Origin of the sequence: Novosphingobium sp. KN65.2, from assembly GCF_001368935.1 — a bacterium.
Classification (GTDB): Bacteria; Pseudomonadota; Alphaproteobacteria; order Sphingomonadales; family Sphingomonadaceae; genus Novosphingobium; species Novosphingobium mathurense.
Genome location: NZ_CCBH010000160.1, coordinates 57,539 through 112,382, shown reverse-complemented (window position 1 = coordinate 112,382; position 54,844 = coordinate 57,539). Strand labels below are relative to the sequence as shown.

Annotated in this window: 60 protein-coding genes and 1 tRNA gene (2 of these 61 cut by a window edge); 29 read left to right on the top strand and 32 right to left on the bottom strand. The window is 64.8% G+C overall.

Features of this window, described 5'->3' with window-relative positions:
- The 18 genes from SPHV1_RS13875 to SPHV1_RS13790 all read left to right on the top strand — a co-directional run.
- On the top strand, positions 1–466 hold the 3' portion of the coding sequence (locus SPHV1_RS13875; RefSeq protein WP_054946615.1) for a DNA-packaging protein. It extends 860 nt beyond the left edge of the window; only the last 466 of its 1,326 coding nucleotides appear in the window; its start codon lies off the left edge, out of view; its stop codon occupies positions 464–466.
- Between the two features lie 24 nt (positions 467–490).
- On the top strand, positions 491–1,654 hold the full coding sequence (locus SPHV1_RS13870) for a phage portal protein (RefSeq protein ID WP_054946614.1): 1,164 nt from the start codon (positions 491–493) through the stop codon (positions 1,652–1,654).
- Positions 1,651–1,959: a DUF6127 family protein gene (locus SPHV1_RS13865; RefSeq protein WP_054946613.1), complete on the top strand. Its 309-nt coding sequence runs from the start codon at positions 1,651–1,653 to the stop codon at positions 1,957–1,959. The genes SPHV1_RS13870 and SPHV1_RS13865 overlap by 4 nt, the downstream gene beginning before the upstream one ends.
- Positions 1,956–2,354: an HK97 family phage prohead protease gene (locus SPHV1_RS13860; RefSeq protein WP_054946612.1), complete on the top strand. Its 399-nt coding sequence runs from the start codon at positions 1,956–1,958 to the stop codon at positions 2,352–2,354. Before SPHV1_RS13865 ends, SPHV1_RS13860 begins: the two co-directional genes overlap by 4 nt.
- A 58-nt stretch (positions 2,355–2,412) precedes the next feature.
- Complete coding sequence (locus SPHV1_RS13855) at positions 2,413–3,549, top strand: phage major capsid protein (protein ID WP_054946611.1); 1,137 nt, start codon at positions 2,413–2,415, stop codon at positions 3,547–3,549.
- A 61-nt stretch (positions 3,550–3,610) separates the two neighbouring features.
- A complete protein-coding gene (locus SPHV1_RS13850; RefSeq protein ID WP_054946610.1) occupies positions 3,611–4,159 on the top strand; it encodes a phage head-tail connector protein in 549 nt (182 codons plus the stop codon).
- Positions 4,156–4,338, top strand: a complete 183-nt coding sequence (locus SPHV1_RS13845) for a hypothetical protein (protein ID WP_054946609.1) — start codon at positions 4,156–4,158, stop codon at positions 4,336–4,338. The genes SPHV1_RS13850 and SPHV1_RS13845 overlap by 4 nt, the downstream gene beginning before the upstream one ends.
- Before the next feature lie 3 nt (positions 4,339–4,341).
- A complete protein-coding gene (locus SPHV1_RS13840; RefSeq protein WP_054946608.1) occupies positions 4,342–4,731 on the top strand; it encodes a DUF3168 domain-containing protein in 390 nt (129 codons plus the stop codon).
- Between the two features lie 34 nt (positions 4,732–4,765).
- The gene (locus SPHV1_RS13835; protein ID WP_054946607.1) at positions 4,766–5,173 is read left to right on the top strand and encodes a phage major tail protein, TP901-1 family; all 408 of its coding nucleotides are present in this window, start codon (positions 4,766–4,768) and stop codon (positions 5,171–5,173) included.
- On the top strand, positions 5,170–5,502 hold the full coding sequence (locus tag SPHV1_RS13830; RefSeq protein ID WP_054946606.1) for a gene transfer agent family protein: 333 nt from the start codon (positions 5,170–5,172) through the stop codon (positions 5,500–5,502). The genes SPHV1_RS13835 and SPHV1_RS13830 overlap by 4 nt, the downstream gene beginning before the upstream one ends.
- Complete coding sequence (locus tag SPHV1_RS13825; protein ID WP_054946605.1) at positions 5,499–5,693, top strand: phage tail assembly chaperone; 195 nt, start codon at positions 5,499–5,501, stop codon at positions 5,691–5,693. Before SPHV1_RS13830 ends, SPHV1_RS13825 begins: the two co-directional genes overlap by 4 nt.
- Complete coding sequence (locus SPHV1_RS13820) at positions 5,686–6,255, top strand: hypothetical protein (protein ID WP_054946604.1); 570 nt, start codon at positions 5,686–5,688, stop codon at positions 6,253–6,255. Before SPHV1_RS13825 ends, SPHV1_RS13820 begins: the two co-directional genes overlap by 8 nt.
- A gap of 66 nt (positions 6,256–6,321) precedes the next feature.
- Positions 6,322–8,652, top strand: a complete 2,331-nt coding sequence (locus tag SPHV1_RS13815) for a DUF2460 domain-containing protein (protein WP_054946603.1) — start codon at positions 6,322–6,324, stop codon at positions 8,650–8,652.
- Positions 8,649–9,473 (top strand): DUF2163 domain-containing protein, encoded by an 825-nt coding sequence (locus tag SPHV1_RS13810; protein ID WP_054946602.1) that lies wholly within the window; start codon positions 8,649–8,651, stop codon positions 9,471–9,473. Before SPHV1_RS13815 ends, SPHV1_RS13810 begins: the two co-directional genes overlap by 4 nt.
- A complete protein-coding gene (locus SPHV1_RS13805; protein WP_054946601.1) occupies positions 9,470–9,877 on the top strand; it encodes a hypothetical protein in 408 nt (135 codons plus the stop codon). The genes SPHV1_RS13810 and SPHV1_RS13805 overlap by 4 nt, the downstream gene beginning before the upstream one ends.
- A 9-nt stretch (positions 9,878–9,886) precedes the next feature.
- Positions 9,887–12,082 (top strand): phage tail protein, encoded by a 2,196-nt coding sequence (locus SPHV1_RS13800; protein WP_054946600.1) that lies wholly within the window; start codon positions 9,887–9,889, stop codon positions 12,080–12,082.
- 23 nt (positions 12,083–12,105) lie between these two features.
- Positions 12,106–12,564, top strand: a complete 459-nt coding sequence (locus SPHV1_RS13795) for a DUF2793 domain-containing protein (protein ID WP_054946689.1) — start codon at positions 12,106–12,108, stop codon at positions 12,562–12,564.
- 192 nt (positions 12,565–12,756) lie between these two features.
- Positions 12,757–13,794: an OmpA family protein gene (locus tag SPHV1_RS13790; protein WP_054946599.1), complete on the top strand. Its 1,038-nt coding sequence runs from the start codon at positions 12,757–12,759 to the stop codon at positions 13,792–13,794.
- A gap of 182 nt (positions 13,795–13,976) precedes the next feature.
- Here the strand turns inward: SPHV1_RS13790 and queC are convergent, their stop codons facing one another.
- The 6 genes from queC to SPHV1_RS26050 form a co-directional block, all read right to left on the bottom strand.
- On the bottom strand, positions 13,977–14,672 hold the full coding sequence (queC, locus tag SPHV1_RS13785; protein ID WP_054946598.1) for a 7-cyano-7-deazaguanine synthase QueC: 696 nt from the start codon (positions 14,670–14,672) through the stop codon (positions 13,977–13,979).
- A gap of 39 nt (positions 14,673–14,711) precedes the next feature.
- Entirely contained in the window at positions 14,712–15,113 is a 402-nt protein-coding gene (locus SPHV1_RS13780; RefSeq protein WP_054946597.1) for a hypothetical protein, read from the bottom strand.
- A gap of 114 nt (positions 15,114–15,227) precedes the next feature.
- On the bottom strand, positions 15,228–16,139 hold the full coding sequence (locus tag SPHV1_RS13775; RefSeq protein ID WP_082431012.1) for an Hsp33 family molecular chaperone HslO: 912 nt from the start codon (positions 16,137–16,139) through the stop codon (positions 15,228–15,230).
- Positions 16,136–17,062 carry an ornithine carbamoyltransferase gene (gene argF, locus SPHV1_RS13770; RefSeq protein WP_054946596.1) on the bottom strand — a complete coding sequence of 309 codons (927 nt, stop codon included), beginning with the start codon at positions 17,060–17,062 and terminating at the stop codon, positions 16,136–16,138. Before argF ends, SPHV1_RS13775 begins: the two co-directional genes overlap by 4 nt.
- Positions 17,062–18,252, bottom strand: a complete 1,191-nt coding sequence (locus SPHV1_RS13765) for an aspartate aminotransferase family protein (protein ID WP_054946595.1) — start codon at positions 18,250–18,252, stop codon at positions 17,062–17,064. Before SPHV1_RS13765 ends, argF begins: the two co-directional genes overlap by 1 nt.
- A 141-nt stretch (positions 18,253–18,393) precedes the next feature.
- The gene (locus SPHV1_RS26050; protein ID WP_054946687.1) at positions 18,394–19,155 is read right to left on the bottom strand and encodes a cold-shock protein; all 762 of its coding nucleotides are present in this window, start codon (positions 19,153–19,155) and stop codon (positions 18,394–18,396) included.
- Between the two features lie 300 nt (positions 19,156–19,455).
- Between SPHV1_RS26050 and SPHV1_RS13755 the strand changes: the two genes are divergently transcribed.
- Positions 19,456–19,884, top strand: coding sequence for a TIGR01244 family sulfur transferase (locus SPHV1_RS13755; protein ID WP_054946594.1), 429 nt, complete (start codon positions 19,456–19,458; stop codon positions 19,882–19,884).
- Between the two features lie 22 nt (positions 19,885–19,906).
- Here SPHV1_RS13755 and SPHV1_RS13750 read toward each other — a convergent pair whose 3' ends face one another.
- The 14 genes from SPHV1_RS13750 to hisN all read right to left on the bottom strand — a co-directional run bounded on the left by SPHV1_RS13750 (position 19,907) and on the right by hisN (position 33,081).
- Positions 19,907–20,245: a P-II family nitrogen regulator gene (locus SPHV1_RS13750; RefSeq protein ID WP_054946593.1), complete on the bottom strand. Its 339-nt coding sequence runs from the start codon at positions 20,243–20,245 to the stop codon at positions 19,907–19,909.
- A 222-nt stretch (positions 20,246–20,467) separates the two neighbouring features.
- The gene (locus tag SPHV1_RS13745; protein ID WP_054946592.1) at positions 20,468–21,790 is read right to left on the bottom strand and encodes an ammonium transporter; all 1,323 of its coding nucleotides are present in this window, start codon (positions 21,788–21,790) and stop codon (positions 20,468–20,470) included.
- Positions 21,791–21,819: 29 nt separating this feature from the next.
- Positions 21,820–22,158, bottom strand: a complete 339-nt coding sequence (locus tag SPHV1_RS13740) for a P-II family nitrogen regulator (RefSeq protein ID WP_007012848.1) — start codon at positions 22,156–22,158, stop codon at positions 21,820–21,822.
- A 151-nt stretch (positions 22,159–22,309) separates the two neighbouring features.
- Positions 22,310–23,014: an endonuclease/exonuclease/phosphatase family protein gene (locus SPHV1_RS13735; RefSeq protein ID WP_054946591.1), complete on the bottom strand. Its 705-nt coding sequence runs from the start codon at positions 23,012–23,014 to the stop codon at positions 22,310–22,312.
- A gap of 133 nt (positions 23,015–23,147) precedes the next feature.
- Positions 23,148–24,686, bottom strand: a complete 1,539-nt coding sequence (locus SPHV1_RS13730) for a peptide chain release factor 3 (RefSeq protein ID WP_054946590.1) — start codon at positions 24,684–24,686, stop codon at positions 23,148–23,150.
- 47 nt (positions 24,687–24,733) lie between these two features.
- Complete coding sequence (locus tag SPHV1_RS13725; RefSeq protein ID WP_054946686.1) at positions 24,734–25,483, bottom strand: SDR family NAD(P)-dependent oxidoreductase; 750 nt, start codon at positions 25,481–25,483, stop codon at positions 24,734–24,736.
- A gap of 11 nt (positions 25,484–25,494) precedes the next feature.
- Positions 25,495–26,385, bottom strand: coding sequence for an aldose 1-epimerase family protein (locus SPHV1_RS13720; protein WP_156367352.1), 891 nt, complete (start codon positions 26,383–26,385; stop codon positions 25,495–25,497).
- 23 nt (positions 26,386–26,408) lie between these two features.
- On the bottom strand, positions 26,409–28,823 hold the full coding sequence (gene pheT, locus SPHV1_RS13715) for a phenylalanine--tRNA ligase subunit beta (RefSeq protein ID WP_054946589.1): 2,415 nt from the start codon (positions 28,821–28,823) through the stop codon (positions 26,409–26,411).
- A gap of 17 nt (positions 28,824–28,840) precedes the next feature.
- Positions 28,841–29,956: a phenylalanine--tRNA ligase subunit alpha gene (gene pheS / locus SPHV1_RS13710; RefSeq protein ID WP_054946588.1), complete on the bottom strand. Its 1,116-nt coding sequence runs from the start codon at positions 29,954–29,956 to the stop codon at positions 28,841–28,843.
- A gap of 106 nt (positions 29,957–30,062) precedes the next feature.
- A complete protein-coding gene (locus tag SPHV1_RS13705; protein ID WP_231634680.1) occupies positions 30,063–30,932 on the bottom strand; it encodes an AraC family transcriptional regulator in 870 nt (289 codons plus the stop codon).
- A gap of 170 nt (positions 30,933–31,102) precedes the next feature.
- Positions 31,103–31,462 carry a 50S ribosomal protein L20 gene (gene rplT, locus SPHV1_RS13700; RefSeq protein WP_007012840.1) on the bottom strand — a complete coding sequence of 120 codons (360 nt, stop codon included), beginning with the start codon at positions 31,460–31,462 and terminating at the stop codon, positions 31,103–31,105.
- A gap of 13 nt (positions 31,463–31,475) precedes the next feature.
- The gene (rpmI, locus tag SPHV1_RS13695) at positions 31,476–31,679 is read right to left on the bottom strand and encodes a 50S ribosomal protein L35 (RefSeq protein WP_007012839.1); all 204 of its coding nucleotides are present in this window, start codon (positions 31,677–31,679) and stop codon (positions 31,476–31,478) included.
- 165 nt (positions 31,680–31,844) lie between these two features.
- Entirely contained in the window at positions 31,845–32,279 is a 435-nt protein-coding gene (locus SPHV1_RS13690) for a gamma-glutamylcyclotransferase (RefSeq protein WP_255352295.1), read from the bottom strand.
- A 19-nt stretch (positions 32,280–32,298) separates the two neighbouring features.
- The gene (gene hisN, locus SPHV1_RS13685; RefSeq protein WP_054946586.1) at positions 32,299–33,081 is read right to left on the bottom strand and encodes a histidinol-phosphatase; all 783 of its coding nucleotides are present in this window, start codon (positions 33,079–33,081) and stop codon (positions 32,299–32,301) included.
- Positions 33,082–33,386: 305 nt separating this feature from the next.
- Here hisN and SPHV1_RS13680 point away from each other — a divergent pair, with 305 nt between their 5' ends.
- Positions 33,387–34,199, top strand: coding sequence for a helix-turn-helix domain-containing protein (locus SPHV1_RS13680; protein WP_369817914.1), 813 nt, complete (start codon positions 33,387–33,389; stop codon positions 34,197–34,199).
- A gap of 61 nt (positions 34,200–34,260) precedes the next feature.
- Here the strand turns inward: SPHV1_RS13680 and SPHV1_RS13675 are convergent, their stop codons facing one another.
- The gene (locus SPHV1_RS13675) at positions 34,261–35,196 is read right to left on the bottom strand and encodes a ribose-phosphate pyrophosphokinase (RefSeq protein WP_054946584.1); all 936 of its coding nucleotides are present in this window, start codon (positions 35,194–35,196) and stop codon (positions 34,261–34,263) included.
- A gap of 172 nt (positions 35,197–35,368) precedes the next feature.
- Entirely contained in the window at positions 35,369–36,349 is a 981-nt protein-coding gene (gene glpX / locus SPHV1_RS13670) for a class II fructose-bisphosphatase (RefSeq protein ID WP_054946583.1), read from the bottom strand.
- A gap of 126 nt (positions 36,350–36,475) precedes the next feature.
- Here glpX and SPHV1_RS13665 point away from each other — a divergent pair, with 126 nt between their 5' ends.
- Complete coding sequence (locus SPHV1_RS13665) at positions 36,476–36,838, top strand: hypothetical protein (RefSeq protein ID WP_231634679.1); 363 nt, start codon at positions 36,476–36,478, stop codon at positions 36,836–36,838.
- 59 nt (positions 36,839–36,897) lie between these two features.
- Here SPHV1_RS13665 and SPHV1_RS13660 read toward each other — a convergent pair whose 3' ends face one another.
- Both SPHV1_RS13660 and SPHV1_RS13655 read right to left on the bottom strand, forming a co-directional pair.
- Positions 36,898–38,205 carry a homoserine dehydrogenase gene (locus SPHV1_RS13660; RefSeq protein ID WP_054946582.1) on the bottom strand — a complete coding sequence of 436 codons (1,308 nt, stop codon included), beginning with the start codon at positions 38,203–38,205 and terminating at the stop codon, positions 36,898–36,900.
- Between the two features lie 125 nt (positions 38,206–38,330).
- Complete coding sequence (locus SPHV1_RS13655; protein WP_054946581.1) at positions 38,331–39,185, bottom strand: hypothetical protein; 855 nt, start codon at positions 39,183–39,185, stop codon at positions 38,331–38,333.
- A 343-nt stretch (positions 39,186–39,528) separates the two neighbouring features.
- Between SPHV1_RS13655 and SPHV1_RS13650 the strand changes: the two genes are divergently transcribed.
- The 4 genes from SPHV1_RS13650 to SPHV1_RS13635 all read left to right on the top strand — a co-directional run bounded on the left by SPHV1_RS13650 (position 39,529) and on the right by SPHV1_RS13635 (position 42,134).
- Positions 39,529–40,182: an energy transducer TonB gene (locus tag SPHV1_RS13650; RefSeq protein ID WP_054946580.1), complete on the top strand. Its 654-nt coding sequence runs from the start codon at positions 39,529–39,531 to the stop codon at positions 40,180–40,182.
- Between the two features lie 68 nt (positions 40,183–40,250).
- The gene (locus tag SPHV1_RS13645; protein WP_054946579.1) at positions 40,251–41,021 is read left to right on the top strand and encodes a MotA/TolQ/ExbB proton channel family protein; all 771 of its coding nucleotides are present in this window, start codon (positions 40,251–40,253) and stop codon (positions 41,019–41,021) included.
- A 115-nt stretch (positions 41,022–41,136) separates the two neighbouring features.
- Positions 41,137–41,670 (top strand): biopolymer transporter ExbD, encoded by a 534-nt coding sequence (locus SPHV1_RS13640; RefSeq protein WP_176167978.1) that lies wholly within the window; start codon positions 41,137–41,139, stop codon positions 41,668–41,670.
- 29 nt (positions 41,671–41,699) lie between these two features.
- The gene (locus SPHV1_RS13635) at positions 41,700–42,134 is read left to right on the top strand and encodes a biopolymer transporter ExbD (RefSeq protein WP_054946577.1); all 435 of its coding nucleotides are present in this window, start codon (positions 41,700–41,702) and stop codon (positions 42,132–42,134) included.
- 82 nt (positions 42,135–42,216) lie between these two features.
- Here the strand turns inward: SPHV1_RS13635 and SPHV1_RS13630 are convergent, their stop codons facing one another.
- Positions 42,217–44,691, bottom strand: coding sequence for a ligase-associated DNA damage response DEXH box helicase (locus tag SPHV1_RS13630; RefSeq protein WP_054946576.1), 2,475 nt, complete (start codon positions 44,689–44,691; stop codon positions 42,217–42,219).
- A 150-nt stretch (positions 44,692–44,841) separates the two neighbouring features.
- On the opposite strand from SPHV1_RS13630, the gene SPHV1_RS13625 reads away from it, so the two are divergent.
- Positions 44,842–46,113: an MgtC/SapB family protein gene (locus tag SPHV1_RS13625; protein ID WP_054946682.1), complete on the top strand. Its 1,272-nt coding sequence runs from the start codon at positions 44,842–44,844 to the stop codon at positions 46,111–46,113.
- Positions 46,114–46,131: 18 nt separating this feature from the next.
- On the opposite strand, the gene pgmG is transcribed toward SPHV1_RS13625, so the two are convergent.
- Genes pgmG through SPHV1_RS13610 form a run of 3 tightly spaced genes read right to left on the bottom strand, consistent with a single transcriptional unit; the run spans position 46,132 to position 48,622 of the window.
- Positions 46,132–47,523 carry a phosphoglucomutase/phosphomannomutase PgmG gene (gene pgmG / locus SPHV1_RS13620; RefSeq protein ID WP_054946575.1) on the bottom strand — a complete coding sequence of 464 codons (1,392 nt, stop codon included), beginning with the start codon at positions 47,521–47,523 and terminating at the stop codon, positions 46,132–46,134.
- Positions 47,520–47,813 carry a J domain-containing protein gene (locus tag SPHV1_RS13615; protein ID WP_054946574.1) on the bottom strand — a complete coding sequence of 98 codons (294 nt, stop codon included), beginning with the start codon at positions 47,811–47,813 and terminating at the stop codon, positions 47,520–47,522. Before SPHV1_RS13615 ends, pgmG begins: the two co-directional genes overlap by 4 nt.
- Positions 47,810–48,622, bottom strand: coding sequence for a division plane positioning ATPase MipZ (locus SPHV1_RS13610; RefSeq protein WP_054946573.1), 813 nt, complete (start codon positions 48,620–48,622; stop codon positions 47,810–47,812). Before SPHV1_RS13610 ends, SPHV1_RS13615 begins: the two co-directional genes overlap by 4 nt.
- 140 nt (positions 48,623–48,762) lie before the next feature.
- On the opposite strand from SPHV1_RS13610, the gene panC reads away from it, so the two are divergent.
- Together panC and SPHV1_RS13600 are read left to right on the top strand one after the other, a co-directional pair.
- Positions 48,763–49,620 carry a pantoate--beta-alanine ligase gene (gene panC, locus SPHV1_RS13605; protein WP_082431011.1) on the top strand — a complete coding sequence of 286 codons (858 nt, stop codon included), beginning with the start codon at positions 48,763–48,765 and terminating at the stop codon, positions 49,618–49,620.
- Positions 49,621–49,741: 121 nt separating this feature from the next.
- Positions 49,742–50,512: a CsgG/HfaB family protein gene (locus SPHV1_RS13600; RefSeq protein WP_054946681.1), complete on the top strand. Its 771-nt coding sequence runs from the start codon at positions 49,742–49,744 to the stop codon at positions 50,510–50,512.
- Positions 50,513–50,598: 86 nt separating this feature from the next.
- Here the strand turns inward: SPHV1_RS13600 and SPHV1_RS13595 are convergent.
- Positions 50,599–50,672: transfer RNA gene (locus SPHV1_RS13595), tRNA-Gly, on the bottom strand.
- 262 nt (positions 50,673–50,934) lie between these two features.
- On the opposite strand from SPHV1_RS13595, the gene SPHV1_RS13590 reads away from it, so the two are divergent.
- Positions 50,935–52,296, top strand: a complete 1,362-nt coding sequence (locus SPHV1_RS13590) for a malonyl-CoA decarboxylase domain-containing protein (RefSeq protein WP_054946571.1) — start codon at positions 50,935–50,937, stop codon at positions 52,294–52,296.
- Positions 52,297–52,318: 22 nt separating this feature from the next.
- Here the strand turns inward: SPHV1_RS13590 and SPHV1_RS13585 are convergent, their stop codons facing one another.
- The 3 genes from SPHV1_RS13585 to SPHV1_RS13575 all read right to left on the bottom strand — a co-directional run.
- Positions 52,319–52,855: an adenine phosphoribosyltransferase gene (locus SPHV1_RS13585; RefSeq protein ID WP_054946680.1), complete on the bottom strand. Its 537-nt coding sequence runs from the start codon at positions 52,853–52,855 to the stop codon at positions 52,319–52,321.
- A gap of 83 nt (positions 52,856–52,938) precedes the next feature.
- Positions 52,939–53,775: a cytochrome c1 gene (locus tag SPHV1_RS13580; protein ID WP_054946570.1), complete on the bottom strand. Its 837-nt coding sequence runs from the start codon at positions 53,773–53,775 to the stop codon at positions 52,939–52,941.
- A 28-nt stretch (positions 53,776–53,803) separates the two neighbouring features.
- Positions 53,804–54,844, bottom strand: partial view of a cytochrome b/b6 gene (locus tag SPHV1_RS13575; RefSeq protein ID WP_054946569.1) — the 3' portion only. Its footprint extends 243 nt past the window's final position; only the last 1,041 of its 1,284 coding nucleotides appear in the window; the start codon falls outside the window, past its right edge; it ends in the stop codon at positions 53,804–53,806.

Below are 54,844 nucleotides of genomic sequence, written 5' to 3'. Positions count from 1 at the left end.
AGGCGGCGATGCCTGCGGGATCGTCGTGGCCGCCCGCTGCGCGGAAGGACGCGGGCACATTCTCGCCGATGCCTCGGTCGAAAGGGCCAGTCCGGAGCGCTGGGCCCGCGCCGTGGCCGGCGCGGCAGCCGCCTGGCGCGCCGACCGCGTCGTCGCCGAAGCCAATCAAGGCGGGGCAATGGTCGCCAGCGTCCTGCGGGCCGCCGACGTTACGCTGCCGATCCGGCTGGTCCATGCCAGCCGCGGCAAGGTTGCCCGCGCCGAGCCGGTCGCCGCGCTCTACGAAGCCGGGAAAGTCCGCCATGCAGAACATTTCCCTGCGCTCGAGGACGAGCTCTGCGGGTTGATCGCGGGCGGCACCTACCAGGGTCCGGGCCGCTCACCCGACCGCGCCGACGCCCTTGTCTGGGCCCTCACCGAATTGCTGCTCGACCGCGCCGCCGCGCCGCGCGTGCGCACCACCTGAGCCAACCAGCGAAAGGCAATCCCCATGTCCTTCATCGATACGCTCCTTGCCGCCTTCAAGGGCGAGAGTACCCGCGCGCCACTGGCGCGAGGGCCGGCATCGCCCTGGTTCTTCGCCGATGGCGGCGGCGGGCGCACGCCCTTCGAATACAACCTCGCCGTGCGCCAGGCCTATCTCGAGAATCCAGTGGCCCAGCGCGCGGTGCGGCTGGTGGCGGAAGGGATCGCCGGTGCGCCACTGCAGTCCCCCGATCCCGGGCCCATCGCCCTCGTCACAGCGACGAGCGCCGGGCAGTCCCTGCTCGAAACCATCGTCTCGCACCTGCTGCTGCACGGCAACGCCTACGTTCAGGTCATCAAGGATGCGCGCGGTCGCCCCGCCGAGCTGTTCGCGCTGCGCCCCGAGAGAATGACGATCCTGGCTGGCGACGACGGCTGGCCGAGCGCATTCAATTACGCCGTAGCCGGGCGACAGCTGGCCATCCCCCTGCTCGACGAGGACGCCTCGCCGAACCTCATCCACATCCGCCACTTCCATCCGGCGGACGACCACTACGGCGCCGGGTGCCTGACCGCCGCGCACGAGGCGATCGCCACCCACAACGCCGCTTCGCACTGGAACCGGCAACTGCTCGAGAACGCGGCCCGGCCTTCGGGCGCGCTCGTCTACGAAGCGGGTGACGGCAACGGGTTGACCAGCGACCAGTTCGACCGATTGCGCAGCGAACTGTCATCCGCCTTTGCCGGTTCGGGCAATGCCGGGCGTCCGATGCTGCTCGAAGGCGGACTCAAGTGGCAGGCCATGGCGCTGAGTCCGGCCGACATGGATTTCGCCACGCTCAAGGCCGCGGCAGCCCGCGACATCGCGCTCGCCTTCGGAGTGCCGCCGATGCTTCTGGGCCTCCCAGGCGATTCGACTTACGCCAATTACCGCGAGGCCAACCGCGCGCTCTGGCGCCTGACCCTGCTTCCGCTAGCCGCCAAGATGCTGTCCGCCATCGGCGAAGGTCTGGAGCCATGGTTCCCCGACGCCGCGCTCACCATCGACCTCGACCGGATCCCGGCGCTTGCCGAAGACCGCGAGCGGCTCTGGGCGCAAGTCGGTGCCGCCGACTTCCTTGCACCTTCCGAAAAGCGCGCCTTGCTCGGCCTGCCCGAGCGCCCAAACCATGCGGAGGCCGAGCAATGACCAAGAGCGACATGTTGACCGGGCTCGTCTCACAGGCCGCAAACGAGGGCAACGACATCGTCACCCTGCGCGCCATCGTCGAGGAAGCCAGCGAACTGGGCGCGAGCCGGATGCTCGAGCGGATCGGTCTCGACGATGCCACGGCCCACGAGGACGTGAGCGAACTGCGTGAACTGCTCCAGGCGTGGCGTGACGCCAAGACGAGCGCACAAACAGCGGCGATCGGCTGGATCGTGCGCGGGCTGTTGGCCCTGCTGCTGCTGGGCATCGCGGTCCGGCTCGGCGCGACGGAGCTGCTGCGATGAGCGGCCCGCGCTTTGCCGGCTACGCCGCCCTGTTCGACCGCCGCGATGCCGGGCGCGACACGATCCGCCGCGGCGCCTTCGCCCGCACACTTGCCGAACGGCGCGATCCGCTGCCGCTGTTCTGGCAGCACCGCCCCGACCTGCGCATCGGCTGGATCGAGACCCTGGCCGAAGACGCTCGGGGCCTGCGGGTGATCGCCGCACTCGACAATCCGCAAGGCGCGGCAGCCCTCTCCCTTCGGAACGGGGCCGTCTCGGGCCTCTCGTTCGGCTACCGCGCGCGCACCAGCCGCCCCGGCCGCGACGGGCGCGAACTGCTCGACATCGACCTGTTCGAAGTCAGCCTCGTCTCCCGCCCGATGCAGCACGGCGCGCGCGTTCATCTCGTCTGCTGAAGCGCGCGCCCTCTCCGGGCCGCACCAACTTTTCCCACCGACCGAAAGGCAATTGCTGATGGAATCCCCTGTGCCCACCGAAAACCTCGAAGCCTCGTTCGATCTCGTCGCCCGGCAGGATGCGACCGAGGCCACCGTCGAAGCGATCCGCACCGACGTCGAGGACGTGAAGTCCCGCCTCGATCGCGTCAGCCGCGCCGCTGCCCGTCCGGTGATCGCAGGCAGCGTGGCCGCCAGCCCCGAAGTGAAGGGCTTCGTCGAGGGCTACCTGCGCCATGGCCGCGAGACCGAGCTCAAGTCGATCTCCGGCGCGGTTGCGGCCGACGGCGGCTATGCCGTGCCCCGGGAAATCGACGCGCTGATCGCCTCACGCCTCACCTCGATCAGTCCGATCCGCTCGATCGCCCAGGTCGTGCAGACCGGCAGCGCGGGCTATCGCAAGCTGGTGACGACCGGCGGCACCGCGTCCGGCTGGGTCAGCGAAACCGCTGTGCGCCCGCAAACCGATACGCCCGGCTTCGCCGAAATCGCCCCGCCGACCGGCGAGCTCTACGCCAATCCGGCGGCGAGCCAGGCGATGCTCGACGATGCGGTCTTCGACCTCCAGTCCTGGCTGGCCGACGAGATCGCCACCGAGTTTGCCCGGGCCGAGGGCGCGGCCTTCGTCAGCGGTGACGGGGTCAACCAGCCGAAGGGATTTCTCTCTGCGCCGACCAGCACCGCCGGCGACGCTGCCCGCACCTTCGGGACGCTGCAGCACCTCGCCTCGGGCGATGCCTCCGGCTTTGACGCCGCGCCCGATCTCAAGCTGATCGACCTCGTTCATGCGCTCAAGTCCGGGCACCGTCAGGGGGCGAGCTGGGTGATGAACTCGTCCACGCTGGCCGAAGTGCGCAAGCTCAAGACCAACGACGGCGCTTTCGTCTGGCAGCCCGGCCTCGTCGAAGGCCAGCCCGATCGCCTGCTGGGCTATCCCGTCGTCGAAGCGGAAGACATGCCCGACATCGCCGCCGGGGAATGCCCGATCGCCTTCGGCAACTTCCGCGCCGGCTATCTGATCGCCGAACGCAGCGCCACCGCGATCCTGCGCGATCCCTACACCAACAAGCCCTTCGTCCACTTCTACGCCACCAAGCGGATCGGCGGACAGGTGCTCGACAGCGACGCGATCAAGCTCCTCAAGATCGCAGCCTGATCGAACGGTCGTCCCGGCCCGCGCCGGGACGACACCTTTCCCATTGTCGATGGAGAGACCGATGAACCGAGTCATCCTTACGCCGGCCACGCTGCCGGGTTCGGCACTCGCCGAAGTCAAACAGTGGCTTGGCATTACCACCGCGCAGGACGATGCCGCGCTGCAGGCCCTGCTGGAAACCGCGCTCGACCAGTTCGAGGCCTTCACCGGACAAAGGCCGCTGGAGTCCGAATGCGAAGAAACGCTGGACGCCGCTGCAGGCTGGATGAGCCTCGCCACGCGTCCGGTCCAGGCGATCACCTCTCTCGAGACCCTGGCGGCCGATGGCTCCCGTATGGCGCTGGCGACCGAACGCTATGACATCGATCTCGATGCCGATGGCACCGGGCGCATCCGCTTGCTGGCAAACAAGCCGGACGCACGGATCGCCGTGCGCTTCACCGCAGGCCTCTCGGCTGCATGGGACGATCTGCCCCAGTCCCTGCGCCACGGCGTGATCCGGCTCGCCGCTCACCAGCACCGGGAGCGGGAAACCGAAGGTGCGGCACAGCTTCCGCCTGCTTCCGTCGCTGCGCTCTGGCGCCCGTGGCGAAGCCTGCGCCTGGCATGACCCGCCATTTTATCGCGGCCGAGGCGGGAAAGTCCCTCGATGCCCTCGCCTCACGGCTGACCGCCGCCGCCTCCAGTCTCGGCAAGGCCCATGCCCGGTCCCGCCGCCTCGCCCGCCGCGACGACGAAACCCGTTGGCGCCGCGCGGACCTGGTCTGGCCCCTGTTCCCGAAAGGATAGCCCATGGAAGTGCCCTTGCGCGCCGCCCTGCTCGATTGGCTGACCGCCGATACCACTCTGGTCGATCAGTTGAATGTCATCGTCGAGGAAGCCCCCTTGCGCGCCAGCCTGCCCTGGCTCGCGATTGCGGCCAGTGCCAGCAGCGACTGGAGTACCAAGACCGCTGCGGGCCGCGAGGTGCGCGTCGCACTTGAATTGCATTGTCGCGGCGACCGGCCCGATGCTGCGGCCGCGCTCGTCGCCGCCATCGAGGCGCGGATCGAGGCCATGCCGCGCGAGCAGTCAGGGCTCGCGATCGTCACGATCCGGTTTCTGCGCGCCCGCGCCCAGCAGCGCAGCGAGAGCCGCCGCGCGATCCTGCTCGAATACGGTTTCCGGCTGCTCTCGCAGTGATCCCCCAGTCCCTCTCTTTCCAAGGAGTACGCAGATGTCCGCACAAAAAGGCAGCGCCTTCCTTCTCAAGATCTCCGATGGCGGGAATCCGGCCACGTTCCGGACCGTGGCCGGTCTTCGTACCACGCAGATGTCCGTCACCGGTGAAACCGTCGTCATCACCAGCAAGGACAGTGGCGGCTGGCGCGAACTGCTTTCCGGCGCAGGCGTCCGCGCGGTGTCGGTCAGCGCGGCAGGCCTCTTCCTTGGCAGCGCCGCCGAGGCGCAGATCCGCGCCAACGCCATGAACGGCACGCTCGACAGCTACGAGCTGAGCTTCGAGGACGGCGAGAAACTGCGCGGCAGCTTCCTCGTCCAGCGGCTCGACTATGCCGGCGACTTCAATGGCGAGCGCAATTACACGCTCCAGCTCGAAAGCTCGGGCGAGGTATCGGCGGCATGAAACAGGCTGAGGCCGAGCACAGGCGGGCGAACCCGCTGCGCGGGGAAGCTGCCTTCCAGATCGACGGGACGGCCCATGTCTTGCGCCCGACCTTCGGCGCCCTCGTCGCCGCAGAGGAGGAACTGGGACCGCTTTTCGCGCTCGTCGAGCGGGCGGGGGCCGGAGAATTGCGGCTGTCCGAACTGGCGACTCTGTTCTGGCACTGTCTCGCCGACCGGCAGGCGCTGACCCGGGAAGCTCTGGGCGAGGCGATTGCCCGGTGCGGACTGGCCGCCTGTACCGGGCCACTACGCACCCTGCTTTCGCAGATCCTCAAGGGCAGCGGATGAGCCCCTCGTTCGGCGAACATGCGCTGGCTCTGTTCGCAGTGGCCGCACGTCACTTGGGCTGGCGACCGGACGTATTCTGGGCCGCCACGCCCTGCGAACTGGCCGCAGCCCTGCGCCCGCCCCTCCCCCCCGCCGCGTCCGGCATCGACCGGGCCGCACTGCAAAGGCTGATGGAAAACGACCATGGATGACGAAATCGAAAGCCTGCTGGTCGACGTGCGCGCCAGCACCGAGGGCTTTGCCCGGGACATCGCAACGATGCGCGCCAGTGTCGAGACCGATCTGGTTTCCGGTTTCACGAAGGCCGGCGATGTACTGGAACGCGGCCTTGCCGGCGCCATTCGCAGCGGCAATCTGGGTTTCGACGATCTCAAGCGCGTGGCAAGCGAAACGCTGAGCGCCATAGCCGCGCAAGCGGCACAGGGCCTGACTTCCGCATTGGGCATCGGCGCTTCGGGTAGCCCTGTCGACTTCGGCAGCATTCTGGGCTCGGCCTTCGGGCTGCCCGGCCGGGCTACCGGCGGCAATGTCTCGCCCGGGCGGGGCTACCTCGTCGGCGAGCGGGGGCCGGAGCTTTTCGTGCCGACTTCGGCCGGCCGCGTCGAAGCCGGAACGCTTGGCCAGCCGAGGGCGAGCGACGTGCGCGTGGCCATCAACCTTGTCGCCCCTCGCGGGTCGAGCACGCCGCAATCGTTGCAGCGTTCCAGCCGTCAGGTCGCCAGCGCCGTGCGGCGCGCGCTTTCCCGAAGCTGACCGCCAACCGTCCCGGAAAATCACCAGGACGACAATCAGGCATTTCACCCAATCCGGAGAACCCCGATGGCATTCTGGCTCGCTTCGCAGTGCGAAGGACAGGCGAGCGACTGGATCCAGCGCTTCGACGCGCGTTTCTGGACCGTCAACTTCCCCCGCCCGATGGTGGCCACCGTGATTTCGACCGCCCCCGACGCGCTGCGCGTGGACGCGTCGTTCCTGCGCAAGGCGGATCTCGGCGGCCTGATCTGGGCGAGCGAGGATACGCTCGATCACCCGCTGCTCGCCTATCGCACCGACCGCAACTATGCCCATACCTCGCTCCGCTTTCGTTGGCGGTCCGGCGGCGTGCTGCCGCTCGATGCCCTCTACGGCCCAACGCTGACCATCGAGGGCCGCGACAGGAGCGGCGCGGCGCGCACCTGGTATGTCCGCCTGTGGAACTATGCCGAGGGCAGCGGCGAGGACGCGCAGATCGCCTTGCCCTTTTCCGACCTTGAAAGCGGCTTTTCCCTGCCCGGCGAACGCATCTGGCCGGGCGACATCGACCGCATGTTCATCTCTTTCGCGCCGCCCGGTTATGACGGCAGCGCCGACCCTCTGCCAACCGAAGCCGAAGGCTGGATCGAAATGAGCGAAATCAGTGTCGACGGTTCGCGTGCGATGCTGGAGATCGGTGACGTCATGGTGCCGCCACATGGCCTTGCCGTGGCCACCGGGTTCGACGACCAGGGCGTCCAGACTCCCGCGCGCCTCCTGCGCAACGTGCGACAACTGGGCTATCGCGGGTCGGTGGTGCTTTACCTCGGGATGAGCCACTATTTCCGCCTCACCGCCGATGACGGCCGCTACCTTGCCGGCGGTAGCGCAGATCCTCTCAATACCCCGACCCGCGTCTGGCACCGTGCCTTCTTCACCGAATGCCTGCGGCTGGGCTTCAGCCCGATGGCCTCGCTATCCTACGAACTGCTCGACCAGCACTGCCCCGAGGACTGGAAACAGCGGGACCATCTCGGCAATCCGGCCCTGACCGGCTGGACGCCGCCATCGACCGTGATCTCGCCTGCCAACGCCGCGGCGATGGGCTGGCTCCAATCCGTCGCGGCCGCGTTCGCCCTGCTCATGGCCGAAGCCGGCGCTCCGGTGCGCTTCCAGGTGGGCGAGCCGTGGTGGTGGACTTTTGCCGACGGCCGCATCTGCCTCTACGACGAAGCCGCCGTCGCGGCCTTCGGCGGCGCACCGCCCGCGATCCCCGACATGCGTGCCGCGCTCGACGCGGCGCAGAAGGACCTGCTCGACGCGGCCGGTGTCCTGCTTGCGCAATCGACGGCGGACGTGGTCACTGCGGTGCGCAGCGCCGTTGCGCCCGAGCCGGTGGAAGCGCTTGCCCTCGTCTTCACGCCCACGCTGCTCGATCCGGAGATGCCGGAACTCAAGCGCGCGAATCTGCCCCTGGGCTGGGCGGCCCCGGCCTTCGACCGGCTGCAGGTGGAAGACTACGACTGGCTGACCGCCGGGGCCGATGCACCGCGCCGCCGCGCCTATGAAGAAATCAACGCCCGCCTCGGCTATCCGCCTGCGGAACAGGACTACCTCGCGGGTTTCGTCCTGAACCAAATGCAGGCCGACCAGTGGCGTCTGATCGATGCCGGTATCGACGAAGCCACGCGGCGCGCGCCGCACGAGATCGTCGTCTGGGCTCTTCCGCAGATCGCGCGCGACGGTTTTGTCCGCCTGCCCTCCAACGCCAGCCAAGGAAGCGCCATGCAAGCCTTCGACGACGTGCCCTATCCGCTGCGCCTCGGGCGCGATGCCAGTATCTCGCCAGAGTTCTCGACCGCCGTATCCGTCACCGCCTCGGGGTTCGAGCGCCGCAACAGCCTGTGGTCGGACGCCCGCCTGCGCTTCGATGTCGGGCCGGGCATCCGCTCGGAACAGGAACTGGGCCAGCTCATCGCCTTCTTTCGGGCCCGGCGCGGTCCGGCACGGGGCTTTCGCCTGCGCGATCCCAGCGATTTCAGCTCCAACGCCATGACCGGGACGCCTACCGCCCTCGACCAGTCCCTCGGCGTCGGCGACGGCACGCAAACCGCTTTCGCATTGGTCAAGCGTTACGGCGATGGGGAAGAAGCACAGGTCCGCAGGATCACGCGTCCCGAATTCCCGACCATCCTGGTCAGCATCGATGACGCGATTCAGGTCGGGAACTGGTCGCTGGACAGCGGTGGGACGATCCTGTTCGACGATCCCCCTGCACCAGGAGCCGCGGTTCGGGCAGGCTTTCACTTCGACGTGCCGGTCCGCTTCGCCGAGGATCGCCTGGAGATTTCGGGAGCCGCCTTCGCAGCCGGGGAAGCGCCCAGCGTTCCCGTTATCGAAATCAGGGAGGCCGCATGACCCGGACATGGTTTGCACAGGACCTCGAAACGGTCGCGACCTTCTGGCGGATCCTGCGCCGCGATGGCGTGACCTTCGGCTTCACCACTCATGATCGCAACTTGTGGGTCGACGGCGTGCAGCACCGCGCCTCGCCGGGAATGGTGCCCTCCTCGATCCGCAAGCGCGCCGACCTCGATCCTGACAGCGTGGAAGTCCAGGGCATTCTCAGCGACGATTCGATCACGGCAACCGACCTTGCAGCCGGGCGCTTCGACGGTTCGCGCGTATATATCGGCCTGATCGATTGGGAGACCCTCGAAAGGGTGGTGCTCTATTCCGGAACGCTGGGCGAAGTTTCCCAGGAGGGCGAGGACTTCTCCGCCTCGCTTGCTTCGCGCAAGGCGGAACTGCAGCGCGACCCGATCCCCCGCACCAGCCCGACATGCCGTGCCGCATTTTGCGGCCCGGGCTGCAATCTCAATCCGCAGAGGTTCAGCCGCGAAGTGAGGCTTGTCGCCGTGGACGCGCAGGCGAACGCAGCCACTTTCGAGGCGGATTTCGATGCCGCACTCCATGTCGGCGGAGCGCTACGCTGGGTCGACGGACCGCAGGCCGGGATCGCGATGTCGGTCATGTCGGCGGACCCGGCAGGCGGCCTCGTGCTCGACACGCCGCTGGATGAAACGATCCCACCCGGCAGCGCAGCGGTGCTGCGCGAAGGCTGCGACCGCACACTGGATACGTGCGCGGTCCGCTTCGGCAATGCCGTCAACTTCCGCGGCGAGCCGTTCCTGCCCGGCAATGACATGCTCACCCGCTATCCTTCCCCTGTGCAATGACCGGCGATGAACTGGCGCGAGCCGCGCTGGAACTGGTCGGCACGCGCTGGAAACTGCACGGACGCGATCCGCGCCACGGCCTGGATTGCGTGGGCGTGCTGGCTGTCGCTGCGGCATCCTGCGGCCAACGGGTTGCGCTCCCCAACGGCTACCCCCTGCGATCGCGCAGGGTCCCTGATCCGGAAGATATCGTCCGGCAGCTCTCGCTCGAACCTGCGAGCGGTCCGTGCCTGCCGGGCGACGTCCTGCTGCTGAGGCCCGGCCCCTGCCAGTATCATCTGGCCATCGCCGTCGGCCAGCGCTGCATCGTCCACGCCCATTGCGGCCTTCGCCAGGTCGTCTGCGGCGCCTTGCCCGAAGGCTGGCCCACACTTGGGCACTGGCGCCCCCACTCTTCCGATTGAGGACCTGATATGGCGACGCTTATCTTCAGCACTGTGGGCACTGCGATCGGCGGCCCGATCGGCGGGGCCATCGGCGGCCTCGTCGGCCAGGGCATCGACACTGCGATCTTCGGGTCCGGCCGTCGCGAAAGCCCGAGACTGCAGGAACTGCAGCTTACGACCTCGACGTACGGCCAGCCGCTCCCGCGCCATTTCGGCACCATGCGTGTGGCCGGTTCGATCATCTGGGCGACCGATCTCGTCGAACACAGCGAAACGCAGGGAGGCGGCAAAGGCGCCCCCGCCGTCACCACCTACAGTTACACCGCCAATCTGGCCGTGGCCCTCTCCAGCCGCCCGATCCTGGGCATCGGCCGCATCTGGGCGGACGGCAAGTTGCTTCGCGGCACCGAGGGCGACCTGAAAGTCGGCGGCACCATGCGACTGTATACCGGCGAAGGCGACCAGCCTGCCGATCCGCTGATCGCCGCGAACGAGGGCGCCGAACGTTGCCCGGCCTGGCGCGGTCTCGCTTACGTGGTGTTCGAAGGGCTCGACTTATCCGAATTCTACAATCGCCTCCCCGCGATGACCTTCGAGATCCTCGCCGACGAAAGTTTCGATCTGCAGGACGTGGTGGGCGAACTGGTCGACGGCATCGACGCACGGGTTCCGTTCGACGGCATCACCGGCTACACCGTGGACGGCCCTTTGGCGCAATGCATCGAAACGCTCGATCCCGTGATCCCGCTCAACGTTTCGGGAGACGGCGAGGGCTTTGCGATCAGCCATGAGCGCGACCGAGACAATCCGCGCCCGTTGCCCGCGCCGGCAGTCTCCATCGAGAACGGCGATTTCGGCGGATCTCTCGGCTTTACCCGCCATCGCCTGCCAGCATCGCAGCAACCGGTGCGAAGCCTGCGCTATTTCGATGCAGAGCGCGACTACCTACCCGGAATACAGCACGCCTCCGCCTCGCCCCCGCCGGGACAACCCCGCAGCATCGAACTTCCGGCAGCGCTCGATGCGCAAGCGGCCCGGGCCCTGATCGAGAAAGCCTCGCGCCGGATCGACTGGTCACGCGACCGCCTCGCCTGGCGCTCCTGCGAACTCGATCCCGCAATCGCGCCGGGATCGACCGTTTCGGTCCCCGGTGTGGCCGGGCCATGGCGTGTGATCGAATGGGAATGGCGAGCAAGCGGCGTCGAATTCGCGCTGGAACGCCTGCCCCCGGTCGGTGCAATCGATGCCCCTGACCTCCCGGCTGACAGCGGCCGTGCGAACCTGCCCGCCGACCTGCCCCTGGCCTCGACGCAACTCGTCGCTTTCGAACTCCCGCCGGGCACGACGAACAGCGATGCGGCCAGCCCGAATGTCTTTGCGGCCGTATCCGCCGCTTCGGCTAATTGGAGCGGGGCCGCACTCTATGCCGACAAGGGCGATGGTGAAATGCTGCCGCTCGGCCCCAGTGGACGGAGGCGCAGCATAATCGGAACTGCCGCGACGAAATTGGAACCGGGGCATCCCCTGTTGTTCGATCGGGAGCGGACGGTTGAAGTCGCCCTGGTAGATCCCGCGATGACCCTCAGCTCCGCCTCTCTCCGCCAGATGACGCTGGGGGCAAACCTTGCCCTGCTCGGGCAGGAGATCATCCAGTTCGCAAATGCCCAGGCTATCGGTGAGGGCCGCTGGATGCTGAGCGGGCTTCTGCGCGGTAGGGGCGGCAGCGAAGCGGCTGTATCGGGTCATGCGATCGGCGAGGCTTTCGTTCTGCTCGATTCCCGGCTGGTGCCGCTCGATGCCTCTGCGCTCGGCGCGGACCGCAATCGCCAGGTTCTCGCCATCGGTCGCGGGGACGGCGAGCCCGTCGCGTCTTCAGTACTGCTCGGCGGCATCACGCTGCGCCCGCTCGCTCCGGTGCATCCGCGCCACACCCTGAAGAGCGATGGCACCTTGCACCTCTCGTGGACCAGACGCGCAAGGGGCGCATGGCCGTGGCAGGACGGCATCGACGTCCCGCTTGTCGAGGAAGCCGAGCGTTATCTCGTCACACTCGGCCCTCTCGATGCCCCTGTCGCGACCTGGCAGGTGGGGACACCCGAACTCGCGATCGAGCCCGCCTTGCTCGCGGAACTGTCCACCGCCTTCGCCGGACAATTCCTGCAGGTGCGCCAGCAAGGCACGCAAGCCCTTTCCGCGCCGCTTCTGCTGCGCTCCCTCCCATGATCCGTGATGCAAAGGACCTCGTGATGAGCGATCCCGTTATATTCGAGAGCAACAGCCCACGCTTTTCCCTCCCCCTCCTGTATTCCGGACAGTCCGGAAAGGAAGTCTTCGTCAACGAGGCGTTCGCACGGATCGATGCGGCGCTGCACTGCAGTATTCTAGGGGAAAACACGGATCCGCCCGAAAATCCTGCCGATGGTGACAACTGGCTGATCAGCGCCGATGCGACAGGCGAATGGGCTGGATACGAAAACGCAATCGCATGCCGCCAAAGCGGTAACTGGATATTCCTCGCGCCGCACGAAGGCATGCGGATATTCGACCGTTCGAGCGGGCAGGAACTCCTATTTTTCGGTTTTTGGAGAAAAGGTTCCATTCTTGAGGAACCAGTTGGAGGTTCGACCGTTGATGTGGAGGCTCGGGCCTCGATCAATGAGATAATCGCGGTCCTGCAAGCCTTGGGTATCTCTCCCTCGGCATAACCGGAAACGATGAACAGGGGTTCAGCAGGTGAAGTTCAACGCTCAATACAGCGTCGCCGCACAGCGCCAAACCCCCGAAAACGCGACATTTCTGCAACAGTCGCCGTCATTGTGCGCTTGCACCCGGTTTGTTGAAGGGTTAGACACTCCACCCACTCGGTGGCTCCAAATCTCTATCAGTAGGGGAAACGTATGAGGAAACTCGTCATTGGACTGGCGCTGGCTTCGACAGCTATCGCCACGCCCGCGTTCGCGCGCGACGACAGCTGGTATCTCGAACTCGACTTCGGCGGCATGATCGTCGAAGACGCTGACCTCGATATCGCCGGCGTCAACAACGCTGCAACTCTCGACACGCACACCGGTTATGACGGCGGTGCAGCGATCGGTTACGACTTCGGTGGCTTCCGCCTCGAAACCGAAGCCAGCTACCGTCGTGCGGAAAATGACACGATCAACTCCGTCGATGATGGCACGTTCAGTGACCGTGGTCACAGCTCGATGCTTTCGTTCATGGTCAATGGCCTGCTCGACTTCGGTCCCGATGACGGCATCCAGGGCTTCGTCGGTGGCGGCGTCGGCGTCGGCCGCGTCGACTATCGCTTACAGGGCGTTGGCAGCGATTCCGACACCGGTTTCGCATGGCAGGCTCTGGCAGGCGTTCGCGCTCCGATCACCAAGCATTGGGACGCAGGCCTCAAGTATCGCTTCATGAACGTCGACAACGTCGATGTGGTTCTGGGCGGAAGCGATGTGAGCACCCGCTGGCGCTCGCACTCGCTGATGGCGACCCTGGGCTACAACTTCGGTGGCGAAGAAGCGGCTCCGCCGCCGCCCCCGCCGCCCCCGCCGCCGCCGCCGCCGCCGCCGCCGGTGGTCTGCAACAAGGGGCCGTACATCGTGTTCTTCGACTGGGATAAGTCGGACATCACGCCGGAAGCCGCGACCATTCTCGACAGCGCTGTCAGTGCCTATGGCAACTGCGACAACGTTCCGATCATGCTCGCCGGTTACACCGACCGTTCGGGTACGGTGAAGTACAACATGGGCCTGTCGGAGCGTCGTAACGCTTCGGTCCGTGACTACCTCACCAGCCACGGCATCCCCGACGGTGCGATCTCGAGCGAAGCGTTCGGTGAAGCCAACCCGCGCGTTCCCACCGCCGACGGTGTGCGCGAGCTGCAGAACCGCCGCGTCGAGATCACTTACGGTCCGGGCTCGGGCATGTAAGCGAACCGGCAACGGTGAAAAGATCGGGGGGACGGAGCAATCCGTCCCCCTTTTCTTTTGCTGTCGGCATGGCTTTGCTGTCGGCATGGCTCAGCGCTGCCGTCCCGGGTGAAAGCACAAATGCATCGGGCGTGACCTTGCGATCACGCCCGTGCGTTCATCAGCAATGATTGTGAGCGGCGCTAGGCAGCGTAATCGGTAGGATCCACCAGGCCCGCCTGCTCGAAGCCCGCCTTACGCAAGCGGCAGCTATCGCACAGGCCGCAAGCCCGACCGTCAGGCTGCGGATCGTAGCAGGACCAGCTCATCCCGGCATCGAGGCCAAGCCGATGCGCCTCGCCCGCAATTTCCGCCTTGCTCATGTACTGCAACGGCGCGTGGATGGTGAAAGCGTTGCCCTGCGCTCCCACCTTGGTCGCCAGGGTCGCGATATTTTCGAAGGCCGCGATGAACTCCGGCCGGCAATCGGGATATCCCGAATAATCGAGCGCATTCACGCCAATGAAGATGTCCTTGGCACCGACCGTCTCGGCCCAGGCCAGCGTCAGCGACAGGAAGACGAGATTGCGCGCGGGGACATAGGTCACCGGAATGTCCGGACCGACGCCGTCCTTGGGGACCTCGATATCGTCGGTCAGCGCCGATCCGCCGAACCGGCGCAGATCCAACGGCAGGACGACATGGCGCTCCGCCCCCAGACGATCCGCGATTGTGCGCGCAGCATCGATTTCGCGGCGATGCCGCTGGTTGTAGTCGATGGTCAGCGCGTTGACGGCGAAACCGGCCTCCTTGGCCAGACCGGCCGAGACCATGGAATCAAGCCCACCGGAAAGCAGGACAACGGCTTGCCGGGGCTGGTTGGTAGAATGATCCTGCATGGCGCCCGCGCTAGGCCCGCATTACGACGTTGACAACCTTCAGCTGCGGCAATTGCCGATGCGCCGCGCTTCGGCTGCGTAGACGAAGGGGCGGCCGTTCACGATGCCCTGCGTGTCGATCTGGACAAGGCTGTCGGTCTCACGCCGGATATGCGTACGACCGTAACCTTGCCCGCGACAGGTATATTGGACCGTCACCTCATTGGGCGTGTCCTCGACGACCACGGAACTGCAATTCAGCCCCGGATGGCGCAACTGGATGAGCTTGCGACCATTATCGAGGCAGATGTTGCTCTGCCCCGCACCGTCCCTCTGGCGTAGCTCCCAGTCGCCGCTGTCGAGATTATCGAGCATCGACAGCGAGTTTCGCTCCCCGTAGGCCGGCAGGGCCACGGCGAGCGAGGCACCGCCAAACAGCATTGCCAACGCAAATTTGCTCATCTTTCCAGTCGTTACCCTTGCGGCATGACTACAAGAGTCTTCGCCAATCTAGTCGCTCTTCGCCAATATCGGCAATTCGAACTGAAAAACAAGGACTCGGCCGCCAATCCGCTGTTAAACCGGGATTCGCAATACTTTCGAACAGAAAGCACAGTCGACCGGAATCGTGCCGTCGTCATCGCGCATCTCTGCCAGTTCTTTTTCCTCAAAGCGGGACAGAATCGACTGGTAATGTTCGACCGTACATCGGCAACCGCGTTGAAGATGGCCAAGCTGCTCGACGCGAACCTCGCTTTCCTCGTGGAACAGGCGCCAGACGAGTTGCTCGAGATTGAGGACGGGGTCGACCAGCTCCTCGGGCTTGGTGCTACCTGCCATGATCGAGACATGGGCCCAGTCGGGATGATCTTCCTGCGCATGGAGCCGTGCCTTGCCCTCTTCCCCTTCGGGAAGGTGCTGGACCAGCAGGCCACCGGCGACGCAGCGCGGATCGTTGGAGCGAACGGCGACGCGGATCAGCGTGGGCACCTGCTCGGACTGCGCGAAGTAGGATTCGCAGGCCTGCGCCAGCGATTCCCCTTCAAGCGGAACCACACCCTGGTAGCGCTCCTTGGTCGTGGCCAGATCGAAGGTGATCGCGAAGTAGCCCTTGCCGAAGAGCGCCTCAAGCGAAGCCTCCTCTTCGCCGAGCTTGGCCAGCAGATCGTCATCATGACGAACATAGCCGCGAATTTCCCCGTCGCGGTAGTCGCAAACGAGCAAGTCGACAGGGCCGCCTTCCGCCTGCGCCTGTACCGTCAGCTGCGACCCGTTCTCCTTGAGAAGCGAACCCATGAGCGCCGTCAGGACCAGGGCCTCGGCAAGCAGGTGCTTGACCTTCGTCGGATAGTCGTGTGCCGACAGGACCGTCTCGAGTGCAGGGCCAAGACGCACGACGCGCCCGCGTGCGTGCCGATCGGGAACCGTGAACGCGAGGACCCGGTCGAAACCGGTTTCCTCGCTCACGATCAGATAGTCCTCGCTCACAGCTTGCCCAGCGCCCACAGGAGAACGGATTTCTGCGCGTGGAGGCGGTTCTCCGCCTCGTCCCACACGGCAGACTGCGGTCCGTCGATCACTTCGTTGGTCACTTCTTCCTCGCGGTGTGCGGGCAGGCAGTGCAGGAACATCGCACCCGGATCGGCCTGCGCCATGAGCGCGGTGTTGACCTGATAAGGCTGCATGGCCGCGATGTGCTTTTCACCGCCCGGCTGGCCCATCGAGACCCACGTGTCCGTCACGACGACCTGCGCGCCCTTCACCGCATGGATCGGGTCCTGGGTGAGGATCACCTCGCCGCCCGCCGCTCGTGCCTGCTCGATGAACCCGGCATTCGGCTCATAACCCGAAGGGCCGCCGATGCGCACGGTAAACTTCATCTGCCCTGCCGCCTCGATCAGCGAATTGGCGACATTGTTGCCATCACCGAGCCAGGCCACCTGGAGGCCGGGAAGTGAGAAGCCACGTTCGACGACCGTAAGCAGGTCCGCGACGATCTGGCACGGGTGCGACAGATCGGTCAGGCCGTTGATAACAGGCACCTCGGCGTAGTGGGCCAGTTCCTCGATCTTGGCGTGATCGTCGGTGCGAATCATGATCGCATCGACCATGCGGCTGAGAACCCGCGCGGTGTCAGCCACGGTCTCACCACGGCCAAGCTGCGTGCTTCCCGCCTCCATGATCAGCGCGCTGCCGCCGAGCTGACGCATCGCCATGTCGAACGACACGCGGGTGCGGGTCGAATTCTTCTCGAAGATCATCGCCAGGACGTGACCGGCGAGCGGCGCGTCCGCATCGGGACGCGCCTTGGGCCATTCCTTGCGCGCCGCCTTGCGATCGATCGCATCGTTCAGCATCGCGGCGAGCGTGTCGCCGCCCGCATCCGACAGGCTGAGGAAATGCCGGGTCATCAGGATACCTCTTCGGGCTTGTAGCTGGCCGCCGCGGCGGAGAGCTTTTCCATGAATTCGTCGATGTGGCTGTCATCGATCACCAGCGGCGGCAGCACGCGCACCACATTGTCACCGGCCGAAACCGCGAGGACCTGATGATTGTCGCGCATGTGCGCTACGAAAGGACGCGGCTCGACCTTCATCTTCAAACCGATGAACAGGCCCCGACCGCGGACGAGTTCGAAAAGATCGGGGTAGTTGCCGATGAACTGTTCGAGGCGCGACTTCAGCCGCTCACCCGTCGCCCGCACGCCGGCAAGGAACTCTTCGTCGGCAATCACGTCAAGCACCGCGCCAATCGCTGCCATGGCGAAGGGGTTGCCGCCATAGGTCGACCCGTGGGTTCCTGCGACCATGCCGCGGGCAGCCTTTTCGGTGGCAAGGCACGCGCCAACCGGGAAGCCCCCGCCGATGCCCTTGGCCGTCGCCATGATGTCCGGCTCGATGCCATACTGTTCATAGGCATAGAGCGTACCTGACCGGCCTACGCCGCTCTGCACTTCGTCGAGCACAAGCATCAGGTCATGTTCGTCGCACAGCTGGCGCAGTCCCTGCAGGAAAGCCTCGTCGGCAATGCGGATACCGCCTTCGCCCTGGATCGGCTCGACCAGGAAACCGGCCGTGTTGGGTCCGATCGCAGCCTTCGCGGCCTCCAGATCGTTGAACTCAAGGTACTTGAAGCCGGGGAGCAGGGGCAGGAAGCCCTTGTGCATCTTCTCCTGGCTCGACGCGCTGATGGTCGCCATCGTCCGCCCGTGGAAGGCGTTGTTGAAGGTGATGAGTTCGTACTTCTCATCGTTGCCGACCGACTGGTGATAGGCACGCGCGGTCTTGATCGCACATTCCACCGCCTCGGCGCCGGAATTGGTGAAGAACACGGTATCGGCAAAGGTGAGATCGACCAGCCGCTGCGCGATGGCTTCGCCCTGCGGGCTGCCATAGAGGTTCGAGACATGCATCAGCGTCTCGGCTTGCTTCTGGATCGCTCCGATCAGGCCCTTGTGCGAATGACCTAGGGCATTGACCGCGATGCCGCTGGCGAAATCGAGGAATCGGCGGCCGTCTTCGCTGATCAGATGGCAGTGTTCGCCGCGAACGGGCCGAACTCCGCACCGGGGGTATACGGGCATCAGCGGGGTGATCGACATGTCGGTAATCCTCGAAACGAATCAATGAGACGAAATTGGTGAATCGCAAACGACAAATGGCGGCCCTATCCGGACCGCCATTTGCGCGCTTTTATGCTGTTGCAATGCCCCGGTCAAACGACCGGGATCAAAGCAGGCTGATCAACCCTGAAGCGGCGACAGGTTGACCGCCGAGTACTTGCCTCGTCGATCGACCTCGATGTCGAACTCCACGCGATCGCCTTCGTTCAGGGCGCTGAGGCCCGAACGCTCGACTGCGCTGATGTGAACGAAGGCATCAGGCTGCCCATCGTCACGGGTGATGAAGCCAAAGCCCTTCATCGAGTTGAAGAACTTCACCGTGCCGGTGGCTTTCTCGCCGGTCAGCTGACGCTGCGGTGCAACCTCGCGCTTCTGCACGGGGATGACATCGCCGACGACCACGAGGTCGCTGGCCGAAACCTTGCCGCCGCGATCGACGAGCTGGAATTCCAGCTGCTGCCCTTCGGCCAGGCCTTCCAGACCCGCACGTTCGACCGCGCTGATGTGCACGAACACATCGTCGCCGCCTTCATCGCGCTGAATGAAGCCGAAACCCTTTGCCGAATTGAAAAACTTTACGACGCCGCGGCCCTGTCCAACGACCTGAGCCGGCATGCCGCCGCCACGAGGAGCGCCGCCGCCGCCGCCGAAGCCGCGACCACCACCGCCGCCGCCGAAGCCGCCACGCGGGCCACCGCCGCCACGGTCGTCGCCGCCACCGCCGAAGCGATCACCGCCGCCACCGCCGAAACGGTCGCCACCACCGAAGCGATCACCGCCTCCAAATCGATCCTGTCCGGCGAAGAACGGATCGAAATCGTCCTCTCCAAACCGATCCCGCTTGTCGCGTCCCCTTCCGCGACGACCTCTGTCAAAACCCATCTTTACGAACGTACCTTCGATGCGCCCCACAAGCATTCACTCGGACGCGTGGACGATCCGCGCCGAACGTCAGAAAACTTACCGGACATGCGCCCGCACCTCTTCTGCGGTCACGGTTCATACACTAGTCTCAAGCCCATGGCGAACAGAATTACGTGCCTTTTTCGTTGAACCGCGCGGGATTGGACCATCCAGTTCGTCGATTTGGCTTGCCAGTTGCTTCAAGAGCGCCTCTTGATCGCGCCGCCCTGAAGGTGCCATGCGTCTTCGCCAAGGCTGCCATTTCGGAGAAATACGATCATGTTCCGCCAGATTACCGACACCGTTTTCGCCAGTCCGCAGATCGGCCTCGACGCCATTGCGGCCGCGAAAGACATGGGAATCGTGCGGATTATCAACAATCGTCCCGAAGGCGAAAGCGATGATCAGACTCCGGGCGCGGAAATCGAAGCAGCCGCGAAAGCCGCCGGAATGGACTATGTCGCGATCCCGGTAACCCATGCCGGTTTCAGCGAAGCGCAGGTCGACGCGATGTTCGAGGCGCTGGAAAGTGCAGACGGTCCGGTGCTGGCCTACTGCCGTTCGGGAACCCGTTCGACCCTCCTGTGGGCCCTCGCGCGGGCGAAGGCAGGCGACAATCCGACCGTGATTGCCTCCAAGGCGTCGGCCGCTGGGTACGACGTCTCCCCGATTCGCCAGCTGATCGAAATGCTCGCCGCACGGAGCTGACCGGACCGATCAGGACCGGGGGTCAGAGCGCCGGTTCTCCCTGTTCTCCGGTCCGGATTCGCCGGACGTCGGCGAGCTCGTAAACGAAAATCTTGCCGTCGCCGATTTCGTCATTGTTCGCCGTGCGGCGAATGACTTCGACGATCCTGTCGGCAAGCCCATCCGGAACGGCAATCTCGAGCCTGATCTTGGGCAGCATGGACGATGCGTACTCCGCGCCGCGGTAGACTTCCGTCTGCCCCCTCTGACGACCGAAGCCGCTGACTTCGGAGACCGTCATGCCGGAGATCCCAGCCGACCCGAGGGCATCCTTCACTTCCGTGAACTTGAAGGGTTTGATGATAGCCGTGATGTATTTCATCGCGCACCCCGCCCGTTAGCGCGTTCATCCCGGCCATTACCGGAACCGGTTGGCAGCATCACACATGCCGGCCGGAAAACACAGTGAAATGGCGCAGACAGAAAAATAGGCCGGAGCGGCTGGCTCCGGCCCTTACAGTCTGTGTTCGCAGGAGGAACACCGGTTGGCGACGACGGATGGGAGGAGAGGATGAAGTACCCGCCGCCGCCAAACTCTAGGAACTTAGTTGTAGGCGCGCTCGCCATGCTCACCGATGTCGAGGCCTTCCTGCTCGACTTCGGGAGTGACGCGCAGGCCGGTGATCAGCTTGGCGATGAAGATCGCGATGAAGGTACCGACTGCAGCCCATGCAATCGAGAGAAGGACCGCCTGGATCTGGATCCACACCTGGGCGCCCATCGCGGTCGAACCGTCGCCCGGCCCACCGAGACCCGGCTGATAGACGAAGCCGGTGCCGATGGCGCCGACGATGCCGCCGATGCCGTGAACGCCGAAAGCATCCAGCGAGTCATCGTATCCGAGCGCCGGCTTCACCTTCGAGACCATGATGAAGCAGATGAGCGAAGCGATGGCGCCGAGGACGATCGCGCCGAACGGGCCCGAGTTGCCAGCTGCCGGGGTAACGGCGACGAGGCCGGCGACGATACCCGAGCAGAAGCCCAGTGCCGAACCCTTGTGACCCGAGAACCGCTCCGCAAGCATCCAGAACAGGCCGGCCGAAGCGGTGGCGACGAAAGTGTTGATCATGGCGAGACCGGCGGTGCCGTCAGCCTCGAGTTCGGAACCGGCGTTGAAGCCGAACCAACCCACCCACAGCAGGCCGGTGCCGACCATGGTCAGCGTCAGCGAGTGCGGCGGCATCGGCTCGCTCGGGTAGCCCTTGCGCTTGCCGAGGATCAGCGCGGCAACGAGAGCCGAAACACCGGCGTTGATGTGAACGACCGTACCGCCGGCGAAGTCGAGAGCGCCCATCTCGAAGAGAAGGCCGCCGCTCGCCCACACCATGTGCGCGATCGGGAAATAGACGATGGTGAGCCACACGGCGGTGAAAGCCATGACTGCCGAAAACTTCATGCGCTCAACCGTCGCGCCCAGGACGAGGGCAGCGGTGATCGCGGCGAAGGTCATCTGGAAGCAGATGAAGACGTATTCGCTGATGACTTCGTCAGAGAACGTGGCGGCCGTGCTGTCCGGCGTGGTGTTCGCCAGGAACGCGTTGCCCCAGGCGAAGAAGGCATTGCCTTCGGGACCGAATGCGGTCGAGTAACCGTAGATCACCCAGATGATCATGGCGAGCGCAGCGGCAGCGCCGATCTGGGTCATGGTCGAAAGCATGTTCTTGGAGCGGGTCAGACCGCCGTAGAACAAGGCAAGGCCGGGCAGGATCATAAGCAGGACCAGAACGGTCGAGGTCATCATCCAGGCATTGTTACCGGGGTTGGGGACCGGAGCGGCCGCTGCGGCGGCTTCCTGGGCCCAGGCGGGCATGGCGGCGAACATGGACGCACCGAGTACGCCTGCGCCGCAAATCATCTTGCGGATCATCGTGGATTCCCTCCTGTCGGAAGCGCCTGTCAAAGCGCGGTGTCGCCGGATTCGCCGGTGCGGATGCGCACTGCCGCAGCAAGGTCGAGGACAAAGATCTTGCCGTCGCCGATTGCTTCGGTGCTCGCCACCTGCTGGATCGTTTCCACGATCTTGGCAGCCAGATCGTCGGTCGCGGCGACCTCGATCTTCACCTTCGGCAGCATGTTGGTCGAATACTCGGCCCCACGATAGATTTCCGTCTGACCCTTCTGGCGCCCGAATCCCTTCACCTCGGACACGGTCATGCCTGCAACACCGATCGCACCCAGCGCTTCCCGAACTTCGTCGAGCTTGAAGGGCTTGATGATGGCTATGATGAACTTCATGCCTATCCCCTGTCTGCCGCCGGCCCAGCGCCGGCTGCAGACATGCTAAGCAAGCTGCGTGCCAATTTACGAAATGGCAAGATTCAAGGCGGATTCGAGCCCGGCAGCCTCACCCACAGCACAGGTCGGCGCCCGATTCCTGAGCAGTTGCCTATTTTTTAGGCAGCCCTAGCGAGGCATGGACGGGCAAATGGTCCGACCCGACCGCCGAAAGGGGACTATGGTGGACTTTAGTGTCGAGCACTTCCCATTGAGGCGACACGATAATGCGATCCAGCCGGGCGATCGGTCGCCGCGCCGGGAAACTCTGCCCAGGCGCCAACACCCGCCAGCTTGCATCGAATTCGCGGAAGCAGCCGCCGTGGACCGCCCATTCGTTAAGGTCCCCCATCAGGACCGTCGGGCAATCGTGATCGCAATCGGCGACGTGGGCGAGGACGCTGCGCACCTGGTGGCGCCTGCGCAGGCCCGACAGGTCGAGATGCATGCCCACGACGCGAAAACGCTGCCCCTCAACCATGAGGTCGGCCCGCACCGCACCCCTCGGTTCGAGCACCGGCAAGGGCACGGGCGCCGCTTCGACGAGATCGATGCCCTTGCGCACGAGGATCGCGTTGCCGTGCCAGCCCAGGCTGTCCGGCTTCATCGACATCGGGACCGGGTGGTAGTCGGTCGCATCGTGGATCGCATCGAGAGGCAGCGCCGCCATCCTTCGGCCGAAACGGCGGTCCACTTCCTGAAGGGCGACGATATCGGCATCGACCTCGCGCAGGATGCGCAAAATCCGCTCATGATCGCGCCGACGGTCGAGGCCGACCGCCTTGTGGATGTTATAACTCGCAAACCTGATCTTCACGCCCGAAACCGCTCCTGCAGGCCCCGACCGGGCCTCCTTTCAGGCAGAGTATCACCGACGATCCGGAGGCTGCCAAGGTCTGTGCAGGATCAATCCGCGAAGCCGGTGGCGGGTTCCCTGCGGATCGAACGGCTCAACGCTCCTTGGTGGCGCTGAAAGTCAGATCCGGATTGCGTTCCTGCTGGTAGCCCACGTCCCAGGCCGACTTGGCCATGAACACCGGATCGCCGTCACGGTCCTTGGCCAGGTTCATCTTGTTGAAGTCGGCAAAATCCCGGAGCGCCTTGTCGCTGCCCTTGATCCAGCGCGCCGTATCGAAAGGCGAAGCCTCGAGCATCGCCTCGACCTTGTACTCCGCCTCCAGCCGCGAGATCAGCACGTCGAGCTGGAGCTGGCCGACGACGCCGACGATCCATTGCGAACCGATCTCCGGGTAGAAGACCTGGATGACGCCCTCTTCGGACAGGTCGTCGAGTGCCTTGCGCAGCTGCTTGGTCTTGGTCGGGTCCTTGAGTGCGACGCGGCGCAGGATTTCCGGCGCGAAGTTGGGCAGGCCGGTGAAGCGAATCTGGTTCTTCTCGGACAGGGTATCGCCCACGCGCAGGGTGCCGTGGTTGGGAATGCCGATGATGTCGCCCGGCTCGGCGCTGTCGGCGATTTCGCGGTCCTGCGCAAAGAAGAGAATCGGCGAGTGCACCGCGATCGGCTTGCCCAGCCCTGACGGTGTCAGCTTCATGCCGCGCTTGAAGGTGCCGGACACCAGCCGCATGAAGGCGATGCGGTCGCGGTGCATCGGGTCCATGTTGGCCTGGACCTTGAAGATAAAGCCGGTGACTTCCTTGTGTCCGGGATCGACCGGACCGGCCTCGGTCGGCTGCGGGCGCGGCGGCGGCGCGAATTTCGCGATTGCGTCGATCAGCTCGACCACGCCGAAGTTCTTGAGTGCGGAACCGAAGAACACCGGTGTCAGGTCGCCACCGCGATAGGCTTCGATGTCGAATTCGGGATAGCCGGCCCGGGCCAGCTCGATTTCCTCGGCAACCTCCCCGGGCAGTTCGACGTCTTCATCGACCTTGCCGAGGAATTCCTTGCTGCCCCCTTCCGGACGGCTGACCCTGCCGCTCTTGAGGTCGAGAATGCCCTGGAACAGGCCGCCCATGCCGACCGGCCAGGACATCGGGCAGACATCGAGCGCGAGGACGTCGGCCACTTCGTCGAGCAGGTCGAAGCAGGCCCGGCCTTCGCGGTCGACCTTGTTGACGAAAGTGATGATCGGTACCGAGCGCAGGCGGCAGACCTCGAACAGCTTGCGGGTCTGCGGCTCGATGCCCTTGGCCGCGTCGATCACCATGATCGCCGAATCGACCGCCGTCAGCGTGCGGTAGGTATCCTCGGAAAAGTCCTCGTGGCCCGGCGTGTCGAGCAGGTTGAAGGTGATCGTGTTGCCATCGGCATCGGTGCGCTCGAAGGTCATGACCGAGCTGGTCACCGAGATGCCGCGCTGCTGCTCGATCTTCATCCAGTCCGAGCGTGCGCGGCGCGCCTGTCCGCGCGCCTTGACCTGTCCGGCAAGGTGAATCGCCCCGCCCTGAAGCAGGAGCTTCTCGGTCAGGGTCGTCTTGCCCGCGTCAGGATGCGAGATGATGGCGAAGGTGCGGCGCGATGCAGTCATGGGCGCGCCTTTAGTGGCGCGCGCGCCTAACCGCAACTTTCGTGCGCTTACCCTTCGCGGGCGACCTGGAAGCCGGCGAAGGACTGATTGACCGGCATCAGCTCCAGGGCATTGATATTGACGTGCGGCGGCTGGCTGGCGACCCACAGCACGACGTCAGCGATATCCGCCCCCGTCAACGGGTTCACGCCGGCATAAAGCCGGTCCGAGGCGTCCTGATCCCCGCCCGTGCGAATGACGGTGAACTCGGTCTCGACCATGCCCGGCTCGATCGAGGTGACCCGCACCCCGGTGCCCGAGAGGTCCGAGCGCAGGCCCAGCGAGAATTGACGTACGAAGGCCTTCGTGCCGCCGTAGACGTTGCCACCGGTGTAGGGATAGGTCGCCGCAACCGAGGAAAGGTTCACGATCACCGCCTTGCGCGCGATCAGCCCGGGCAGCAGCTTGTGGGTGAGCGAGACCAGCGAGGTCACGTTGGTCTCGATCATCGTCTTCCATTCATCGAGATCGGACTTCTGCGCGGGCTGGGTACCGAGCGCGAGCCCGGCATTGTTCACGAGGCAGTCGATCTGCGCGAATTCTTCGGGAAGCGCGGCCAAGGCGGCATCGCGGGCCGCTTCATCGCGCACATCGAAAATGCAGGGGTGGACATTGTCCGCGCCCAGTTCGCCCACCAATGCGGCGAGCCGCTCCGCCCGGCGACCGGTTGCCACCACGCGCCACCCGGCCTTCACGAAGGCGCGGGCACAGGCTTCGCCGATACCGGCCGTGGCACCGGTGACGAGAACGGTCTTCATCTTGATCTCCTTCAATCGGCCGTCAGGACGGTCACGTCCATGCGGAACGAACGGCTGGCGCCGGGTTCGAGTTCAACGATTCCAGGCTTGCTCCGGAAATCGCCGGCGTATCCCACCGGATCGGCGTGGCCCTGCCAGGGCTCGATGCACAAGTAGCGCGCGCCCGGTTTCTGCCAGATCCCCAGCATCGGCGTATCGGGAAAGGCGATGGCCACCTGGGAACCGCCGGGCGTCCCGAAAGTCAGCGAGCGGCTCGTCGGCGCGTCCCAGATCATCGCGTCCGGCTCGAACAGCGCGGCGTCGAGTTCCAGATGGTGCCCTTCCACCGGGGTTTCGAAGGCTTCCGACAGAAGCAGGCCGCTCGACGGATCGATTCGCCGGATCGGTTGCGGCTCGGGCTCGGCGAACACGATGACGTGATCGGCCTTTTCCGACCCGCCGGGCAGCGGCCAGGCGAAGGCGGGATGATAGCCGAAACTGAAGGGCAGCGACGCATTGCCGGTGTTGCGAACCGTCGTCGCCATATGCAGCGTCATGCCTGTCAGATGGAACTCCACCTCCAGCGCAAAGGCGAAAGGATAGACCGCGCGGGTTTCATCGCTGTCCGTCAGGCGAAAGCGGGCGCGGCTTTCATCCGCCTCGATAACTTCGAACAAGGAATTTCGAGCGAAGCCGTGCTTGGGCAAGGCAAATTCCTGCCCATCGAGCAGGTACCTGTCGCCATTGAGGGCGCCGACAATGGGGAACAGGAGCGGAGCATGGCCGCCCCAGAACGCCGGGTCGGCGTCGGTCATGAACTCGCGCCCGAGCGCGTCGGTCAGCGACCAGAGTTCGGCCCCGAAGGGATTGATCCGGGCGGTCAGATCGCCGGAACCGATAGTCAGCAATTCCACTTCCGGCACCGGCGATCTCCTGTCCTGGTCGGTCAGCCGCGCAGCACGGCCCCGAGCTTGGCGGCAGCGGCGGTCACCTTGTCGGCAATCGCCTTGAGGTCTTCTTCCTTGTAGCTCTTTTCCTGCGGCTGGAGCGTCACTTCAAGGGCCAGCGACTTCTGGCCCTCGGGAACGCCAGCGCCGCGGAAATCGTCGAAGAGGCGGGCCGAGACGATGTTCGCCTTGTCCGCGCCCTGCACCAGCCGCACGAGATCGCCCGCCGGCGTCTCAAGCGGAACGAGGAAGGCAAAGTCGCGCGTGATCGCCTGCAGCGCAGGCGGCGCATACTTGATCCGGGCGAAGCTGGCCGCGCCCTTCTTTGCCGGGATGGCATCGAGATAGATCTCGGCCAGGGCCACCTGCCCATCGATGTCGAATTGCTTCGCCACCTTGGGATGGATCATGCCGAAGCGCGCCAGCACGTTCTTGGGCCCGAGGCGCAGCGTCGCCGACTGCCCGGGATGGAACTGCGGCCCGGCCTCGCCCATGACCTGGAGCTTCTCGACAGGGGCGCCCGCCTCGGCGAGCAGCGCCAGCACTTCACCCTTGGCGTCGAAGGCGTCGAAAGCCGTCGCCTTGCCCGTTGCCCAGCCACGCGACGCCTTCTCGCCAGCAAGCACGACGCCGAGGGTCAGGCGCTCGTCGCTCATGCCCGCCTGGCCCCGCAGATAGCGGCGGCCGATCTCGAACAGGCGCAAGCTGGCCGCGCCGCGATCAAGATTGCGACGCGCAGCGGAAAGCAGGCCCGGCAGCAGCGAGGGACGCATGACCTTCATGTCTTCGCTGATCGGGTTCGACAGGGTCCACAGGGCCCCTTCGCCATGGGCAAAGGCCGCGGCTTCTGCTTCGGGAAGGAACGACCAGGTCACCGCCTCGTGCATGCCGCGCGCAGCAGCGGCGCGGCGAACGCGGCGCTCCAGCTTCTGCATGGCCGTGGCAGTCGGCAGGGCGACGCCATCGGCACGCGGCAGGGCAACGCTTTCCACCTTGTCGAGCCCGTGGATGCGCACCACTTCCTCGACGATGTCGGGCGCGCCGTCGATGTCTGGACGCCAGCCCGGGACGGTCACGGCCCAGGCCTTGTCGAAATTCGTTTCCTCGGCGACTACCGAGAAGCCCAGCGCCTCAAGGATGCGCTGCTGCTCTTGGGGCTGTACCGCTACGCCGCCGAGCTTCTCGGTCAAGCCGGGCTCGAAATGGACGATCTTGGGCGAAGCCGGCGCCGCACCGGCGCGAACCACGTGCGAAGCTTCGCCGCCGCAGATCATCTGGATCAGCGCAGTCAGGAAATCGAGACCGGTGTCGAGGAACTGCGGATCGATGCCCCGCTCGAAGCGGCTGCGCGCATCCGAGGTGAGATTGAGCTTGCGCCCCGTCTTGGCAATGCGAACCGGATCGAAATAGGCGATCTCGAGCAGGACGTCGGTCGTCTCGTCGGAACATCCCGAATGCTCGCCGCCCATGATGCCGGCGATGTCGTGCACGCCGTTGTCGTCGGCGATCACGGTCATCTCGCCATCGAGCGTGTAGCTCTTCTCATTCAGCGCAACGACGGTCTCGCCATCGCGGGCCCGGCGGGCGACCACGGGACCCGACAGCTTGGCCAGATCGTAGGCATGGGCCGGACGACCATGGCCGAGCATCAGGTAATTGGTGATATCTACCAGTGCCGAAATCGGACGCTGGCCTGCCGAGAGCAGCTGGTCCTGCAGCCACTGGGGCGACGGGCCGTTCTTCACACCCTTGATCACGCGGCCGTAGAAGGCCGGGCAGCCATCAGGATCGTCAGTACGGATTTCGACCGGGCACGGGAAAGTGCCTTCGACGTGCTCCACCCTGATCGGCTTGAGTGTGCCGAGGCCGGCCGCAGCCAGGTCGCGGGCAATGCCGAAGAGACCCATGCAGTCCGGCCGGTTGGGGGTGATTGCCACTTCGATGATCGGGCTCGCGCCGTGATAGGCGGCGAAATCGGTGCCGACCGGCGCGTCTTCGGGCAGCTCGATGATCCCATCGTGGTCTTCACCCAGCTCCAGCTCGCGCGTGGAGCACATCATGCCGTTCGATTCGACGCCGCGCACGGCGGAAACCTTGAGGACCATGCCGTTGGCGGGAACCGTCGCACCGGGCAGGCCCAGTACGCCGACGAGCCCGGCACGCGCATTCGGGGCACCGCAGACGACCTGGATCGGATCGCCCTCGCCGGTATCGACCGTGAGCACCTGCAGCTTGTCGGCATCGGGGTGACGCGCAGCGGTCAAAACCTTGGCGACGCGAAAGCCGGCGAGCCTGGCGGCAGGGTCCTCGATGCCTTCGACTTCAAGGCCGATGGCATTGAGCGTGGCCGCCACTTCGTCGACGGTCGCTTCGGTTTCGATGTAGCGCTTGAGCCAGGCGAGCGAGAATTTCATGTGTTCTTTCCTTCCGCTCAGGCCGGGGTACCGACGCCACCCGAAAGGGTCGGCACGTCGAGGGCGGAGAAGCCGTAGTGAGAGAGCCAGCGAACGTCGCCGTCGAAGAAGGCGCGCAGGTCGTCCATGCCGTACTTCAGCATGGCGAGGCGGTCGACGCCGGTACCGAAGGCAAAGCCCTGCCATTCGTCGGGATCGAGCCCGCCGGCCTCGATGACGCGGCGATTGACCATACCCGAGCCCAGCACTTCCATCCAGGCATGGCCCGGCGCATCGCCCGATCCGCCCACGACGCGGCGACCGCCCTCGTAGGCATAACCCACGTCGACTTCGACCGAGGGTTCGGTGAAGGGGAAGTAGCTGGGACGCAGGCGCAGCACGATATCGTCACGTTCGAAGAAGGCCTTGAGGAAGGTTTCCAAGGTCCACTTGAGGTGCCCCAGGTGGATGCCCTTGTCGATGACGAGGCCCTCGATCTGGTGGAACATCGGCGTGTGCGTGGCATCGCTGTCGGAACGATAGACGCGCCCCGGCGCGATGACGCGCAGCGGTGCCCCGCCAGGATTGTGCTTCACCACATCGAGCATCGAACGGATCTGCACCGGCGAGGTATGCGTGCGCAGCAGCATCTCGCGCCCGCCTTCGTTGCGGTCGGGGAAATAGAAGGTGTCGTGCATCGCGCGCGCCGGATGGCTTTCGGGCATGTTGAGCGCGGTGAAATTGTGCCAGTCGTCTTCGATCTCGGGACCGGTGGCAACGGCAAAGCCCATGTCGGCGAAGACTTCCGCCAGTTCGTCCATCACCTGCGAGACCGGGTGTACCGATCCGCGCGGCTGCTCAGGCGCGGGCAGCGAAAGGTCGATGGTCTCGGATGCGAGGCGGGCATCGAGCGCCGCGGTTTCCAGCGCGTCCTTGCGTGCGGTCAGCGCCTCGGTAACGCTCTCGCGCAGACCGTGGATCCTGGGGCCTTCGACCTTGCGTTCATCGGGGCTCATCTTGCCCAGGGTCTTGAGCAGGCCCGAGATCGAGCCCTGCTTACCCAGAAATTCGACGCGCAGCGCCTCCAGCGTATCGAGATCGGATGCCCCCGCTATCCGCGAGAGCGCCTCCTGGCCGGTTGCTGCGTAGTCCACGTGTCGTCTGCCTGCTGCGTTGCTGGTATCGAGCCGCGGTCCTTAGGCAGGTCAGCCGCGAATCGCAACGAAAGAGCAGGATAGCGCGGCGCGAAGGCGCAATTCTTCACAGCGCGGGCTTGATCTCGCGCCAGCCCGCACCTTGCTGCAGTTCGCGCGCGACTTCGCGGGAATAGCGCGTCCGCTCGCGAATGATCGGCTCGACGACCGGCTTGGCAAGCTGCCCGTATTCGGACGGGGTCATGCCCATGAACTCGCGGAAGTCTCGAACGAACTGCGCCTGGTCGTGATAGGCGGCGTCCATCGCCCCCATCCACTTGAGCGTCGGGTCGACGGTGAAGTCGATCAGGCTGCGCAGGAAGCGCTGGCGACGCAGGAGCGTCTTGGGTGAGAACCCGAAGGCGCGCTGGCACAATCGCTCCAGCGTGCGGCGGCTGACGCCCGAACGGTCGACCAGTTGCGGCACCGTCTCGATATCCGGATCGTAAAGCGCTTCGTAGACTTCGGCGATGCTGCGGGCGGAAGGATCCTGTAGCGGCTCGAGTCCATCGAAAAATCGGGTCAGGCGGTCCAGTTCGCCCTGCCGGTCGGGCGCGGGTCCGAACAGTGTCTGCGCCAATGGCCTGAACTTGGCGAAGGCGGGATGGGTCATGCCATCGGCCAGCCGGTTGGCATAGGCACGCGCTGGCTCTCCGATCAGCAGCGCCCAGCCCAGTGGATGGAGCAGCACGCCCCACTGGCGAATGGTCCCTGTCCGCAGGTACGCCTCCTGCGAGCGTGGCCCCGAGACGGAAAACGTCGCCGTGCCGAGCGATTGCCCCTCGCGCGTCATGCCGCCGACGAGCGGCACATGATTGAACCGCAGGGTTGCCCAGTCGGGAAACATGAAGTCTTCAACGAAACCATCGCCATCGACTTCGATCTCAATCAGGAAAACCCCGGCGAAATAGCGCTGCAACCTCGGAGAGGTGCTCATGTATTCCGCAGACACCTTGCAGGACGGGGGCATCCTTTCAAGCTCCTAACTGGAACAGCGAACTTAATGCAAAGTTCTGCGCACGCAAGAAAATGGGCGCGGATTCATGCATCCACGCCCATTCCTGATCTCGGTCCGGGCTGTCGGGCCCGGGCGGAAAGCGGTTCCGATCAGGCCGGAAGCGCTTCCTTCGCCTGCTTGATCACCGCCGAGAAAACCGAACCCTCGTTCATGGCGAGGTCGGCCATCGTCTTGCGGTCGAGTTCGATCCCGGCGAGCTTGGCGCCGTGGATGAACTGCGAGTAGGTCAGGCCTTCGGCGCGGACGGCAGCGTTGATACGCTGGATCCAGAGCGCGCGGAAAGTCCGCTTCTTAACCTTGCGGTCGCGATAGGCGTACTGGCCGGCCTTTTCGACGGCCTGGCGAGCGACGCGGATCGTATTCTTGCGGCGGCCGCGGTAGCCCTTGGCCTGGTCCAGAATACGCTTGTGCTTGGCGCGGGTGGTTACACCCCTCTTGATACGGCTCATCGGTCAGTACTCCTCAGTTGAGCCCGTAGGGCGCCCACTTCTTGATCGTCTTGGCATCGGCGTCGGAAATGACCTCGGTGCCGCGATTCTGGCGGATGTACTTGCCGTTATGGCTGATCAGGCGGTGACGCTTGCCGGCAACGCCGTGCTTCACCTTGCCGGTGGCGGTGAGCTTGAAGCGCTTCTTGACGCCGCTCTTCGTCTTCAACTTGGGCATTTTCGACTCCTTTTCAGGGACACGTCGCACCAGCCGTGGCAGCCCTTCATGGCCAGACCAGCACGCCGAATCCCCGTTGTGGAGATTCGACCGCGTCGATTGAAGGTCGCGCCCTTAGTGGGAAGTCCGCCGCAAGGCAAGCGCGAAGAGGCGCCAGACCGACGTTCACACCCCGTTACGCAACGTGGTGAAAGCACTCGACCGGCTCTCCTTGAGCCATGCGAGGAAATCACCGCCGACTATCGGGCGAGCATGAGCGGGAAGCGGGATCCGCCAGAGATAGACCTGCGCCGCGATTCGCAATCCCTGGTCGGTGCGCACCGGCATCGCCGCGCGGCGGTATTCCCTGCCTTCATAACGATCGAGAATGGACAATTCGCCTGCCGCCAGTTCAAGGTCGCACAAGGTGCCGCGCACGCGTTGCGCGGATGCCGCCGGAACCAGAGCGGGAAACCAGCCACTGCTGACGCGAATCGCATGAATCCGTCCGGGAACGCTGGCTTCTGCGCTTGCCCCGCAGCGCGCCGCGATCCATTCGCCCATGCGGGTTCCCGCGTGGGGCTGAAGCGTACCGTAAACGAATAATCGCAGCCGCGTCACCGCTTCGGGCCGTCACCGATCAGTGATGGCAAGCCAGCGCTTCCACGACGTCTTCCAGTCGCGCCGGATCGCCGATCGCCAGGACTTCACCGCCCGAGGCGGCGTGAAGCGGCTCACCGTTCCAGTCGCACATCGTCCCGCCCGCCCCTTCGACGATCGGCACGAGAGCAGCCCAATCGTGCAGCTTCAACCCGGCCTCGCAGACGAGATCGATCTGCCCCGAAGCAAGCAGGCCATAATTATAGCAGTCTCCGCCCATCATCATCCGGCGATGGTCGGTGCGGGCGGCAAGGGCCATGAAGTGGTCGCCCTGATGGTCGTCGAAATATTGCGGGCCAGTCGTCGCCAGCATGGCATCGGAGAGTTGGCGGCAGGTCCGGGTGCGCACCTCGCGTCCATTGAACGTGGTCGCCATGCCGCTGGCACCCACCCAACGCTCACCGAGAATCGGCTGATCGATCACGCCCATCACGGGCCAGCCGTCGACCAGCAGGGCGATCAGGGTGCCGAAGATCGGCCGACCCGCGATGAACGAGACGGTGCCGTCGATCGGGTCGAGCACCCAGGTCCGGCCCGATGTTCCGGCTTCGGTGCCGAATTCCTCGCCGACGATCTCGTCGCGCGGCACTTCCGCCTTGAGGATCCGGCGCATCGCCTCTTCGGCGGCGCGGTCGGCCACCGTTACCGGTGAGGCATCATCCTTGCGCTCGGCATCGAGTCCGGAACGAAAGTGCGGGCGAATCGCATCGCCGGCGGCATCCGCCAGACGCAGGGCAAGGGCGAGGTCCTGATCGATCTTCATGGGCACCCTCTGCCTGCAGCTTTCCGGACTGGTCAAGCGGCAATATGTTAACTGCAGTACCTGTAAGAAAATTGCAGGTCGGCTAAAAGGAATGTATGAATTTCCTACATTGCGACACTTGGAGCGACATTGTATTTCATGGTTAAGGGGTTTTAACTTAACGAAAGAGGGGCATGCATCGCAAGAAACGTCCGGCCGTGGACTCGTCCATAGCGTCGGAACAGGGGATGACTAGTGGAGGCCAACCCCTTTCCTATAACCGGGCACCTGCACCGGACCTGGCCCCGTGGGTAGGTCGCCTGTACGTGACCAAAGTAACCGCACCTGAGGACTATCGGTTGTCCTGCGGGCTGTTCAACGACACCGCCTGCGTGCGTATCCAGCTTGCCGGCGACTGGAGGGCGGTGACGGCTACAGGCCCCGAACATTTCGGCAAGGCTGCACTATTTTTCGGCCCTCAGTCGCGGCGCATGCCCGTTTCGGTAACGGGCAGCTTCACAAGCGTCGGCCTTGCCTTGCGCCCGGGCGCCTGCCTCACGCTGCAGGGCCTGCACGTGCGCGAATTCGTGGACCGGCTGGTCGTGACCGATGCGGTCAAAACGCCCTCGGCCAGAATCCTTTCACGCATCGATCCGGATGGAACCCCGGAAGACTGGCTGCAGGGACTGGAAGAGATGATTCGGCAGCGAATCGCTCAGATCGACGCAAAGCAGCCCGATCCGATCATCTCCCGCTTCGAAGAGCTGGCGTTCAGCAATCCCAACATCACCGTCGCCCAGGCGGCGCGCGATTGCGGCGTCGAACGCCGCAAGCTCGAACGCATGGTCAGCCGTGACTTCGGCATGTCACCCAAGCAGGTCTTGCGCCGCGCCCGCGCGCTCGACATGGCAAGCTATCTGCGCGGCGTGGCGGACAGGAACGAGGGCGACGAGATCACCCTGCGCTATTATGATGAAAGCCACCTCATCCACGAATTCACCGAACTGTTCGGAATGTCGCCGCGCCAGTTCCAGAGCACGCCGCAACCGATCCTGACCCTGGCCCTCGAATCGCGGCAGGCCCGCAGGCTGGAAGCGCTCAAGCGGCTCCAGCCCGGAGAAGACAGACCCTGGGCGTGACGAGCCGGACGCCACACTCGCAGCGCCAGCCCTTCATCGTTTGATTGGAAGCAGATCCAGCTCAGTCGAAGAGGCTGGAAACCGAGCTTTCGTCAGCGATACGGCGAATCGCCTCGCCGATCAGCGGCGCGATGGTCAGGATGCGGATGCGATCCGATTCGCGGGCGGCCTCGGTGGCCTGAATCGAATCGGTGATCACCAGTTCCTTGAGCGCCGAATTGTTGACGCGCGAAACCGCCGCACCAGAGAGCACACCGTGGGTAATGTAGGCGGTGACGCTGACCGCGCCCTCGTCCATCAGCGCCTGCGCGGCATTGCACAGGGTGCCGCCCGAATCGATGATGTCGTCGATCAGGATGCAGGCGCGGCCCTTGACGTCGCCGATGATGTTCATGACCTCGGACTGGCCCGGACGATCGCGGCGCTTGTCGACGATGGCCAGCGGCGCATTGTCGAGACGCTTGGCCAGCGCGCGGGCGCGGACCACGCCGCCGACGTCAGGCGAGACCACCATCAGCGACTGGTCGCCGTAGCGGGCCTGGATATCGGCCGCCATGACCGGCGCTGCGAAGAGGTTGTCGGTCGGGATATCGAAGAAGCCCTGGATCTGACCGGCGTGCAGGTCGACCGAGAGGACGCGGTCGGCGCCGGCTTCGGTGATCAGGTTGGCAACGAGCTTGGCCGAGATCGGCGTGCGCGGTCCGGGCTTGCGGTCCTGGCGGGCATAGCCGAAGTAGGGAACGACAGCCGTGATCCGCTTGGCCGAAGCGCGGCGCAGCGCGTCGATGCAGATCAGCAGTTCCATCAGGTTGTCGTTCGCCGGGAAGCTCGTCGGCTGGACGACGAAGACATCTTCGCCGCGCACGTTCTCATGGATTTCGACGAAGATTTCCTCGTCGGCGAAGCGCCGGACGCTGGCATCGGTTAGCGGCAACTCCAGATAGCCCGCGATAGCGCGCGCAAGCGGAAGGTTGCTGTTGCCGGACATGATCTTCATCGCGAATCCCCGAGACGGCCGATAGTTTTTGGGCTGATGGCGCAGGCCTCTAGCCATGCGTCATGCGATTGCAATAGAGCGCGGCAGGTTTTTCTCCCCCGCCACAAGCGGTAAGGCCGGACCCGCACCAACGGACCCGGCCCTAACTGCCTGAATCGTCTGGACGAGGCGATCAGTGGCGGTGTTCGCCCTTGATCCAGCGCACCGTTCCCGAACTTGCGCGCATGACGACGCTTTCGGTTGTCATCTTGCCGCCCTTGAGGCGCTTCACGCCATCGAGCAGCGAACCGCTGGTCACGCCGGTCGCCGCGAAGATGCAGTCGCCCTTGGCCAGTTCGTTAAGCGCGTAGACCTTGTTCAGGTCCTCGATCCCCCATTTGCGCGCACGGGCCCGCTCATCGTCATTACGGAACAGCAGGCGCCCCTGCATCTGCCCGCCCACGCAGCGCAGCGCAGCAGCGGCCAGCACGCCCTCGGGCGCACCACCCGAACCCATGTAGACGTCGATCGTGGTCGTCTCGTCGGTAACCGCGATCACGCCGGCGACATCGCCATCGGGGATGAGCTGGATGCCGCAACCGATTGCGCGCAGTTCCTCGATCAGGTCGGCATGGCGCGGTCGGTCGAGCACGCATACGATGATCTCGTGAGGATCGACGCCCTTGGCCGCGGCGATCGACTTGATGTTCTCGGTCGGCGTCTTGTTGAGGTCGATCACGCCCTCCGGATAGCCCGGCCCTACCGCCAGCTTGTCCATGTAAACATCGGGCGCGTTGAGCAGGCCGCCTTCTTCGGCGGCAGCCAGCACCGCCAGCGCATTCGGCCCGGCCTTGGCCGTGATCGTCGTGCCTTCCAGCGGGTCGAGCGCGATGTCGATCTTCGGCCCCCGGTCAGGTGCACCGCCGACCTTCTCGCCGATGAAGAGCATGGGAGCCTCGTCCCGCTCTCCCTCACCAATCACGACAGTCCCGTCGATATAAAGTTCGTCAAAAGCCTTGCGCATGGCCTCAACGGCGGCATGATCGGCAGCTTTCTCGTCACCGCGACCAATTAGTTCAGACGCGGCAATGGCCGCTGCCTCAGTAACGCGCACCATTTCGAGAACGAGAACGCGATCGAGAACTTTACTTGCAGGAGTTTTCTTGTCGGACATGTTCACTCCGGATTAATCCGAGGAGGAAAGGTTCGGACCGCTTAGACAGAGGAATTGGAATTGTCGAGAAGGTGGCCTTTCGTTTTCGCGCTGGTTGCATTTGCACCCATCCCGGCAATGGCACAGGTGAGCGACGCTGACCGGGAACTGGCGGAAAGGATGATGGCGGGCGGGCGCGTGACGCCGGACAAGCTGACCAATCGCTGCACTACCCCGGAGCGGCGGGGCGACATCGTCGTCTGCGCGCCCAAGCAGGACGAATTTCGCATGCCGTCCACCGCCGACAGCGATCCCAATTCGAAGGAAGCATTGAACGACGGCCAGCTTCGCCCGCCCGATGTTGCCGGAAACGGCATCTTCAAGGGCAAGGCGACGATGGGCTTCGGCAGAGTGACCCAACCCTACATCATCGACCTTTCATCGATCCCCGAAGCCCCGGAAGGATCGGATGCCGACAAGATCGCCAAGGGCGAGATGCGCGCCGACTGACCCCGAGACGGAGGATCGGGCCGCAGAACTGCGCCCGATCCCTTGCTCCGGCTGCGCGATCAGTTGGCGATGATCTGCATGACCAGCGGCTGGCCCGCGAGGCTGTCCGATCCGTCCAGAATGCGCATGGCCTCTGTGACTGCCGATTCCGGTCCCTCGTGCGTGACGACGGCGATGATGACTTCACCCGCATCGTCCGAAGGAGCCTTCTGGATCAGGCTTTCGATGGAAACGCCTGCATCGCGCATAGCCGCCGTGATCTCGGCAAGAACGCCAGGGCGGTCGTGGACGATGAAGCGAAGGTAGGACCGGCTGTTGCGGTGACCGGTCGGAGCCGGAGCGATATCTTCAAGCTCGTTCGCCGGCATCGAGAAGGCCGCGCCCTTTTCGCCACGCGCGATGTCGATGATGTCGGCGACCACGGCGCTCGCAGTCGGCCCGTCACCGGCGCCGGCGCCCTGAAACAGCAGGCGGCCCATGAAGTTGCCCTCGGCGACTACGGCGTTCGTAGCCCCGTCGACATGCGCGAGCGGGTGGTCGATCGGAACGAGATGCGGCCGCACCCGCTGGAAGAGACCGACTCCGCCATCGAGGCGGTCGATCTCGGCCATGCCGATCAGGCGGATGACGTAGCCCAGCGAACGGGCCTGCTCGATGTCCGCAGCCTTGACCGGCGAGACGCCCATGGTCTCCACGGCGTCGAAACGCAGGCGCGAACCGAAGGCGATGGCGGCAAGGATCGACAGCTTGTGTGCAGCATCGATGCCTTCGATGTCGAAGGTCGGATCGGCTTCCGCATAACCCAGGCGCTGCGCTTCCTCGAGAACATCGGTGAAGTCCCGGCCGGTATCCTCCATGGTGGAGAGGATGTAATTGCAGGTGCCGTTGAGAATGCCGTAGACGCGCTCGATCTCGTTGGCTGCGGCGCCTTCGCTCAGGCCCTTGATGACCGGGATGCCCCCGGCAACCGCCGCTTCGAACTTCAGGGCCACGCCGGCGGTTTCGGCAGCCGAAGCCAGCTCAAGTCCGTGATGGGCAATCATCGCCTTGTTGGCAGTGACCAGGCCCTTGCCATTACCGATCGCCTTGCGTGCGAGAGACAGCGCCGGACCATCCGAGCCGCCCACCAGCTCCACCACGACATCGACGTCATCGCGTGCCGCAAGTGCTGCGGGATCGTCTTCCCAGACATACTGCGTCAGGTCGACACCGCGATCCTTGGTGCGGTCGCGCGCACTGACCGCGGCAATGCGAATCGGACGCCCTGCACGACGGGCAATAAGCTCCGCATTGGTCTCGATGAGACGGACGACGCCGGTACCGACGGTACCCAGGCCTGCAAGCGCGATATTGAGCGGTTCTACCATGGACTTCCCTTTCGGGAGCGCGCCCTAGGCGAGGCGGGGCGGAATTGCCAGTACCTTCCCGCGCCAACCGTCAATCTTGCCGCAAGGCGACCCTGTTGAAGGCGCCCCGCATCCACGCCGCCCCTTCAGTTCCCCTGACCCAATGTGCGGCGGCACACGCCGAGTTCGCCCAGAACCATCCGGTAGTCGGATTCGGCCTGTCGGCGCGCCGCGAAGCTTTCGGAAACATTGGCCTTGGGCGACAGCGTGTTCGGCAGGAAGCAGGCGAGGCGGTACCATTCGAGCGTGTCGCGCCTGGGCGGATTGCCGACATCGGCGATCAGCTCGGAAAAGGAGGCCCCCCAGACCGGCGGCTGTCCGGGCTCATGGCGCACGGTGATCGAGGCTGCCGAGCCATCCTTGGTCGAGAGGAAGATCTGAGTCTCCCCCTGCCCGGCCAGCGTTCCCGGCACGTAGAGAATTTCGCGGACCCCGGTCACCTTCGCAGGAGCATCGGGCGCGACGAGGGCCTGGAGCACGCGGCGGACTTCGGCATCGGCCTCCGGCGTCCAGAGCTGCTGTGCCTCGGGCGACACAAGCTGGATCTCGCCGGGCCTTCCCTTTACCGCACGTGCGAAGAGCAGGACGTCCTGCTTCTTGAGGCTGGGTGCCTTGCCGCGCGCATCGAGCGGGAGGTCGACGAGGTACGCGACTGATTCGCCGAGCGGCGTCGAACCGGTCAGCAGCGCCTTCGTATCGGCCTGAACATAGAAGCGCGCCATGCCCGGTTTCAGGCCAGGCGCCCTCTCGTCGGCCACCCGGATCATTTTTCGAACCTGTGCATGGATCACCAGACCTGACGAATCAGCTAGGTCGGCGACGTCGGCGTAAGTAACGCCGGTGGACACTGCCGCGCTATCCTGCGCGAGTACGGGAAAAGCTTGCGAAGCGAGCAAGATCCCTGCGAACCCATTCGCAAGTACGCGCAATTTGGATGACATGGAACGGTATCTCCGTAGAAAGAACAAACTGTATAGGCCTGTCGATTGACAGGCTCAAAATCGCTTGGCGATAATTTCGTACGAACGGGGCTGAATTGACGGTTAACCTCTGTCACGCTCATAAGACATTGCGCAGGGGGGGCTTCACCGCTAATGAAGCTCGCAAAACGGGGCAAAAACAAAAAAACGCCCCTCGGCCCGGTCCCCCGTTGCACCGTCTACGGGTTAAGGGTTGTCAGCCGTCAGGGTGGGTAATTTAAGTTTCGTCATGGACTTCGCAACTGCGAAGGCCATGGTCGCCCTTGGATTCGTCCGGGGCTTGGTAATGGAGTGATGCGTCTGAATGGCTTACGCTGACCAGCAAATGAGCGGTAATAAGATTACCGCGCTTGTCATTGTCGCGCTGATCCACGTCTTCGTCGGCTATGCGCTAGTCACGGGCCTCGCCTACGAGGCGGCGAAGAAAGTCATCAATAAGGTGACTACCGTGGACATCAAGGAAGAGAAACCCAAGGAGGAAGAGCCGCCGCCGCCACCTCCGAAACAGGAAAATGTACCGCCGCCGCCCATTGTGGCGCCGCCGCCGCCGATCAACATCGCTCCGGCCCCGCCGCCGGTGCAGACCGTGATCACCCCGCCGCCGCCGCCGCCTGTGGTCATCCAGACTGCAGCACCCCCGCCGCCGCCGCCGCCGCCGTCCAAGTCCAAGGGCGCCACGCCCAAGGGCATGAACAGCTGGGCAGCCCGCATCCAGGCCAACTACCCGACCCGCGCCGCTCGTGAAGAGCGTGAAGGTCGCGTTGGCGTGCGCGTGTCCATCGGCCCGGACGGCAGGGTTACCGCATGCTCGGTAACGAGCTCGAGCGGCAGCCCGGACCTGGACGAAGCTGCATGTGACGGCATGAGCCGCTACGCACGCTTCAACCCGGCCCTCGACACCGCGGGTAATCCGACGACGGATACGTATTCGACCGCGATCGTCTACAAGCTCAACTAACTCCTGTACGGCAGGGTCCTGAGCGGACCCCGGCCAACTCCTGCATTCTTCTTGAGAGGTAAAATCGCATGCTTATCGTTGACATCCTCGCCGCTGCCGGCGAAGCCGCCGCGCCTCAGAACAAATTCGGTTTCGCTGAAGCCCTCGAGCAGGGCGGCTTCATCGCCTACGCGACCGTGATCATTCTCGGCATTATGTCCTTCGGTTCGTTCTACATCCTGTTCACCAAGTGGTTCGAACAGTCGAAGATCCTGCGCCAGTTCAACACTGTCCGCACCAGCTTCTGGAAGGCTCCCACCCTGCGTGAAGGCGCCGCCAAGCTCGAAAAGAACAGCGCATGGCGCCAGCTCGTCGACGACGGCATCGCCGCTGAAGACCAGCACGCCAAGATGACCGATTCGCTCGAAGCCCACGACTGGCTCCACGGCTCGCTCGCTCGCTCGGAATCGACCATCAACGCGCGTCTCGCTTCGGGTCTGCCGTTCCTTGCCACCGTCGGCGCGACCGCACCGTTCATCGGTCTGTTCGGTACCGTCGTCGGCATCTACCGCGCTCTGATCGCCATCGGCATCGCCGGTTCGGCCTCGATCGACAAGGTCGCCGGTCCGGTCGGTGAAGCTCTGATCATGACCGCGCTGGGTCTGCTCGTCGCCGTTCCCGCCGTTCTCGCCTACAACTACCTCCAGAGCCGCAACAAGCGCATCGCGGAAATGCTGACCGGCTTCTCGAACGACGTTCTCGCGAACATCAACTCGAAGGGCGCCGTGAAGCCCGCCATCGCTTCTGCTCCGGCCAAGGCTGCTCCGGCCAAGCCGGCTGCCGCTCCGGCCAAGTCGTAAGACGCTAGAAACGCGGCAGGTACTCAAGCTGCCGCGTTTTCGGGGCCCAAGGCGACGGAGCGATGCATGCGTGTCCGTCGCCTCCCCAGGGCAACGCTAGGATTAGGATAAGACTATGGCGATATCCACGGGCGGAGGCGGTGCAGACTCACCGATGTCCGACATCAACACGACGCCGCTCGTCGACGTCATGCTGGTGCTTCTGATCATCTTCCTGATCGCGGTTCCGGTCGCGATCCAGACGATCGAAAAGCTGCACATTCCGATCATCAAGTCGGTAGAATCGAAGGACAAGGTCGAAAACCTGCTCCTCACCGTTTCGACGACTGACGATGCCGGTCGCAACGCAGGTGAACCCGGTTACACGGGCGCATCGCGCAATGGCGAGTGCCGCGTCTACTTCAACAACATCACACCGGTCACTGCGGAAGAACTGCGCGACCGTGCCTTCAAGCGCCTCGACTCGATCGTGAAGCGCGAAGGCGGCGCCGAGGCCCTGATGAAGAATCCGGACCTCATCCCGCAGGTGCACATCCGCGGCGACGTGAACGCCCCGTGGCGGTGCGTTGCCGGTGCGATCTACAACGTCCAGATCTCGGGCTATCCGACGGTCGGGTTCATCTCGAACCCCGTCGACCCGAACGCCTGACGTTCGTAAAGGAACAGGAGTAACACCTCATGGCAATGTCAGGCGGCAAGGATGATGGCTCGCCGATGATGGAAATGAACACGACGCCGTTGATCGACGTCATGCTCGTTCTCCTCATCATGTTCATCATCACCATCCCGGTTGCGACGCACTCGATCGACATCGACCTGCCGGTTGCAACCCCTCCGACGGACACCCCTCCGCCGGTCGACCCGGTCCGCAACAAGGTTGTCCTTACCTCGGATGACAAGATCATGTGGAACGGCAACCAGATCGACGGCGCGACCCTGCAGCGCCTGCTCGCGGACACGACCAAGATCGATCCCGAGCCGGAACTGCAGTTCCAGCCGGAGCCGCAGGCCAGCTACGATCTCTCGGCCAAGGTGCTGCAGGTGATCAAGGCTTCGCAGGTCTCGAAGTTCGGCTTCGTCGGCAACGAACAGTACGCTGAATTCGGCAAGTAAGTCGAAACCGGCGGATCCATTCAGGATCACGGAAAAGGGGCGGAGAAATCCGCCCCTTTTTCTATGCGCGCATGATACGCGCTCAACCGGGCGACCTTCGAAACTGGTCCTCCAGCGCCGGATCGACACGCATGGCAAGCGAGGCGAGGCTTTCCGCCTCGTGAAGCAATTCGTCATCCGCCGCACCGGACGGCAGGTTCTCCCGCCCGATCATGGATAGCACGGGAACGGACAGCGGGCTGATCCGATCGAGCCGAATGTGATCAATCTCGCGCGCGGCCCGGTCGAGGACATCCGCCACACGCGCCACGTCGGTCATGCGCGAGCGGGCGTCGGCCCAGGCCGCCTCAAGCAGGAGGTGATCCGGCTCGTACTTGCGCAGGACATCGTAGATCAGGTCGGTCGAGAAGGTGACCTGCCGTCCCGACTTGCGCTTGCCGGGTTGCTGTCGCTCGACAAGGCCGGAAATCACGGCGACCTCTCGGAACGCCCGGCGCAGCAGATAGGACTGCTGCACCCAGTCGACGAATTCGTGGGTGAGGATGTCGGGTGAGAGCAGAGCCGCCGGATCCTCCACCGGCTCGAGGCCCCAGATGGATAGCGCATAGTCTGTCGCCACGAAGCCGAGCGGGCCCAGCCCGCGATCCTCCATGCGGCGCGTCACCAGCATTCCCAACGACTGGTTCGCCGGCCAGCCCTCGAATGTGTAGTAGGTCGTATAGGCCAGCCCGCGATGGGGAAAGCTCTCGACCAGAAGGCGCCCCGGAGCCGGCAGGTGCGAGCGCCAGTCCTGCACTTCCAGCCATTCGCGCACGTCATCGGGAAAGCGCGCCCAGCCAGCCCGGTCCGCCAGCATCTCGCGCACCCGGTCCGCCAGATGGGTCGAGATCGGCATGCGTTGCCCCATGTAGCTGGGGATCGTCGCCGAACGCTTCGCCGCCCGGACGACAAGGTCGAGATCCTTGAGCGATTCCACTTCGAGATCCATGCCGGCAAAGCGGAAGGTATCGCCGGGCTCCAGGCTGGCGCCGAACCCCTCCTCCACCTTGCCCAGCGAGCGGCCGTTACGAAAGCGCACATCCAGCATCTCGGCATCGACGATGATCCCGGCGTTGAGCCGGTGGCGCGCAGCATGCTCGGGATGGGTCAGCCGCCAGGTGCCGTCCCTCTCCTTCACGATCCGGCGGAAACGGTCGTAGGAACGCAGCGCATATCCGCCGGTCGCCACGAAATCGAGGACCCGCGCGAAGATCGTCTCGTCCACCCAGGCGTAGGCCTGGGTGGAGCGCACTTCGGACAGGACATCTTCCTCCCGGAACGGGCCGGAGCAGGCGCAAGCCATGACGTGCTGGGCCAGGACGTCCAGACCGCCCGGACGGAACCCCTCGCCGTCGCGCCGTCCTTCCCTGACCGCCTCCTGCGCGGCGAATGCCTCGAAGAACTCGAAGCGGTTGCCCGGGACCAGCACGGCCTCGCTCGGGCTGTCGAGGCGGTGGTTCGCCCTGCCGATGCGCTGCAGCAGGCGCGAGGAGCCCTTGGGCGCCCCCATCTGGACGACGAGGTCGATATCGCCCCAATCGATGCCCAAATCGAGGCTGGCCGTACAGACGAGCGCCCGCAACTCGCCTCGCGCCATCGCCCCTTCCACCTTGCGGCGTGCCTCTTTCGACAGGGAGCCGTGATGGATGCCGATGGACAGCTTGTCCTCGTTGGCGTCCCAGAGGCACTGGAAGATATACTCGGCAAGGAAGCGGGTGTTGGTGAACACCAGCGTCGCGCGATGCGCCCGGATCTTCTCGTAGAGCTGGTCGATCGCCCAGGTCGCCGCATGCCCGCTCCAGGGAATCCGCTCGTCGCGCGGAAGCAGAATGGAGACATCCGGGTCCGCGCCAGGCTCGCCCTCGACGAGCGCGACCGAATCGATGTCCCCCCACGGTGCCAGCCAGCCACGGTAGGAATCGGGGTCGGCAAGGGTCGCCGAAAGTGCTGCGCGCTTCATCCCGGGCGCAAGCGCCTGCAACCGCGCAAGCGAGAGTGCCAGCAGATCGCCGCGCTTGCCGGTGGCGAATGCGTGTACTTCGTCGATCACTACCCGCCGCAGGGTGGAGAACAGCTCCGGCGCTTCCGGATAGCTGAGCAGCAGGGACAGCGATTCGGGCGTCGTCAGCAGGACATGCGGTGGACGGGCCCGCTGCCGGGCCTTGCGGTCGGACGGCGTATCGCCACTGCGGGTCTCGATGCGGACCGGCAGCCCGATTTCCTCGACCGGGGTCAGGAGGTTGCGCTGCACATCGTGCGCCAGCGCCTTGAGCGGTGAGACGTAGAGCGTGTGGAGACCGTCGACAGGTATCGCCCCGCCCAGCCGCGAGGGACAGAAGGCCGCCAGCGTCGGCAGGAAGCCTGCAAGGGTCTTGCCCGCTCCGGTATCCGCCACCAGCAGGGCATGGCGCCCCTCGTCCGCAGCCGCCAGCATTTCGGCCTGGTGGCGCCGGACGCGCCAGCCCCGCCCTTCGAACCATTGCGCGATCTCGGGCGGGACTCCCGCTTGCTCAGTCATTCCTGGTCTGTCCCGGCTCGGCTCATCGGACCTGCAACATAGCGTTCCCCACTGAAAATGCAGCGGGAACTCGTCCGGTTCCGGCAAGCCCCCTTGCGACACATGCCGCGATCTTCGAAGAAGGCCGCAACGACGCCGCAGGGAGGTGGAATGATAGCGATTGCCGACACCGATCACCTGACGGCCGCCGGTGTCGGTCTGGCACTGGGGCTGCTCGTCGGCCTCCAGCGCGGCTGGGTCCTGCGCGACCAGCCGGAAGGCTCGCGCTTTGCCGGTATCCGTACCTTCGCCCTCATCGGCCTGGGCGGGAGCCTGGCCGGCCTGCTCTACACCAATGCCAAGGGTCCGGCCACGACGCTGCTGGTGGCGATCTGCGCCCTGGTAATCCTCGGCTACGAAAGGACTACGCGCAGCTCCCAGCGGATCGACGGCACGTCCGGGATCGTCGCCCTGCTCACGCTCGCCTGCGGCTTTCTGGTCGGCACCGGAGAAGAATTGCTGGGCATCGCCATCGCCGTCGTGATGGTCCTGATCCTGGCCATGCGCACGCAGCTCCACGGCTGGATCCGGCATCTGAGCGAGAAGGAGATGCTCTCCATCGCGCGCTTCGCGCTGATCGCGCTCGTCATCCTTCCGCTGCTGCCCGACAAGTCCTTCGGCCCCTACGACGCATGGAACCCGCGCAAGCTCTGGCTCGTCGTCGTGCTGGTTTCGGGTTTCTCCTTCGCCGGCTATTTCGCCGCCCGCATCCTCGGCCCGACGCGCGGCATCCTCGCAACTGCGGCAGCCGGATCCTTCGTCTCCTCCACGGCGGTGACCGCCTCGCTTGCCAACAAGCTGAAGGAGGGGACGCAGGGAACCATGATCGTGGCCGCCGGGATCTCCCTGGCATCGCTGGTAATGTTCATGCGCGTGCTCGCGCTCGTGAGCGTTCTTGCCCCGCCCGCCCTGCCCGAACTGGCGCAAATCGTCGCCCCCGGCATGGTGGTGAGCCTCGTCATCGCCTTGTGGTATGTGCGGCGCGCCGCGCAGGAGAAGCGCAGCGAGGACGGTCACGACGTCGAGATGCGCAACCCCTTCGACATCGGCCCTGCCCTGCTGCTGACCGTACTGGTCATGGTCCTGACGGTAGCTGCGCAATGGGTGCTCCAGCACTTCGGCGACAGGGAACTCGCCATCGTCCTGGCGCTCTCGGGCGCGGTGGACGTGGATTCCGCGATCATCACTCTGGGCAACTTGCCCGCAGGCACGCTGACGCCAAGGACTGCAGGTCTCGTCCTCTCCGTGCCGGTCATTCTCAACACCCTGTTCAAGGCCTTCGTCGCCAGCAGCGTCGGCGGTTGGCACAAGGGCAAGCACGGGACGCTCCCCCTGATCGCCTGCGCGATTCCCGTGACGGTGACCGCCCTGCTCCTGATCTGATCCCGCTTGCCGTGCGCCTCAGTTGTCTCGCGCAAGCCCCGATGCGGCAAGCTGCGCGTCGACTTGCGCGATAAGACGCTCCAGTCCTTGCGCCGTCGTGCTCTCGGCGCGAGCGACCAGCACGTCCTGCGTGTTTGAGGCCCGCAGCAGCCACCAGCCATCCGGGGTCCTCACCCGCACGCCATCGATGGCGATGAAATCGGCCCCCGCTTCGGCAAGCCGCTGGCGCACTTCCTCGACCGCCGCGAACTTGCGGTTCTCATCGACGTGGAAACGCAGCTCGGGCGTATTGAGCAGGTCCGGCATGGCCCCGCGCAATTCGGTGATGGAGCGGCCCAGGCGCACCGAGGCTGCCATCAGTCGGACCGCCGCATAGAGCGCGTCGTCGTAGCCATAAAAGTCATGCGCGAAGAAGACGTGGCCGCTCATCTCTCCGGCCAGCGGCGCCCCTGTCTCGGCCATTTTCGCCTTCATCAGCGAATGGCCGGTCTTCCACATCAGCGAAACCCCGCCATGGCCGGCAATCGCATCGAAGAGGGCCTGCGACGCCTTGACGTCAGCGATGACGGTCGCCCCGGGAACCAGCCGCAACAGGTCCTCGGCAAAGATCATCAGCAGCTGATCGCCCCAAATCGTTCGCCCCATTCCATCGACCACGCCGATGCGGTCGGCATCGCCGTCGAAAGCGATGCCGAAGTCCAGTCCCTCGGCCGCGACGAGCGCCTTGAGGTCGACCAGGTTGGCTTCCTCGGTCGGATCGGGATGGTGATTGGGAAAGGTCCCGTCGACCGTGGTGAAGAGCAGGAAATGCTTACCCGGCAAGCGCGCCGTCAGCTTTTCCAGTGCCGGCCCGGCAGCTCCGTTTCCGGCATCCCAGCCGATTCGCAGCGCGGACAGCGCCGCCCTCGGCACGTCGCCCAGACCCTCGACGATCCGGGCGACGTAGGCTTCCAGGACCTCGCGAGCCTCTACACGGCCGGCACCTTCGTCCCAGACCCCCGCCTGCGCCATGGCACCGAGGCGGGCGATGTCCTCTCCGAAGAACGGCTTGCCTGCCAGCACCATCTTGAAACCGTTGTGCCCGGGCGGGTTGTGGCTGCCGGTGATCTGGATGCCCGCGTCAATGTCCGCGCCAGTGGCCTCGGCAAAGTAGAGCATCGGCGTCGGCCCCAGGCCGATCTGCACGACATCGACGCCGCAGCCCGTCAGCCCCTCGACCAGCGCGGCCTCCAGCATCGGTGAACTGGTCCGACCGTCACGCCCGACCGCAACCTTGCGCCCCCCGGCGCGCCGCACGAGCGTGCCGAAGCTACGGCCGATCGCGCGGGCGTCATCGGGGCCGAGCGTTTCGCCGACCACCCCGCGAATGTCATATTCGCGCAGGATCGTCGGATCGAAGCGATGGCTCATGGCTTGGGAGTGCTGTCCTGAGGGAGATTGGCAAGCAGGATGTCGCGCGCCTCGTTGGCCTCATGAACCTTTTCGTTCGAGCCGCCCCGGTCGGGATGCACTTGCGCAACAAGCCGCTTGTGCGCCTCGAGAATGTCCTTGCGGCTGGCCCCTTCCGATACGCCCAACAGGGCCTGGGCGCGCGCGCGCGGGAAAGCCTTGCCGCTGCGCTTGCGCGATTCCCATGGCCAGCGCCCGAACGCGAGCTTCCAGGCGATGCATGCCAGCGCCGCCAGCCACAGGAATTTCATGCCTGCGACGCGAGTTCGAGTTCGCCCTTGTCGCGGACCGGCACCGGCAGGTTGAGGCCGGCAACGAGGCTGCGCAGTTCCTGCCGGGCAACGAGATGGCTGGTGCCCAGTTCGCCGAGATGGCCCTTGTCAAGCAGGGTCAGGCCGGAGGGGAACAGCTCGCGGTAGATGACGCGTTCCGAGAGGCCGCTGGCGATGCGGAAACCCACACGCTTGGACAGTTCCTTCAGGGCTTCGTCGAGACGGCGCATGTTGCGTGCCTCGACGTGCTGTACGCGGTTGCGCACCACCACCCAGTCCAGTTCGCGGCGGCCTTCCTGGATCGTCTTCAAGCCGCGCTTCTTGCGCGTTTCCCACATGAGCTCGGCATAGAAGGAGAGCTTCTTCACACGGAAGCTCTCGCTCTCCACCTGGCCGATAAGGTCGAAGTCGACGAAGCTGTCGTTCAGCGGGGTGACGAGTGTATCCGCAGTCGTCGCCACGTGGCGGGCGAAGACGTCGTCGCGACCCGGAGTGTCGAAGATCAGGAAGTCGTAACCGTCGGCGATTTCCTCGGACAGCGCGTCGAGTTCGTTGACGTCGTCGCCGTCATAGACCGCGAAGCGCGCGCCGGGCAGCGCAATCTCGCGCCGCTGTTCGGTCTCCACACGGTTTTCCAGATAGCGGAACAGGGTGCGCTGGCGCGGATCGAGATCGATCGCGGCCACTTTCGCGCCCTGATAGGCAAGGCCGATGGCTACGTGGACGGCGGTGGTGGACTTGCCGGTACCGCCCTTTTCGTTGGCGAAGACGATGCGATGCGCTGTCACGAGACCTGTGTTCGCTTTCCCTGTTGATGCGGGCTATTCACCCGGCCACCAAGTCAAATACATTGCCGCCCCCGGCGCGCTGCGGCTAATGGCCGGCGCGCCAGCCGGTCAAGGGCATCATATCGGAGCAGCCGTCAGCAATGCAAACCGTCCACAGCCTTGATCCACTACGCCGTGCAGTCGACGCTCTGCGCGCCCGTGGATCGCTCGCCTTCGTCCCGACCATGGGAGCGCTTCATGAAGGCCATCTGACACTCGTTCGCGAGGCGAAGGTCCGGGCGGACCATGTCGCCGTCTCGATCTTCGTGAACCCCCTGCAATTCGGCGCAGGCGAGGATCTCGACGCCTATCCCCGCCAGCTTGAGCGCGATTCGGCGCTGCTGGAGGCCGAAGGCGTGGACGTGCTGTGGGCGCCCACCGTCGATGTCATGTATCCGGTCGGCTTTGCCAGCAACATCTCGGTGTCCGGCGTGAGCGAAGGCTTCTGCGGCGCTTCGCGCCCCGGTCACTTCGACGGCGTCGCCACCGTCGTGTGCAAACTGTTCAACCAGGTCCGGCCCGACTTCGCGCTGTTCGGGGCCAAGGACTGGCAGCAGCTTGCGGTCATTCGCCGCATGGCCCGCGACCTCGACCTCACCCTGCCCATGGCCGATAACATCATCGGTGTGGAAACCGTGCGCGAAGCGGACGGCCTCGCGATGTCGTCGCGCAATGCCTACCTCACGCCCGAACAGCGCGCACAAGCGGCAACCCTGCCTGCCGCAATGAAGACCGCCATCGCTGCCATGGAGGCCAACGAAAGCGTCGCGGGGGCCCTTGCGCGGCTCGAGGCTACGTTGCTGTCCGGTGGTTTCTCTGCCATCGACTATGCCCGGCTCGCCGATGCCGACAGCCTCGCACCGCTCGATGCGCGCGGTGACGGGCCGATGCGCCTGCTGGTCGCAGCGAGGATCGGCAAGGCGCGGCTCATAGACAATATGGCAGTCCAGTCCCAGTAATGTGACAAAAGTCACTGAAATATACTGTTGTTGACTTCGAAATCTGGACTAAACTTGGCCAAGCCCGGGAAGTGGGCTGATGGCGACTCCAATTGAGCGCCCGTCAGGAGGGATGGATTTCATGAAAAAGCTCGCCTGCGCACTTGGCGCAATCGCAATCGCTACCTTGCCCCATGTTGCAACGGCGGCCGACAAGTCGTCGGCACGCAAGCAGCAGGAACAGGGAACCCGCGACATCCCGCACTGCACCAAGAACCTGGGCACCGTCGGAATCGTGGAGCCCGACAACCAGTGGTGGCGTGAACTGAGCCTGGGCAGTCCGGAAGCCATCCTGCGCATCTTCGTGCAGCGTTCCGGCTGCTTCACGCTCGTCAACCGTGGCCGGTCGCTGCAGAGCAGCGCCATGGAGCGCGCATTGGCGGATCAGGGTGAACTGCAGAAGGGTTCCAATATCGGCAAGGGCCAGATCAAGGCAGCCGATTACTTCCTGCAGCCCGACATCGTCAGCACCAATTCCAATTCGGGCGGCGGCGGCGTCGGCGGCATTCTCGGCAGTGTCGGCGGCGGCCTGTTCGGTCGCGGCTTCGGCGCAGTTGCGGGCGGCCTCAACGTGAAGAAGGGCGAGGCGAATGTGACGCTGTCCATCGTCAATTCGCGCACGACGGTCGAAGAAGCGCTGACCGAGGGCTATGCCCGCAAGTCCGACATCAGCTTCGGCGCCGGCGGCCTGTTCGGCGGCAATACTTTCGGTGGCGCCGCCGGCGGCGGTTACCAGAACACCCAAATCGGGCAGATCATCGTCCTGGCCTATCTCGATGCCTATACCAAGCTCGTGACCCAGCTCGGCGGTCTTCCTGCAGACGCGGCCGCGGCTGCACCGCAGGCGCGCTGACGAAGGCAGCAACAGGCGGTCGTCCGGCTATTGCGCGCGGACGGCTGCTGCACTGCAGATCGATTTCGAATGTCCGGGAGGGCGGCTGGAGCGGGTAGCGGGAATCGAACCCGCCTAGCTAGCTTGGAAGGCTAGAGCATTACCACTATGCTATACCCGCTCGATCCGGTGTCTGGTCCGGTCAAAGCAAGCCGCTTCGTGCAGTCGCTTTTCACCAGAAACGTCGTTTCGTCAACGCCTCTCTTGCACTGAAATGAATTCCCGTTGTGGATGGTGACCCTCGGGTCGACGCAAGCGACCGGCGGCGTGGCGGGCCGTACGGACAGCACCCCTTGCAACGCGGAAAGTGGCCACGACATCGTGTTCTCGCAAGTGCAGCAATGTTATGCTGAAACGACAGCCAGACGAGGAGTCGCACGACGATGAGCCCATCCCGTACGCCAAACCCGACCGATGAACAGGCAACCGGCAGGCGCCGCAACGCGCTCGACCTGTTGCTGAACTCGGGCCTCGGCAAGCTGCTGCGCGGCCTTGGCGTCACATCCCGGCGCAGCGGCGGCGAGGGCCTGCTGGAAATCGCCGATGCCCTGCTCTCGCTGCGTGGACGGGCATCCGGCCCAGCTCTCGCATCTGCCTTTTTCGACCTCTACGAGGCCAGCGATGCCGAGGCTCGGCAGGAATTTCTCGCCAAGGTCCATGAACGGCATCCGGCCGATACCAAGGCGATCGACAAGGCCATCGTGCGATGGAACGAGAAGCGTGACGAGGCCGCGGCACTGGCCCTGAACCACGCAACCGAACTGCCCAGCCACCGGATGATCAATCAGCTCAACCTCGCACCGCAGGGCACGCAGCGCCTGATCGGTCTGCGCGAGGACCTGCTGGCCGTACCGCGTGCTTCGCGCTCGTCAGGCATGGCCGCGCTGGACCGCGAGCTGGAAAGCGCCTTCACCGCCTGGTTCAACGCGGGGTTTCTCGAGCTGCGACGGATCGCCTGGGATTCGCCGGCATCGCTGCTGGAGCGCATCATCCGCTACGAAGCGGTCCACACGATCCATGGCTGGGACGACCTGCGCCGCCGCGTCGAGCCGGTGGACCGGCGCTGCTACGGCTTCTTCCATCCCCAGATGCGCGACGATCCGCTGATCTTCGTCGAAGTGGCCCTCACCCCGCAGCTGCCGGGCGCGATCCACGAGGTGATCGCCGAAGAGCGCGAGACAATGGATCCACGCGAGGCGAGCTGCGCGATCTTCTACTCGATCAGCAATTGCCAGGTCGGCCTCAAGGGCATTCCCTTCGGCAACCACCTGATCAAGCGCGTCGTCGGCCTCCTCAAGGAGGAACTGCCCCACCTCAAGACCTTCGCCACGCTCTCACCGGTTCCGGGCTTCGCCAAGTGGCTCGCCAGCGAGCGGGGGACCGATGCGCGGCTGCCCGGATCGGGCGAACTCAAACATCTCGCCGCGCGCTATCTGGTCGAAGCCAAGGGGAAAGGCGGGGAGCCTCTCGATCCCGTCGCCCGCTTCCACCTTGGCAACGGTGCCCGGCTCGAGGCGATCCATGCCAATGCGGATCTCTCGTCCAATGGCCAGAAGCAGTCGCACGGGGTCATGGTGAACTATCTCTACGATCTCGATGAGATCGAAGCGAACTACTTCGCGCTGACCGAAGTAGGCACCATAGCCTGTTCCAGGGCCGTACAGGCCCTGCTCGAAGAGTCCGAAGGCAAGAAGGGCGGCAAGAAGAATGGCGCCGCCAAGGGCAGGGATTCGGTACCGGCCTGAGACGGCGGGCAACGCTCGCCGGTCAGTGCCCGGGGAAGTCGAGCAGCGCTTCTACCGAGACGCCGGCCTCGCGCAGTCGTGACGTACCGCCCAGCTCCGGCAGGTCGACGAGGAACAATGCCTCTTCGACCACGCCGCCTGCGCGCCGGATCAGTTCGAGGGCGGCCATTGCCGTGCCGCCAGTTGCGATGAGATCGTCCATCAGCACGATCCGGCTGCCTTGGGCGATCGCACCGGGGTCAATCTCGAGCGTGTCGGTCCCGTATTCCAGCGCATAGTCGATCGCGAGCACCGGGACGGGAAGCTTGCCGGGCTTGCGCACCGGGATGAAGCCCACACCGCAGTGCGCCGCGACCGCCGCCCCGAAAATGAACCCCCGCGCCTCAATTCCCGCGATAGCCTCGGCCCCGGCCGCCTCGACACGCTGCGACAGCATCGCCACGGCGGCGGCAAATCCGGGACCGTCGCTTATCAGGGTCGTGACATCGCGAAACAGGATACCCGGCTTGGGGAAATCCGGGATCGAGCGCACGAGCGCCTTGAGGTCTTCGGGACTCACGGTTTTCACTCCTTCAAATGCGAAGCGCCCCTGCCATCCGGAGATGGAGGGGCGCCTGCGTGCCGGTCCGGAAGACCGGGTTATCAGTGCTTCTTGTCGGCCCAGATGTTCCGGTACGACATGTAGCCCAGGATGGTCGCGAAGAGCAGGAAGCCGAGGATCGGCCAGCCGGTCTGCTTGCGCTTCTCGAGCTTGGGCTCTGCCGCCCAGGTGAGGAACGCGGCAACGTCCTTCGACATCTGGTCGACGGTCGACTTGGTGCCGTCGCCATACTCGACCTGGCCATCGGCAACCAGCGGCGGGGCCATAGCGAGGTTCAGGTTCGCGAAGTACGGGTTATAGTGCAGGCCCGACGGCGTCTTGGCATCCGGGAACTCCTTCAGGAGTTCGGCGGGCTGTTCCTGGAAGCCGGTCATCAGGGAGTACACGTAAGCCGAGCCTTCGTGACGCGCCTTCGTGATCAGCGAGAGATCCGGCGGAATCGCGTTGTTGTTCGCAGCGCGGGCGGCAACGTCATTGGCGAACGGCGACGGGAAGTAATCCGTCGGGGCGCCGGGACGCATGGTGGATTCACCGGTGTTCGGATCGACGCCCGGAACCGAGAAGCCCGCCGCAATCGCCTTCACTTCAGCTTCGGTATAGCCGAGCGCGGCAAGATCGCGGAACGCGACGTGCTTGAGCGCGTGGCAGGCCGAGCAGACTTCCTTGTAGACTTGGAAGCCCCGCTGGAGCTGCTGGTTGTCGAACTTGCCGAAGGGCCCGTCGAACGAGAAATGTACTTCCTTGGGCCCAAGGTGGAACTTCTTCTCGGCCGTGAGCGGCGACGGTTCAGTCGCAGCCGTAATGGCGCCGAGTACGAAGGACCAGGCCAGGGCTACCGTGAAGAACAGCCCGACGAGGATCGAGAGAATGCGTGCCATGTCTTTCGTCTTTCGTTCTAGCTGTTGATCACGCCGAGGGAGCGAGCTTGGCAGCCTCATCCTCGCCGAGAACGGACTCGGTGATGGAATAAGGCAGCGGCAGCGGCTTCTCGATCGCCGAGACGATCGGCAGGACAATCAGGAAGTGCGCGAAGTAGTACAGCGCGGCGATCTGACTGAACATGACGTAGGGTTCTTCAGCCGGCGCACCGCCGCAGTAGAACAGGACCACCATGGCCGGGATCAGGCCGAACCAGAAGAACTTCTTGTACATCGGACGATAGGAGCCCGAACGCACCGGCGACTTGTCGAGCCACGGCAGGAAGAACCAGACGAGGATCGCGCCGAACATCGCCAGCACGCCCATGAGCTTGGCCGGGATGAAGAAGAAGTCCTGGGTGAAGGCGCGCAGGATCGCGTAGAACGGCCAGAAGTACCATTCGGGCACGATGTGCGCCGGGGTGCTCATCGGGTTGGCCGGGATGTAGTTGTCCGGGTGGCCCAGGGCGTTCGGGAAGAAGAACACCATCAGGCAGTACAGGAACGCGAACACGCCGATCGCCCAGCCGTCCTTGGCGACGTAGTAGGGATAGAACGGAACGGTGTCGCTCTCGCTCTTCACTTCGACGCCGGTCGGGTTCGACGAGCCCGGGATGTGCAGTGCCCAGATGTGCAGGATCACGACGCCCAGGATGACGAACGGCAGCAGGTAGTGCAGCGAGAAGAAGCGGTTCAGCGCGGCATTGTCCGGTGCGAAGCCGCCAAGCAGCCACTGCTGCAGCGGTTCACCGACAAGCGGGATCGCGGAGAACAGGCCGGTGATGACCTTGGCACCCCAGAAGCTCATCTGGCCCCAGGGAAGCACGTAGCCCATGAAGGCGGTCGCCATCATCAACAGGAAGATCACGACGCCCAGCAGCCACACCATTTCACGCGGCGCCTTGTAGGAGCCGTAGTAGAATCCGCGGAAGATATGGATGTAGATGACGACGAAGAAGGCCGAGGCGCCGTTGGCGTGCGCATAGCGCATCAGCCAGCCCCAGTTCACGTCGCGCACCGTCATTTCGAT

Bases quoted from the DNA above. Each gene is read 5' to 3' on its own strand.
- SPHV1_RS13870 (WP_054946614.1), top strand. From the start codon at position 491: ATGTCCTTCATCGATACGCTCCTTGCCGCCTTCAAGGGCGAGAGTACC.
- SPHV1_RS13865 (WP_054946613.1), top strand. From the start codon at position 1,651: ATGACCAAGAGCGACATGTTGACCGGGCTCGTCTCACAGGCCGCAAAC.
- SPHV1_RS13860 (WP_054946612.1), top strand. From the start codon at position 1,956: ATGAGCGGCCCGCGCTTTGCCGGCTACGCCGCCCTGTTCGACCGCCGC.
- SPHV1_RS13855 (WP_054946611.1), top strand. From the start codon at position 2,413: ATGGAATCCCCTGTGCCCACCGAAAACCTCGAAGCCTCGTTCGATCTC.
- SPHV1_RS13850 (WP_054946610.1), top strand. From the start codon at position 3,611: ATGAACCGAGTCATCCTTACGCCGGCCACGCTGCCGGGTTCGGCACTC.
- SPHV1_RS13845 (WP_054946609.1), top strand. From the start codon at position 4,156: ATGACCCGCCATTTTATCGCGGCCGAGGCGGGAAAGTCCCTCGATGCC.
- SPHV1_RS13840 (WP_054946608.1), top strand. From the start codon at position 4,342: ATGGAAGTGCCCTTGCGCGCCGCCCTGCTCGATTGGCTGACCGCCGAT.
- SPHV1_RS13835 (WP_054946607.1), top strand. From the start codon at position 4,766: ATGTCCGCACAAAAAGGCAGCGCCTTCCTTCTCAAGATCTCCGATGGC.
- SPHV1_RS13830 (WP_054946606.1), top strand. From the start codon at position 5,170: ATGAAACAGGCTGAGGCCGAGCACAGGCGGGCGAACCCGCTGCGCGGG.
- SPHV1_RS13825 (WP_054946605.1), top strand. From the start codon at position 5,499: ATGAGCCCCTCGTTCGGCGAACATGCGCTGGCTCTGTTCGCAGTGGCC.
- SPHV1_RS13820 (WP_054946604.1), top strand. From the start codon at position 5,686: ATGGATGACGAAATCGAAAGCCTGCTGGTCGACGTGCGCGCCAGCACC.
- SPHV1_RS13815 (WP_054946603.1), top strand. From the start codon at position 6,322: ATGGCATTCTGGCTCGCTTCGCAGTGCGAAGGACAGGCGAGCGACTGG.
- SPHV1_RS13810 (WP_054946602.1), top strand. From the start codon at position 8,649: ATGACCCGGACATGGTTTGCACAGGACCTCGAAACGGTCGCGACCTTC.
- SPHV1_RS13805 (WP_054946601.1), top strand. From the start codon at position 9,470: ATGACCGGCGATGAACTGGCGCGAGCCGCGCTGGAACTGGTCGGCACG.
- SPHV1_RS13800 (WP_054946600.1), top strand. From the start codon at position 9,887: ATGGCGACGCTTATCTTCAGCACTGTGGGCACTGCGATCGGCGGCCCG.
- SPHV1_RS13795 (WP_054946689.1), top strand. From the start codon at position 12,106: ATGAGCGATCCCGTTATATTCGAGAGCAACAGCCCACGCTTTTCCCTC.
- SPHV1_RS13790 (WP_054946599.1), top strand. From the start codon at position 12,757: ATGAGGAAACTCGTCATTGGACTGGCGCTGGCTTCGACAGCTATCGCC.
- queC (WP_054946598.1), bottom strand. From the start codon at position 14,672: ATGCAGGATCATTCTACCAACCAGCCCCGGCAAGCCGTTGTCCTGCTT.
- SPHV1_RS13780 (WP_054946597.1), bottom strand. From the start codon at position 15,113: ATGAGCAAATTTGCGTTGGCAATGCTGTTTGGCGGTGCCTCGCTCGCC.
- argF (WP_054946596.1), bottom strand. From the start codon at position 17,062: ATGACCCGGCATTTCCTCAGCCTGTCGGATGCGGGCGGCGACACGCTC.
- SPHV1_RS13765 (WP_054946595.1), bottom strand. From the start codon at position 18,252: ATGTCGATCACCCCGCTGATGCCCGTATACCCCCGGTGCGGAGTTCGG.
- SPHV1_RS26050 (WP_054946687.1), bottom strand. From the start codon at position 19,155: ATGGGTTTTGACAGAGGTCGTCGCGGAAGGGGACGCGACAAGCGGGAT.
- SPHV1_RS13755 (WP_054946594.1), top strand. From the start codon at position 19,456: ATGTTCCGCCAGATTACCGACACCGTTTTCGCCAGTCCGCAGATCGGC.
- SPHV1_RS13750 (WP_054946593.1), bottom strand. From the start codon at position 20,245: ATGAAATACATCACGGCTATCATCAAACCCTTCAAGTTCACGGAAGTG.
- SPHV1_RS13745 (WP_054946592.1), bottom strand. From the start codon at position 21,790: ATGATCCGCAAGATGATTTGCGGCGCAGGCGTACTCGGTGCGTCCATG.
- SPHV1_RS13740 (WP_007012848.1), bottom strand. From the start codon at position 22,158: ATGAAGTTCATCATAGCCATCATCAAGCCCTTCAAGCTCGACGAAGTT.
- SPHV1_RS13730 (WP_054946590.1), bottom strand. From the start codon at position 24,686: ATGACTGCATCGCGCCGCACCTTCGCCATCATCTCGCATCCTGACGCG.
- SPHV1_RS13725 (WP_054946686.1), bottom strand. From the start codon at position 25,483: ATGAAGACCGTTCTCGTCACCGGTGCCACGGCCGGTATCGGCGAAGCC.
- pheT (WP_054946589.1), bottom strand. From the start codon at position 28,823: ATGAAATTCTCGCTCGCCTGGCTCAAGCGCTACATCGAAACCGAAGCG.
- SPHV1_RS13705 (WP_231634680.1), bottom strand. From the start codon at position 30,932: ATGAGCACCTCTCCGAGGTTGCAGCGCTATTTCGCCGGGGTTTTCCTG.
- rplT (WP_007012840.1), bottom strand. From the start codon at position 31,462: ATGAGCCGTATCAAGAGGGGTGTAACCACCCGCGCCAAGCACAAGCGT.
- rpmI (WP_007012839.1), bottom strand. From the start codon at position 31,679: ATGCCCAAGTTGAAGACGAAGAGCGGCGTCAAGAAGCGCTTCAAGCTC.
- hisN (WP_054946586.1), bottom strand. From the start codon at position 33,081: ATGAAGATCGATCAGGACCTCGCCCTTGCCCTGCGTCTGGCGGATGCC.
- SPHV1_RS13675 (WP_054946584.1), bottom strand. From the start codon at position 35,196: ATGAAGATCATGTCCGGCAACAGCAACCTTCCGCTTGCGCGCGCTATC.
- glpX (WP_054946583.1), bottom strand. From the start codon at position 36,349: ATGTCCGACAAGAAAACTCCTGCAAGTAAAGTTCTCGATCGCGTTCTC.
- SPHV1_RS13660 (WP_054946582.1), bottom strand. From the start codon at position 38,205: ATGGTAGAACCGCTCAATATCGCGCTTGCAGGCCTGGGTACCGTCGGT.
- SPHV1_RS13655 (WP_054946581.1), bottom strand. From the start codon at position 39,185: ATGTCATCCAAATTGCGCGTACTTGCGAATGGGTTCGCAGGGATCTTG.
- SPHV1_RS13650 (WP_054946580.1), top strand. From the start codon at position 39,529: ATGGCTTACGCTGACCAGCAAATGAGCGGTAATAAGATTACCGCGCTT.
- SPHV1_RS13645 (WP_054946579.1), top strand. From the start codon at position 40,251: ATGCTTATCGTTGACATCCTCGCCGCTGCCGGCGAAGCCGCCGCGCCT.
- SPHV1_RS13640 (WP_176167978.1), top strand. From the start codon at position 41,137: ATGGCGATATCCACGGGCGGAGGCGGTGCAGACTCACCGATGTCCGAC.
- SPHV1_RS13635 (WP_054946577.1), top strand. From the start codon at position 41,700: ATGGCAATGTCAGGCGGCAAGGATGATGGCTCGCCGATGATGGAAATG.
- SPHV1_RS13630 (WP_054946576.1), bottom strand. From the start codon at position 44,691: ATGACTGAGCAAGCGGGAGTCCCGCCCGAGATCGCGCAATGGTTCGAA.
- SPHV1_RS13625 (WP_054946682.1), top strand. From the start codon at position 44,842: ATGATAGCGATTGCCGACACCGATCACCTGACGGCCGCCGGTGTCGGT.
- pgmG (WP_054946575.1), bottom strand. From the start codon at position 47,523: ATGAGCCATCGCTTCGATCCGACGATCCTGCGCGAATATGACATTCGC.
- SPHV1_RS13615 (WP_054946574.1), bottom strand. From the start codon at position 47,813: ATGAAATTCCTGTGGCTGGCGGCGCTGGCATGCATCGCCTGGAAGCTC.
- panC (WP_082431011.1), top strand. From the start codon at position 48,763: ATGCAAACCGTCCACAGCCTTGATCCACTACGCCGTGCAGTCGACGCT.
- SPHV1_RS13600 (WP_054946681.1), top strand. From the start codon at position 49,742: ATGAAAAAGCTCGCCTGCGCACTTGGCGCAATCGCAATCGCTACCTTG.
- SPHV1_RS13590 (WP_054946571.1), top strand. From the start codon at position 50,935: ATGAGCCCATCCCGTACGCCAAACCCGACCGATGAACAGGCAACCGGC.
- SPHV1_RS13580 (WP_054946570.1), bottom strand. From the start codon at position 53,775: ATGGCACGCATTCTCTCGATCCTCGTCGGGCTGTTCTTCACGGTAGCC.